This window comes from Pseudonocardia alaniniphila, assembly GCF_022524485.1.
GTDB lineage: Bacteria > Actinomycetota > Actinomycetes > Mycobacteriales > Pseudonocardiaceae > Pseudonocardia > Pseudonocardia alaniniphila.
Genome location: NZ_JAKXMK010000031.1, coordinates 115,344 through 160,646, shown reverse-complemented (window position 1 = coordinate 160,646; position 45,303 = coordinate 115,344). Strand labels below are relative to the sequence as shown.

The window sequence follows — 45,303 nt, the reverse complement described above, 5'->3', positions numbered from 1 at the left end:
AAACAAACTGGCATAAAACCAATTCATGATAAAGCTCGACACACTGTTGAGTTCTCAAAAGACACCCGCACACCATCTACCACCCTAAAGCGGTAAGCCGGGGCTTGTTCCCCCACTGTACACCCACCGGATTCACACATTTCCCGGGGGGTCCCAGTAGAGGGGGCGGTCAGTGAGCCCTGTTGACCGGGGCCGCTAGGGCCTTCGTTCTGTCCGGTGTCTCGCTGACGAAGAGAAAGTTACGCGATGCCTCTGAGGGCCTTGCAACCGCCCCCCCATTTAGGTGTTGACCTGCACAAACGGCCGCGAATCGTAACGGAGAGTGTCGACACGAACACGCGCGCGCTACGCCAGATCACCCCACCGCCCACCCGGGCCGGCCCACGGCACACATCTCGTGGCCACCGTGCGCACGTTCGGACATGTGTGCGGCGGCCAACCGGTGTGTGCGGCGGCCGTGGTTGCGGCTAGGGCGTCTCGGAGTCCCACCATGTGAGCACCCGCGTCCCGATCAGGGTCAGCCATTTCGACGGCTCCCCCGCCGCCACATCGACCTCGAACCACACCCGTCCAGGGTGGCGGCGGGCCTGGAGCCAGGTGCCGTCCGGCTGCCGGACGCCCCGGATGAGCTCGATCGCGTCAGCCATGCGCGGGTCCGGTTTCACACCGTCGAGCAGCGAGGCCTGCCGGAAGTACTCGGCCGCGTTGAGCACGTTGTAGTACCAGCGCACCGGGTATGCGAAGCGGTCCACCCACGGTGCCACCGGTTCTCCCGTCGAGAGCCGGCGGAACAGCCCGCGCTGCAGGAGGTACTCCTCGCCCCCGTGCCGGGCAGCGCGTGTGGCGTCGGTGCCTCCGGTCGCGATGTCGTAGGCGAGCACTCCCTTGAGGGAGTTGATCGTCGAGTGGAACGACGATCGCGTCGAGCCTTCGACCCATTCGCAGTTCCAGCCACCGTCGGGTAGTCGATGCTCGACGAACCAGTCGACGATGCCGGTGATGTCGGCGCCGAGCCACAGACCGTTGGCGACCGTCACGGCGTTGATGCAGCAGTCGACCTCGCCGTCCCAGTACGGGAGATTCTTGTACTCCCACCGGCTGTTCTCAGCGAGAAGCTCGGCCGTGCGACGCTCCCGCAGGACGGCGGAATCGAGGCCCCACTCCCGCAACGAGTTGAGTGTCCACGTCGTCGCCGTCCAGGGCTGGCCGGCCGCCGCTTCAGGTCCGTGGAAGTCGAAGTCGGCGGGGAAGTACGCGCCGCCCGCCCACTGTCCGTCGGGATCCTGGAGGGCGAGGAGGCGCGCGCCGAAGCCTTCTGTCGCGATCCTTGCCCGCGTTGCTTCCCAGATCTCGGGCGGCTCGCACATGAGGTCGCGCTCGACCTGCCAGCGCAATGCCGGATCAGAGTCACGGAGCCACGTGATCAGGGCCGCGGTCACCATGGCGCGACACTAGCGGCGTCGATCTCGTGGTCAAGGGCGTTCGTCGATCGTCATCGCGGACGCCGGTAACTCCCGGCCCAGGCGCTGAAGCGCGCGCCGGCGATGTCTCACCACTTCCGAGCTCGCGTGCATCGACGGGCTCACCCCGCCGCTGTGTCCTCCCGGTCAACAGGTGCGCGCTCGGCCGGCCACCCCGACTTGCAGGCGCGGGCGACCGACGCCCGATGCCTGTCGGCCACGACGCCCTTGAGGCGGACCGTGGAGAGTTCGTCCGCCTGTCGACGGCACGTGCAGTCGTTGGGGATCAACCAGCCGCAGCGTACGCAGATGATCATTTCTCGCTCCATGCGCGGTCGGAAGATCGGAACAGCACGTCCGGACCTGGCTGCATCGGCGCGCCTCCCGATCGCAGCACCACTCACGATCGCGCGCCCTCCTGTGAGTGGCATCACAGCGAGCAGGGCAAACCTATGGGTGCTGACCGGCATCGTCCGGTACCCGCCGACCGGTACAACGGATCGCGCTGGAGACGTCCTGGGGCCTCGTGTTCGTCGACGTTGATCAACATCGGCCGGCCCTGGACGGGTGAGCCGTCACATCGATCTCGACCCGCACAGATGAGTTCCGGACCTGCCGATGGTCGACATGTCGCACGCCAACCGATCGCCCAGGAGGGCCCATGACCGCCGCCATCACCACCCGGACCCTCGACGCACCCGGCGCCACGATCACGTATGACGTGCACGGCAGCCTCGGCGACGCCAGAACCCTGCTGCTCGTCGGCTCCCCGATGGACGCGACGGGATTCACCACGCTGGCCGGCCACTTCACCGACCGCCCGGTCGTCACCTACGACCCCCGCGGAACGGGACGCAGCATGCGCACCGACGGCCACGGCGAGATCACGCCGGGCGATCACGCCGGCGACCTGCGGCGGGTCGTCGAGGCGATCGGCGGCGAGCCGGTCGACGTGCTCGCCAGCAGTGGCGGCGCGGTCAACTCCCTGGCCTGGGTGGCCGAGCACGGCGAGCAGGTGCATACGTTGGTCGCCCACGAGCCCCCGCTGGCCACGCTGCTGCGCGACCACCGGGCGTTCACGTCGGCGATCGAGGACATGCACCAGACCTATCAGCGCGACGGGTTGGGGCCGGCGATGGCCAAGTTCATCTTCATCGTCGGTTTCGACGGGGAGCTGCCCGACGGCTTCCAGTTCCCACCGCTCGACCCCGCGCAGTTCGGCCTGCCGGTCGAGGACGACGGCAGCCGCGACGACGCCCTCCTCGCGCAGAACCTGCGCAACTGCACGGGCTACCGGCCCGACATGGACGCACTGCGGGCCGCCGGCACGCGCATCGTGATGGCCCGCGGCGAGGCCTCCGGCCAGACGATGGCGGCGCGCGGCGCGGACGCGCTCGCCGAGGTGATCGGGGCCGAACTCGTCCGCTTCCCGGGTGACCACGGCGGGTTCCTGGGCGGCGAGTACGGCATGCGGGGCGAGCCGGACGGCTTCGCCCAGCGGCTGCGCGACGTGCTCGACGGCGCGTAACGCCACCACGCCCGAACCCCGCGGGTGCGGCGTCGCGTGCCGCGCCGGCAACCGCCGGGTCGTCGACATCGCCCGACCCCGCCGGGGTGCGACGCCCGTGTCGAGGCTGCTGTGGCCGGGAGTTGTCGAGCCGAGCGGCCCCCAGCTCGGGCAGGTCACCGTGCGCGGTCGCGGAGCTCGCAGCCGAGATGTGACGACGCGAGAGCAAGCGAGATCCCGGTGACCGGTCCGGCCGTTGTCGAGGGGCCGACTCTGGCGGCCACGGGCGCAGGTTCGGCGGGATCGTCACCCCCACTGCCGCACCGCTCGAATCCACGTTCCGGGCCAACTGCCTGGGACGACGTCCGGGTTGGCGTAGAACTTGGCGTGCGAGTGTGGCAGCCGCCACCCCGCATGTCCCGAAGGGGTGCACCGATGAAGAAGATTTCTTTGACTGCCCTCGCCCGTGAGCAGCTCGAGATCGCCAGGCAGGCGTCCAGCGGTCGCAGCGCCACGACGGTGTACGGCGGACACGAGCACGTCCTACGTCAGACCCTGATCGCACTGACCGCCGGAAGCAGCCTGGACGAGCACGAGAACCCCGGCGAAGCCACCGTGCACGTACTGCGCGGGCGCGTGAAGCTCGGCTCCGGGGACGTCGCTTGGGACGGTGCCGCGGGGGATCTCCTGATCGTGCCCGACGCGCGCCACTCGCTCGACGCGATCGAGGACTCTGCAGTGCTGCTCACCGTGGCCAAGAGCCGCTGATCCGGCCCGGTCATCCGTGATCAGGTGTGCGGATCGCGCATTGGCCTGCAGGTGTGATTTCCGGCAGGAACGGGACACGTTCAGCGGTCGTCATCGGCGCAGGCATCGGCGGTTTGACGGCCGCGGTCGCGCTGCACCGGATCGGCTGGGACGTCACCGTGCTGGAGCGGTCGCCGGTCATCGCCGAGGTCGGGGCGGGTCTGACGCTGTGGCCCAACGCCATTCGAACCCTCGGTCTTCGCCTCGATGCGGCTGTGTCCGCACACGCGATACCGACGGTGTCGCGTGGCAACATCCGTCAACCCGGCGGTCGCCGGCTGCGCCACGGCCGCCCCGATGACGTCGGCGGTCCTCGCGATCCACCGCGCGCCACTACACGAGGTGCTCCGCGGTGCACTGCCCGAACGCTGCGTCCGCACCGGCGCCGGCGTCGTCGGGGCCACCGACCACCAGCACGGGGCAACGGTGGCGTACATCGCGACGGACGGGCGTCACGAGCTGACGGCCGACCTTGTGGTTGCGGCCGACGGGCTCAACAGCGCATCGCGGCAGCGGCTGTGGCCGGACCATCCCGCGCCGGTTCTCGACTTCGAGGAGCTCGCGGCCGACTGCGCAGCCGACGGCGTCTACGAATTCCTGCTGTCAGCACCACCGATCAAGTTTCGCCGAGCGCTCGGCTCGCCGATCAACCCGCTCGCCGTCAAGTAGACGAGCCGTTCGCCGGTAGCTACGCCGTCGACCCCGGTTGCGCCTATGGAAACAACCGGGGATCGACGGCGTGCTGCCGCCTTCGCGGGGAGCCCGAAGGCGGCGGGTCCAGGTTGCGGGAATCGAGGAAGCGCCAACCCCGGTAGTCACTCACGACCGGATCGGGGCCACCGGCGCCTCAGTTTACGACATCTAAATGTAACGTAACCGCCGTCGCGGAGTTCGTCCACAACTTCACCGGCCGCACACGCGCGCGAACTGAGCGACAGCTCAGGACTGGTGATCAGCAGGCACGACTCAGGCGGGAGCGAGCCAACCGCACCGCGTGGACGGCAGGCATGGCCGAACCGAGCGCCGCCGCGGCTCGGGACTGTGGCCCATCTGGTCCATCAAGCAGTCGGCCCGATTGGTGGTTCCTCAGCGGCGACACCTTGCCTGCCGCGTTGAGACAGTGATGCAGCGTCAGTGCTTCCTGCTCCGCGCCGAGCCGTACGAGCAGCCGGATGATGTATCGCAGGTTGAGCCACTGCTGCGTCCAGTCCCCGGTGCGATCCCAGTGATCGAGGACGTCGACGAACGAGCAGGCCGCAGCGACGACGTCGTCGTGGATCGCGCGAGTCGCCGCAGCCTCCATCAACGCGATGCCCTGCCACCAGTAGTTGTGTACGGACGCCGCACGGCTCGCCGCTTCGTCGAACAGCGCGAGAGCACGGGCCGGGTCGGACTTCTTGAGCACGAGACCGAGCGCATAGTGAGCCATCGACGTAGCGGTGGGGTTGGCAGTGGCCTCCGCCACACGGAGACATTCCTCTGCGGCGCGGAGCCCGCGTTCGGGAGTACGGCGTGCCGCCTCGCAGATCGCGACGTAGTAGAGCGTCCACGCGAGCCGAATCGGGTCGGCGTCCCCGCGGGCGAGGGCGACCTGCGACTCGTAGTAGCGCAGCGCGGTGTCGACGTCGCCTTCGTACAACGCGACGTCCGCTGCGACGTCGGCCGGATATCCCGACCGGGCGGTGCCGGCGGCGGGGACGCGTGCCCCGGCGCGTGCTGCCAGACCTCGGGCACGGGCGAAGTCGCCGAGAAACCACGCCCCACGAGCAGCGGCACCGATGCCGGCGACGAACAACGGGTGGTCGTCGGGCGCGAGCTCGAGTGCACGCTCGGCCCAGGCGGCCGCCTCGTACCCGATCCTGACCTGCAGGACCTCGGGCAGCGAAGCGACCAGCCGCAAGGTGAGGTCGATGTCGCGGTCGGAGAACGCCCACTCGAAGGCGGCCCGGAAGTTGTCGACGTCCGGCAGCGCTCGCTCGACCCACAGCCGCTCGTCGGGGCCTTGCACACCGCGTGCGGCCCGCTCGGCCAGGTCGACGAAATGCTCGGCATGCCGTCGAGCGAGAGGTCCGCTGTCCGGCAGTCGTCGGCGACCGTAGGCGCGCAGCGTCTCCAGAACGCGGTAGCGGGTTCCGCTGGGACTGCTCGTTGCCACGACCATCGACTTGTCGACCAGTGCGGTGAGGAGGTCGAGAGTCTCGGTCTCGGTCGCCCGCGGCTGCGCGCAGACCGCGTGTACGGCGGCCAGGTCTGCACCGCCCGGAAGAACGGACTGCCGCGCGAACATCTGCTGCTCGAGCGCGGACAGCCACCGGTAGGACCAGTCGATCGCCGAAACGAGGCTCTGCTGGCGGGGCTGCACGGTGCGCGACCCACCGGTCAGCAGACGGGCGTCGTCGAGCCGTTGTGCCAGCTCAGGTGCGCTCATCACGCGCATCCTCGCGGCGGCCAGCTCGATCGCCAGCGGCAGGCCGTCGAGCCTGCGACAGATGTCGGCGACGGTTCCGTCCGTCCCGGGATCGGAGGGGAAGTCCGGCTGCGTCGTGCGCGCCCGCAGCGCGAACAGTGTGGTCGCGTACTCCACGGACAGCGGCGGCACCCGCTAGACCTGCTCGCCGTGCACGCCCAGGAACTCGCGACTGGTCGCCAGAACGACGACGCCGGGGCAGTTGGCCATCAGGTCGGCGGCCAGCCGCGCCGATGCGTCGAGGACGTGCTCGCAGTTGTCCAGCACGAGCAGCAGTTTCCGCGACCTCAGGTACTCGATGACCGACTGCTCGATCGTGGAGCCGTGGCGTTGCCGCACCCGCAGGGCGGTGGCCACGACGTGACTCACCGGGCTGCCGTCGGCGAGCGGGTCGAGCTCGCAGAGCCACACCCCGTCGGGGAAACGGGACCTGTCAAGGGCCGCGGCCACCTCCAGCGCCATTCGGCTCTTGCCGACGCCACCCACGCCCGTGAGCGTCAACAGCCGCGCATCGCGCATCAGTGTGTCGATGCGGCGCATCTCCTGGTCACGGCCGACGAAAGCCGTGGCGCGGCGCGGCAGGTTGGTGGCCGGTTCCCCGGCGGGGGCGAGCGTCGGGTCGTGCTCCAGGAGGCGACGGTGCACCGTCCGGACGGGTTCCGACGGCTCCACCCCCAGCTCGTCGACGAGGCGGCGGCGCAGATCCCGGTACACGGCCAGGGCCTCGGCTTGTCGTCCGCTCCCGTACAACGCGCGCATCAGCTGGGCGGCCAGGCGCTCGCGCCCGGGGAAGCGGCGCACGAGGGCATCCAGCTCGGTGACGACCTCATGGCCACGGCCGAGGTGGAGCATCGCCTCGATGCGATCCTCGCTCGCGCCGAGCCGAAGGTCTGCCAGGCGCGCGATGTCGGCGTTCACCTGCGCAAAGTCGAACTCGGCGAGGGGGTCGCCACGCCACAGCGCCAGCGCGGCGTCGAAGAGTGTCACCGCGCGTCCGGGGTCGCCTACCGACGCGCGATCCCGGGCCTCGGCGACCAGTCGCGCGAACTCGGTGGCGTCGAGCTCGTCGTCGGCGACGGCGAGTACGTACCCCGGCGCCTGGTATCGCAGGCGCTCGCCGTGCTGGAGCGGGGCCAGCACGGCCCGCAATCGTGAGACGTAGGCGCGCAGAGCGCCGAGCGGGTCGGGCGGCCGGGCGCCTCCCCACACGGCCTCGACCAGGCGATCGGTCGAGACCACCGAACCGGGACGCAGAAGAAGGCTGGCGAGCAGTACACGTGGTTTCGGCCCACCGATGGGCACGGGTACACCGTCGATCGCGACTTCGAGTGGACCCAGGATGCGAAACTCCACACCGGCCCCCGATTTCCGATCATGCCGGCCGCTCCCCTGCCGTGCACGATGCAATCTGATTGCAACCCGCACCGGCGAGAGTAGTGCGACGTGGAGCACGGACAGTTCCGGAACATCCGCTCTGTCCCAGAATTACTGTTCACCCCATGTCACGACGCTGACCCGATCCGAAAGCCGAACCTGATGATCCCCCACCGACCACTCGCGATAGGGCTCACTCCGCTGGAAACCCGGCGCAACGTCGTGCTGCACGTTGCAGACCGGGCCGAAGAGCTCGGCTACTCCGCGCTCTACGTCGCAGAGGGATGGGGTCACGACGTTTCCGTGCTCCTGGCCGAGATCGCCCTGCGAACCTCCCGCATCCGAATCGGCACCGGCGTGCTCAACGTATGGGGCCGCAGCGCCGCGAGCATCGCGATGCTCGCCACCAGCCTCTCTGAGCTTTCCGGCGGCCGATTCGTGCTCGGACTCGGAGCGGGCAGCCCGCAGCTCGCCGAGGGCCTGCACGGAGTCGCATTTCGTTCACCGGTGCACCGGCTTGAAGTCGTCACCCGCGAGGTGCGCAACCTCCTTGACGGCGGGCGGCTCACATCGACGATTCCCGGAGGTAGCTCGCCATTGAAGCTCGCCGTGCGCCCGACGTCCGACGTCCCGATCCAGCTCGCAGCACTGGGATCGAACGCTGTGCGGCTCTGCGGCGAACTGGCCGACGCCTGGTATCCCTTCCTGTTACCGCTGTCGGGTCTCCCGGACAAGATCCCCCTGCTGAAAGAGGGCACGGCCCGTTCCCGATCCAGCCGATCGATGCCGAAGATCTGGCCGGGCATTCCTGCGGCGATCTCGCCCGACCCGAAAGTTGCGCGCGAACTCGCGTGGTGGTGGATCACCTTCTATCTGACGAGCATGGGTCCTATCTATGCGAACCTGCTGCGTGATCTCGGATTCGAGGACGCCGTCGCTGCGGTACTCGCTGGGAGCAAGCCGCTCGACGCCGCCGGCATTCCCGAGTTCGCCGAGGTCCTGATCGATGAAACGCAGAAACCGCCCGGGCCGGCCTGGATCGCTGGTACGCGGCAGGCGCCGAGATGCCGGTCGTCGTCCTCCCACCGAACCGCAGTGTCGAGGAACTCGACCATGCCCTCGAGGCGCTGCGTCCGATCTGAGTCGAGGATTCATCGATCGACGTGGACACACGGCAAGCGCCACGGGAACGGCCGAAGGTCGGCGATGCTCATTCGCGCCCGAGTAACCTCTTCGCCGATGGAAAGCCTGCCGGCCCGTCCCGACGCCCTGCGGCCCTGCACGTCCGGTGGCCGGTGCGAGCGCCACCACCCGGCACCGTGCCTGCCGGTGCGGCCATGACGGGCACGTCGGCACCCGCCGGTGGGCAGTCGGCCCGCTCCGAGGGGCTGCGTGAGCGCAAGAAACGCCTCACCCGCGACGCGCTGGCCCGCAACGCGCAGCGGATGTTCCGCGAACGGGGGTTCGACCAGGTCACCGTCGCCGAGATCGCCTCGTCGGCCGACGTGTCGGTGAAGACGCTGTTCGTCTACTTCGCCTCCAAGGAAGATCTCGTCTTCGCCAACGAGAACGTCCTGCTCGACCGGATCCGGGAGCGGCTCACCAGCCGCCCGGCCGGCACCAGCTTCACCGCAGCCGTGCGCAGGCTCGCGCACGACCTCGTCGCCGATGCCACCCGCGACGACGCGGAGGGCATGAGTGCCTTCGCCGCACTCATCGGCGACAATCCCGCCCTGCACAGCCGCCTGCAGCTGATGTGGGAACACTACGAGCAGGCGCTGTCCGACATCCTCGCCGCCGAGACGGGCACGCAGCCCCTCGATCCGCACGCGCGCGCGGCGGCAGCCCTGTTGATCCTCCCCTTCCGGGTGCTGACCAGCTCCGACGTGCGCGCCCACGCCCGCAACGACCGGGTGGGCGAGTGGATCGACACCTGCTTCGACCTCGTCGACACGGGTCTCGCAGGAGCGCCCGGCACGCGGTCTGTGAGGCCGCACACAGTGCAAGACAAAAGGTAACTGACTTACCTTTTCAAGGGACTCACCTCTCTTGAAAGGCTTCGCCATGCCCGTCGCCCCCAGCTCTGCTCCCCCACTCCGTGATGCTCGGATCGTGGTCCTCGGTGGTGGCCCGTCAGGCCTGGCCGTCGCTCGGCTGCTGCAGATGCGGGGGGTGCCGGCGCTGGTGCTCGAACGCGATACCGGCCCCCACGCCCGCACCCAGGGCGGCAGCCTCGACCTCACCGAGGACGGCGGTCAGCACGCGGTGCGCGAGATGGGCCTGCAGGACGAGTTCACCGCCCTCAGCCGGCCACACGGGCAGACCCTGCGGATCCTCGACACCACAGCCCGGATGCTGCTCGACATCGACCAGGCCGACTTCGAACCGTCCCGCCCGGAGATCGACCGGGTCACGCTGCGCCAGATACTGCTCGACGCGTTGCCGTCCGGCACCGTCCGATGGTCGACAACGGTCACCGAGATCACGCCGCTTCCCGGCCGCGGTTACCGCGTCGAACTCCCTGACGGAACCGGGGTCGACGCCGACCTCGTCATCGGCTGCGACGGCATCGGCTCGTGCGCACGCCCCCTCCGCACGCCCGTCCGGCCCACGTATTGCGGCGTCACCTTCATCCGCGGTGATATCGCGCGACCGGACCCGGCGTCGTTTGTCGCCCGGCATGTCGGCGAGGGCTCGATGTTCGCTGTCGGCGTGAACAAGGCCGTGCTTGCTCAGCGCAACGGCGACGGCTCGATCCACATCTACGTGGCGCTGCGCACCGACGCGGATCCTTCCCACTTCCGAGGGAGCACTGTCTCGGACGAGGACGTGCTGCTCGCCGAGCTCCACGCTTTCCTCGACGGCTGGAGCCCGGAGATTCACGGCATCCTCGACCAGGTCGACGGCGGCTTCTCCTACTGGCCCTTGCACACGGTGCCCATCCATCAGGAATGGTCGCCCCACCGCGGCCTCACCCTCGTCGGGGACGCCGCCCACGTGATGCCCCCGTTCACCGGACAGGGCGTCAACATGGCGCTCCTCGACGCCCTCGAACTCGTCGATGCCCTCACCGCGCTGCCCTCCGACATCGAGGCAGCGATCGCGAGCTACGAGGCGGCCATGCTCCGACGGATGGCCGGCGTCGTCGCCGAAGCGAACGCCGCCGGTGACCACCTGCTCTCCGCCGACGGGCCGGCCGCTCTCCTGAGCAACTTCGGCGCCACCGCCTGAGCCGCTCAGCGATGGGTTGATCGTTCCCAGATTAGGGTTCTCGCCTCTCCGAGGGCGCAAAACCCGATCTCGTGGCGATCATGAGCAGGCGAGCGCGCGGGCGATGAGCCGGGCTCCGTCCTCCACCGCCGTGGTGGCGAGATTGCCGTAGCCCAGGACCAGGCCGTGCCTACCTGTGTCCTGGGTGTGACGGAAGCGGGCGAGGCCGTCCATGTGCAGATGGTCGCGGGCGGCGGCCTCGAGTACCGCTGCCTCGTGCCGCTCCGGGGGCAGCTCGGCGAGCAGGTGCAGACCGGCGGACGCTCCGGTGAGGCGGAGTTCGGGTGCGTGGTGGCGCAGTGCCTGAGTGAGGGCGTCGCGGCGGTTGCGGTATCGGCCGCGCATGGCACGGACGTGCCGGTCGTACTCAGCGGTCGTGAGGAAGTCGGCGAGGGCGAGCTGGTCCAGGACGGCGCACCCATGGTCGGCGAGCTGTTTGCTGTCGGCGACCGGCGTGACCAGTGAGCTGGGCAGGGCGAGCCATCCCAGTCGCATTGCCGCGCACAGCGTTTTGCTGGTGGTGCCGGCCAGGATGACGTGCTCAGGGGCCAGGCCCTGCAGGGCGCCCACGGGGAAGCGGTCGTAGCGGAACTCCGCGTCGTAGTCGTCCTCGATGACCAGGTGCCCTTCCCGCGCCCAGCGCAGCAGGGCCTCGCGGCGGTGTGGGGCCAGGACCACTCCGGTGGGGAACTGGTGTGCGGGGGTGACGACCACGGCGTCGGCCGTAGCCGAGGTGAGGGCGTTGACGTCGATGCCGTCCTGATCGACCGGGATCGGAACAGGATGCAACCCCTGTTCCCGCACGATGACGGGAACCGAGGGCAGGCCGGGGTCTTCCATGGCGATGCGCGTGGCCCCGGCCTGGCGCAATGCTTGGCACAGCAGCGTGAGGGCTTGGGTGAAGCCGGAGCAGACGAGCAGATGCGCGGCGTCGGTGCGGGCTTGGCGAACCCGCCCGAGGTAGTCGGCGAGGGCTTCACGCAGGTCTATGTGGCCCTGGGGGTGCGGGTAGTGCAGATCGGCGGTGGGGACGGTTCGAAGTTGCCGGCGTAGCGCCCTGCCCCAGGCAGCGCGAGGGAAGGCCGCGAGCTCCGGTACGCCGGGCCGGAAGTCATAGCGCGGGGCCGTCGGCGCCGGTTCGCATGCCGGCGGACGAGGCGGGGTGGCCAACGGTCGGTCGGTTCGAGCCACGCGCGTGCCGGAGCCCTGGCGGGCGGTGAGATATCCCTCGGCGATGAGTTGTTCGTAGGCGTCGACGACCATGCGCCGGGAAACACCCAAGTCGTCGGCGAGCCGGCGGGACGAGGGCATGCACGCACCTTCGATGAGCTGTCCCGCGCGGATGTGCGTTCGGATCGCGTTCTGAAGTTGGCGATGCAACGGCTCGGGCCCGTGCGGGTCCAGTGCGATGGAGAGCTCGAGGGAGGACGCTACGGCCATCTCCCGACGCTAACCGGAACCCAAAAACAACGGCAGAGTGGACTCAGGTTCGGGTGCCACAACGTCGTACGGTCGAGGTGTTCCGCGAGGATTGCGAGGACAGCGCAAGCGCACCACTGAGCATGGTCGACAACAAGACCGGTGAGCTGACCGGTAATTCTGCGTGTCGCCATGCCGATCATCCGCGTCAAGATGAGGAGCTCTCTCAATGGCCGGTTTCACACAGGACATGGTCGATGTCGTCGAGAATGCGAAACTTGCGTTCGTTGCGACTGTTCGTCCGGATGGCAGACCGAACCTCTCCCCCAAAGGATCAGTGCGGGTACTCGACTCCGAGCATCTGATCTTCGCCGATATGGCATCGCCTCAGACCGTCGAGAACCTGCGGCACCGCCCGGACGTGGAGGTCAATGTGGTGGACTTCCTCTCGCGCAGGGGCTACCGATTCCGGGGCACAGCAGAGATTCTCGGGCCCGGGCACGCTGATTTCGAATGGATAGCCGCATGGGTGCGCCCTACGCACGGTGACGACTACGTCAGCCACCATGCTGTGAAGATCCTCGTGACAGAGATGGCAGAGCTCTTGTCACCGGCCTACACCGTCGGCCATGCCCAGGAGTCCGATCTCCGGTCTGCGTGGATCAAGAAGTACGGCCTGCTCGAAGGCTGAAGGCGGCGCACTCTGAATGCATCGGGGCGGACACCCGCCGGGCCGGTGGCCGAGTCGAACGGCCCACCGTGTCCGGGACATCTGTCCTGAACCTGCCGCCGAGCAGCTGACGTTCTACGTCAGGGCCACGAAGATCCGTAGTGTGAGCGATCAGGACGTCACGGTCCGGCGTCCGGCATCGGAGCCGAGGAGGGCAACCGTGATCGAGCCGTGAGCGCCCCGGCCGACCGCACACCGGACGTCGCCACGGTCGCGGCGGAGGTGCTCCGCCGCGAGGGCGTAGAGCATCTCCTCGCCTATCCGCTGAATCCGCTCATCGAGTCCGCCGCCGCCGCGCTAATCCGGCCGGTGATCGTCCGGCAGGAACGCGTCGGTATCCACATGGCGGACGCGATCAGCCGGCTCGGGGACACTGTCGGGGTCTTCTGCATGCAGGCCGGTCCGGGCGTGGAGAACTCGTTCGGTGCTGTGGCGCAGGCGTATTCCGAGGGCGTTCCGCTCGTCGTGATCCCCGGTGGGGCGCCACGCGCGCAGACGTGGGTGTCGCCCACGTTCAACGCCGCGCTGAACTTCCGCCACGTCACCAAGTCGACCGAGCAGGTCACCACGGGTGCCGGGCTCGTCCCCGCCCTGCGCCGGGCGTTCACGCAGGCTCGCAACGGACGGCCGGGACCGGTGCTCGTGGAGATCCCGGCGGATGTGTGGACGGAGGAGGCGCCGGGGCTCGACGCTTACGTGCCGTCGCGGCGGGTGCGCTCCGCGCCGGACACCGAATCCGTCGAGGCGGCTGCGGCGGCGCTGGTCGCGGCGGAGCGCCCCCTGCTCTACGCCGGGCAGGGCGTGCACCGGGCGAGGGCATGGGGACAGCTGCGCGCCCTCGCCGAACTGCTGGAGGCCCCGGTCACCACCAGCCTGGAGGGCAAGAGCGCGTTCCCCGAGACACATCCACTCTCCCTCGGCTCGGGCGGCGTTGCGATGCCCCGCGCGGTTTTCGAGCACGTCCGCGACGCCGACGTCGTGTTCGGGATCGGGGCGAGCTTCACCGCCACCCCGTTCGGGATCCGCTTCCCGACGGCGGGGAAGACGTTCGTGCACAACACCCTCGACCCGGGCGACCTCAACAAGAACGTCCCCACCGAACACGCCCTGCTCGGCGACACCGCGCTCGCGCTGGATCTGCTGATCGAGGCCGTACGGGAGCGGCTGGGTGGCGGACCGCGAGGCCGGGCGGACGCGGTCGCCGGCCGGATCCAGGAGCTGCACAAGCCCTGGCTGGATTCCTGGATGCCCTATCTGACCAGCGACGAGACGCCGCTCTCGCCGTACCGCGTGATCTGGGACCTGCTGCACCTCGTGGACGTCGAGCGCACGATCATCACCCACGACGCGGGCAGCCCGCGCGACGAGCTCTCGCCGTTCTGGCGGCCGGTCGCACCGCACAGCTACCTCGGGTGGGGCAAATCCACGCAGCTCGGCTACGGCCTCGGATTGGCGATGGGTGCGAAGCTCGCCCGGCCGGATCGGCTGTGCGTCAACGTGTGGGGCGACGCCGCGATCGGGATGACCGGCATGGATCTGGAGACGTGCGCCAGAGCCGGGATCCCGATCCTGTCCGTACTGTTCAACAACTTCGCGATGGCCATGGAGGACAAGATCATGGCCACCTCTCGTGAGCGCTTCGGGAGCACCGACATCTCCGGCGACTACGCGACCACGGCGCGCGCTTTCGGGCTGCACAGCGAGCGGGTGACCGAGCCGGGCCGCATCGCGCCGGCGCTGCGCGAGGCGATCGCCGCGACGGAGGCGGGCACACCCGCACTCGTCGAGTTCGTCACCACCCGGGAGAAGAAGTACTCGACCTTCGACTACGCGAGCTACCAGGGTTAGGAGAAGCGATGCGGGCAGTGCAACTCGTGGCACCGGGTCGGCTGGAGACGGTCGAGGTCCCGATCCCGGAAATCCGTGACGACGAGGTGCTGGTCCGTGCGCACCGCGGTTCGATCTGCGGCAGCGACCTGCACATCATCTTCGACGGGTTCTACCGCGGCGAGTTCCCGGCGCCGCCCGGATTCCCCGGACACGAGGGCGTCGGGATCGTCGAGGAGTCCCGTTCGCCCGAGTTCGCCCCCGGGGACGCCGTACTCATCGCGCCGGTGCCGCCGGACGCGCGGTGCTTCGCCGAGTGGCAGTCCGTCCTGCACCGGTCGCTGGTGACGCTGCCGGAGGGCGGGGACCTGGACCGCCTGCTGATGGCCCAGCAGCTCGGCACCACCGTGTACGCGATGCGCCGGTTCTGGCCGCAGGCGATCGCCGGGCCCGCCGACGGGCTGACCGCCGCGATCTGCGGCGCCGGGTCCGCAGGCCTGTTCTTCGCCCAGCTGGCGCGCCGTGCCGGCTTCTCCACCGTGGTGATCGCCGACAAGGCGCCGTCGCGGCTGAGGATCGCGAAGGAGTTCGGTGCCGACGTGGTCGTCGACGTCACGGAGGGATCGTTCGTCGAGGCGGTGCGGGACGCGACCGGCGGTGTGGGCGCGGACCTGGTGATCGAGGCGGTCGGGTACGACGAGACGCGCATCCAGTGCCTGCACGCGGTGCGACCGCGTGGCCGCATCGGCTACTTCGGCTTCCCCGAGAAGCCGAAAGGCCCCACCACCTGGGACTACAACGAGGCGTGGGTCAAGCAGCCCTCGATCGAGCACAACCACAGCACCCAGATCGAGCCGGGACTGACGGCCTTCCGCGAGGCCATCGACTTGATCCACACCGGCGGGATAGACGTGAGCCCGTTCCTGGACCCGATCTACCCGCTGGAAAAGGCACAGGAGGCAATGGAAGCGGCCCGCGACCAAAAGGGCGGCAAGATCGCGCTAGCACTGAATTAGGTGCCCGTGTTTCGGAGCCGTGGTGCTGTCATACGCCCCGCCTCGACAGCACTACGGCTCCACAATGTGGGCTGATGAGCTCGTCGGCGACCCACCGTGCCACGCCCGTGGGGTAGGGGGCCGGTAGTCCTAGTACGACGTGGCCGACGCCGGCGTCTATCGCCTCGCCGATCGCGTCCCGGGTGACACCGGGCTGGGCGTAGGAGACGGGCAGGTGGATCGAACGGAGAATTGAGGCGGGGTCGCGACCGATCTCGTCGCAATTGCGGTCCAGCAGTGCGCTGCGGCTGACGACGTCGTCGATGTCGCCGCCCGGGATGTTCCACACGTCGGCGTGCTCGGCGACCACGCGCAGCGTCGCGGACGAGCGTCCGCCGATGAGGATCGGCGGGTTGGGGCGCTGCACGGGTTTGGGATTGCAGAACGCCCCGGTGACCTGAATGTAGGCGCCGTGGAAATCGAACGGCTTGTCCTCGGTCCACAGCCGCCGGATCACCGTGCAGGCTTCGGCGAGGCTGCCCACGGCATGCGTTGCGTCGTGGAACGGCAGGCCGTGGGCGTCGTACTCGCGCCGAGCCAGCGGGTGGCTGGGCCGCGAGCCTGCGCCGATGCCGAAGTCGAGCCGTCCACCGGAGACGATGTCGACGGTCGCGGCGATCTTGGCCAGCATTGTCGGCGGTCGGAAGCGGTTGCTGGTGACGAGCAGGCCGAGGCGTAGTCGTTCGGTCTGCGCGGCGAGCGCAGAGAGAAGCGTCCAGCCTTCGTGGATCGGCCCGTCCGGGTCGCCGCCGATCGGCATGAGGTGATCGAACAGCCACGCGTGCTCGATCTCCGGAATCGCGTCCGCCTCGCGCCAAACCCGTAGGACGTCGTGGTAGTCGACCTGCATGGGCGCGGTCATGATCCCGAAACTCGGCCGGGGTGTGTACGTCATCGAGCCTGTGGTCCTTTCGATCGCGAGAACCGGAACATGATTCCGAAAGAATGCGGAACGCGAGTCGCTCACGAGCGGTGCATGCCCGCGTTCCTCGATCGCGGGTGAAGCGTGACGACGATGCGCGGCTCCGCTCTCCGCTCTCCGCTCTGACATCATGAGCAAACGGAACCTTGTTCCACTAACGATACGGAACATCGTTCCGCTTGGCAAGCTCGATAGCGGAGGGAGCGACGTGGTGAACGACAGCGACGAGGGCACCGGACACGCAGCCCGGTCCAAGCGGGCGGACGCCCGGCGGAACGAGCAGACCCTGCTCGACGCGGCCGCCGCGGTCTTCGTCACATCAGGCGTGGAAGCGCCGGTACGCGACATCGCGGCCAGGGCCGGCGTCGGGACGGGCACGATCTACCGTCACTTCCCGACCCGGGCGGACCTCATCATCGCCGTCTACCGGCACCAGGTCGAGGCGTGCGCCGAGGCAGGCCCGGCCCTGCTGGCGAGCAGCGCCAGTCCTCACGCCGCACTACGGCGTTGGATCAACCTCTTCGTTGATTTTCTCGTCACCAAGCACGGACTGGCTGCCGTTCTGCAGTCCGACGACGCCGGCTTCGACACGCTGCACGCCTACTTCCTCGACCGCCTCGTGCCCGTGTGCGCCCAACTGCTCGACGCTGCGGCCGGTTCCGGCGAGATTCGATCCGACCTGGAGGCCTACGAGCTCATGCGCGGCGTCGGGAACCTCTGCATAGGCGCCGACAGCGATCCGAGCTACGACGCACGCCGCATGGTCGAGCTCCTCGTCGCAGGGCTAGGAGCCCGCGTTTCGGAGCCGTAGCGCTGTCATACGCCCCGCCCCGACAGCCCTACAGCTCCACAACGCGTTACGTCCCGTTGCGGTATGCGGTCGGGCTGCAGCCGTGGACCGTGCGGAACTGGCGCGAGAAGTAGAACGCGTCGGTGTAGCCGACGGCCGTCGCGATGTCGGCGATGTCCCGCGACGAGGTGATGAGTAGTTCGCGCGCCCGCGCCATCCGCAGGCGCTTGGTGTACTCGACGACGCCACCGCCGGTCGCGGCGCGGAAGAGCGCCGAGAAGTGCGAGGGCGACAGCCCGGCCGTGCGGGCGAGCTCCGGCACGCTCACCGGCTTCGCGAAATTGCGTCGCAGGTGCTCCTGGGCTTGGCGGATCGGCTCGGTGCGCTGGTACCCGCCGCCCACGGCATCGGCTGCCAGCTGCGCCAGCAGCCCCCACCCCGCGCCCGAGGCGGAGATGAGGCTGGGGAAGGTCTCGTCCCGCTCCAGGAACCCGATCGCATCGTCGATGGCGGACACTGCGCGGTAGGTGTCGTGCAGTTCGACGAGACGCTCGCGCCCTTCCTCGGTGACCACCGAGAGCAGCTCCGGCACCTGTGAGCCGGCGGCGTGCAACCACCAGATCGTCCATGGGTTGCGAGGATCAGCCCAGTAGGTGTGGGCCAGCCGCGGGGGCAGGACGAGGGCGTAGCCCGGCGCGACGACGGTGGTCCGCTCCCCCACCTGGCAGCGCCCGATCCCGTCGGTGCAGACGATGACGACAGCCTCGCCGGCGCCTTGCGGGCGGCGTCGGCCGTGGTTCGCTGCGCGCGGGAAGTATCCGGCGTCGGTGACGAGGAAGCTCGCCGTCGGCGGCTGGCGCAATGCGGACGAAACGAGCGGGCGTGGGAGCACGCGCAGCCGTTGGCCGGGGAAGCCATCGGGCAGCAGCACGTCGGCACCGTACTCCCGGCCATCGGATCGTCCAGGTAACTCGGTCGATTCGCCTATGCAGGCGCGGCGCGTCCGCTCGTAGCGTCTCCGCATGCTCGACGGCGAGTCACGACTGCAGCTCCCATCCCGCCCTGCCGAACAGGCGGACGCCGGGGTGGCGGTCTGGCGGGACCTGCTGACGATCGACAGCTACCTCCCTGAGCCACCCGACCGCTACCCGGCCTACCTCGATCGCCGCGTCTACCAGGGCTCTTCCGGCCGCGTCTACCCGTTGCCGTTCCACGACCGGATCAGTCCTGTGAAGGCGCCCGCCGAGTGGGCGGCGGTGCACCTGGAGAACAGGTGGTTGCGGGTGCTCGTGCTGCCGGAGCTCGGCGGCCGGATCCACGTGGGCCACGACCTCAGCTCGGGCTACGACTTCTTCTACCGCAACCCGGTGATCAAGCCGGCGCTCGTGGGGCTCGCGGGCCCGTGGATCGCGGGCGGCGTGGAGTTCAACTGGCCGCAGCACCACCGCCCGGCGACGTTCCTGCCCACCGACGTCGAGGTCGAGCACGAGCCCGACGGCGCGGTCACCGTGTGGTGCTCCGACCACGACCCGTTCACGCGGATGAAGGGCATGCACGGCATCCGGCTGCGGCCCGATCGCGCGACGCTCGAATTGCGGGTGCGGCTCTACAACCGCAGCGAGCAGACCCAGACATTCCTGTGGTGGGCCAACGTCGCCGCCCGTGTCGGGCCGCACTATCAGTCGTTCTTCCCGCGCGACGTCCGCGTGGTCGCCGACCACGCGCGGCGCGCCGTCACCGCGTTCCCGGCGGCCGACCGGCCCTACTACGGCGTCGACTACCCGGGCCGCCACGACCAGGTGGCCGTTGCCGCGGACGACGTCGAGGTCCGCGGCGATCGTCTGGACTGGTACCGCAACATCCCCGTGCCCACCTCCTACATGTGTGTCGGCAGCCGGGAGGGCTTCTTCGGCGGGTACGACCACACGGCCCGGGCGGGCTTCGTGCACGTCGCAGACCGCTTTCTCTCCGTGGGCAAGAAGCAGTGGACCTGGGGCGACGCCGGGTTCGGCCACGCGTGGGATCGCAACCTGAGCGACGACGGGGGCGCCTACGTCGAGCTGATGGCGGGTGTCTTCACCGACAACCAACCCGACTTCGCATTCATCGCACCCGGCGAGACGAAGGTGTTCTCGCAGGTCTGGTACCCGATCCAGGAGATCGGGCCGGTACATGCCGCCACCGTCGACGCCGCCGTGCGCGTCGATGTCGGGCAGGAGGGCGCGCATATCGGCCTCGCGACCACGGCCGAGCGCGACGGCTGCGTCCTGCGGTTCGAGGACGGCGACGGCCGGGTCGTCGCCGAGGAGATCGCCGACGTCGCGCCGGGCCGGCCGTGGCTGCGCCGGGTCACGCTCTCGCCCGCGCACGCGGCGGGTCGGCTGCGGCTGCGTGTGCTGCACGAAGGCGCCGAGCTCGTGACCTGGGAATCCCTCGTCCCGGACCCGGACGGTGACGTCGTGCCCGCGCGCGAACCCGCGGCGCCTGCCGACGTCGCGACCGTCGAGGAACTCGCGGTGATCGGCGCACATCTCGAGCAGTACCGGCACGCGACCCGCTCACCGGAGGCGTACTGGCGCGAGGCGTTGCACCGCGATCCCGGCCACGTCGCAAGCAGCGTCGGACTCGCCGCCAGGGCGTACCGGCGTGGCGACCTCGCCGAGGCGGAGTCCCTGTTGCGGGCCGCGGTCGCACGGTTGACCAGGCACAACGCGAACCCGCAGGACACCACCGCGCACTACGCGCTCGGCCTCGTGCTGGAGCGGCAAGGCCGGCCGGACGAGGCGTACGCGGCGTTCGCCACCAGCTCCTGGACCCGTCCGTGGCGGGCCGCCGCCGGCTACCGGATGGCGCGCCTCGACGCCGCCGCCGGGCGTGACGAGGCGGCGTTCTCCCGGCTGGAGGACGTGCTGCGCGTCGAGCCCGAGCACCTGCAGGCCCGCGCGCTGAGCGTGATCGTGCTGCGCCGGACCGGCCGCCACGAGCAGGCCGACCAGATCGCCCGCGCCACGCTCGCCATCGACCCGCTCGACTGGTGGACCCGCGACGTGCTCGGGCTCCCGGTCACCGCTGACGCCCAGACCTGCCTGGACGTCGCGATCGAGCACGCGGGTGTCGGAGAGCTCGACGCGGCTCTGCGGATGCTCGACCTCGCGGTCGAGCGCGAGGTCGACCGCGCGACAGGGCAGACAGCCGCAGGGCCGATGCTGGACTATCACCGCTCCGCCGTGCTCGAGCGGCTCGGACGGGCCGACGACGCGCGGCAGGCCCGTGAGCGGGCGCAGAAGGCCGACGCCACCTGGTGCTTCCCCGCCCGGCTCGACGACGCGCTCGTACTGGAGCGCGCCGTGGCCGTCGACCCGGAGGACGCCAGGTCGCGGGCTCTGCTCGGGCACTGGCTCTACGCGCACGACCGCCCGGCCGACGCGATCGCGGCGTGGCGCGCGGGCAGCGAGCTCGACCCGACCGACCCCGTCGTCTGGCGCAACCTCGGGCTCGCCGCCCACAACCACCTCGGAGACGCCGAGCTCGCGCGCGAGGCCTACGACCGCGCCCTCGCCGTCGCGGGCGCCGACGCGCGGCTGCTGTTCGAGAGCGACCAACTCGACGCGCGCCGCGGCGTTGCCCCGGAGCAGCGGCTGGCGCGGCTGCTCGACGCGCGCGAGCTCGTCGAGTCCCGTGACGACGCGACCGTCGCGCTGGCCCACCTGCTGCTCACCGCGGGACGCCCGGACGAGACCCGGTCGCTGCTGCTCGCCCGCACCTTCCAGCCGTGGGAGGGCGGCGAGGGCGAGGTGCTGCGGGTGTGGGACCGGCTCGCCCGGTTGCAGGCGCAGCGCGAGCTCGCCGCCGGCGGCGTCGATGCCGGGCGGGCGGCCGTTGCGCTGCTCGACGCGGCGCTCGACCCGCCGCTCTCACTCGGCGAGGCCCGCCACCCGCTCGCGAGCACGGCCGAGCTTCAGCTGCTGCGCGGGGACGCCCTGTCGGCCGCGGGTGACCGCGCGGCCGCCGCGGCGGCGTGGGAGCTGGCGGCCGCCCAGCAGGGCGACTTCCTGGTGATGAGCACCCAGCCCTACTCCGAGGCGACCGCGGCGTCCGTGCTCGCGCTGCGCAGGCTCGGGAGGGAGAACGAGGCCAGGGATCTCGCCGACGCGCTGCGCGAGTTCTGCGCAACGCTCGCCGCGACTCCCGCCACCGTCGACTACTTCGCCACCTCGCTGCCGTCGATGCTGCTCTTCACCGAGGACGCCGACGTCGTGCAGCGACGGCGCGTCGCGTTCCTGCGCGCCCAGCTCGCCGTCCTCGACGGCGACGAGGACGGCGCCCGGGAATGGCTCGGTGAGCTGCTGACCGATGATCCGCACCATGTCGATGCGCTCGAACTGCTGGCCTCGATCACCGCTCCCAGCCCGTCGACCGTCCTGGAGGCCTGAGATGCACCCGCTCCCCGACCGCCTGACCATCACGCTGTGGGACTTCTCCTGGTACGTGCGGACCGGAGAAGGGGAGCCGTTCGCCGATCTCGACGCCGCCTTCGCGCAGGCCGTCGAGCGGGGCTACAACACGGTGCGGATCTGCGCGATGCCGTTCCTGCTGTTCGGCTCCGGGCTCGACACGTCGGCGCTGACGCTCGGGCCACTCGGTGGCGACTTCGCCCAGCGGATGCGCTGGTACGACGTGAAGGCGCCCACGACGATCGACGCCCGCGAGCATCTGCTCGCCCTGTTCCGTGCGGCCCGTCGGCACGACTGCTTCGTGATCGTCTCGTCATGGGAGTACCAGCAGAGCTCTGCGTTCGCGGCCGATCCGGCCTGGTGGGATGCCCTGCGCGCGGTGCCGCCCGCTGAGCGTCCGCGCCGGCTCGCGGCCGCGCACGCCGACCTTCTCGACCTGCTCGCCGCCGAGGGCCTCGACGACCGCGTGGCGTTCACCGAGATCCACAACGAGGTGCAGGTCGGGCACCTCACCGAGGGCCTTCCCGCCGACGCCGACGCCGTGGTGGCGCTGCGGCCGCTGCTCGAGGAGGCGATCGACGAGTTCCACCGCCGCCACCCCGGCCGCCGCTGCACCGTCAACTACGCGCGCGTGCCGCACGACAGCATGCGCGGCGTCCCGGAGAACGTCGACGTACTCGCGGTCCACCCCTACATCTACGGGGTGCTCGGCGCGCTGATCGACGAGTTCGGCCTGCGCAGGCCCGTCGCGGAGTTCCGGCAGGAGGCGGTCGCGGCCCTCCAGCTACGGCCCGGGGCGCCGCCCGCCGCCGAGTGGACGGTGCCCGCTCCGCACCGCTGGCGCCTCGAAGCCACGATCGTCTCGGCCGTGGAGGCGTACGTCCACGACTGGGCCGACCCGGTGGCCTTCGACCGCTGGCTCTACGACCACTACGGCGAGCACCGCATCGCCATGGCCGAGAAGCTGGCGTTCTGGTTCGACGTGGCCGCCGACTGGGCGGCCGCCCACGACGTCCCGGTCGTCCTCGGCGAGGGCTGGGTCGGCTACACCCCGCTGCACGGGACGTTCGAGGAGGGCCCGGTCGGAGCGGAGATCTGCCGCCAGGCCGTGGCGCACGCCCGCCGCATCGGCGCCTGGGGCACGGTCGTGTGCTCCAACGCCGCGCCTCAGCACCCGATGTGGTCCGACGTCGCGCTCCAGCAGGAGTGCAACGCCCTGTTCGCCGCGGCGCCCGCGCCGCGATCCGCCTGATCCCCGACCCGCGCCAACGACGGCGCGCTGGAGGTTGCACATGACCACGCCACCGTTCTCCCGTCGCTCGTTCCTGCTCGGCGCCGCGAGCCTGACCACCGTGCCGCTGCTCGCAAGCTGTGTCGGCTCCGGAGCCGGCGGCGCGACCGGCAGCGGGGGCGCGGCGACGACGCTGACCCTTCAGTCGTGGATCCAGGACGCCGGGCCGAAGGCGGCGCTGGAGAGCGTGGTCGCCGGCTTCAACGGGCAGCCGGTCACGTTGAACTCGGTGGCCACCGAGCAGTTCCGGGCCCAGCTCTCGACCTACCTGTCCAGCGCCACGCCCCCCGACGTGCTCGGCTGGTACGCGGGGTCGGTCGCGAACTCCTATGCGCAGGAGGGGCTGCTGCTCGACGTGTCGGATCTGTGGGCCCCCGGCGGCGCGTGCGCCAACTTCTCCGACGCGCTGCGGACCCTGTCGACGGGGTCGGACGGCAAGGCGATCTTCGTGCCGACGAACTACTACTGGTGGTCGATCTTCTACAAGAAGTCGGCGTTCGCGCAGTGGGGCGTGCAGCCGCCGACGACGTGGGACGAGTTCATCGCGTTGTGCGACGGGCTCAAGGCCCGCGGCATCCACCCGCTCACCAACGGCATCGGGTCGACCGCCTGGATGTCGGCGGGCTGGTTCGACTACCTCAACCTGCGGATCAACGGCGCCACCTATCACCGTGAGCTGCTCGCGGGGAAGCACTCGTTCGAGGACTCGCAGGTCACCGCCGTGCTGGAGCAGTACGCCCGGCTCGTCCCCTACTTCCACCCCAACCAGACCTCGTGGGACGCGCAGCAGGCCGTCACGCCCATGGTCAACAACGAGGCCGCGATGTACCTGGTCGGGGCGTTCTGCACGGAGTACTTCCCCGAGGACCAGCGCGACGATCTCGACTTCTTCTCGGTGCCGACGATCGACCCGTCCGTCCCCAGCGCCGAGGAGGCCCCCACCGACGGCTTCTTCGCCGCTGCCAACAGCCAGAACCCCGAGGGCGCCAAGGCGCTGCTGTCCTACCTCGCGTCGGCGCCCGCGCAGCAGTCCTACATCGAGAAGTCGGGGTCGTCGAACCTGCCCACCTCGCCGGACGTGGACACGGCGCAGTTCAGTCCGCTGGTGAAGAAGGGCATCCAGCTGCTCAACGAGACCGACGAGATCACGCAGTTCTTCAACCGCGACTCCAGCGACGCCCTGCAGACCACCGCGGATGCCGCGCTGACTCAGTTCATCGCGAACCCCTCCGACATCCGTGGCATCCAACGCCAATGGCAGCAGGCCGCCCAGCAGGTCTTCACGTCATGACCCCCGTCCAGGCGACCCCGGTGAAGCAGGCTCCGGCGCGCACCGCGTCCAGGACGCGGAGCACCGCCGGGAGGGACCGCCGCGGCGGCGGGCCGTTGCGGCGGGTTCCGCTGCTCGTCTGGGTGTTCCTGCTGGTGCCGCTGGCCGTCGAGCTGTTCTGGGTGTTCTGGCCCGCGATGAACAGCTTCTCGCTGTCCTTCACGAACTGGAAGGGCGTCGGCGCGGCGCGGCCGGTCGGCCTCGAGAACTACCAGCGGCTCGTCTCCGACCCGATCTTTCTCACCGCGCTGCGCAACAACGTGATCTGGGTGATCGGGTTCGGCGGTCTGTCCGTCGTGGGCGGGCTGGCGCTCGCGGTAGCTCTCAACCGGCCGGGGCGCGGGGTGGGGTTCTACCGCAGCGCGATCTACCTGCCGATGGTCATCTCGCTGGCGGTGACGGGCCTGTTCTGGCGCGTGATGTACCAGCCGGACGGGCCGATCGACGCCGGCCTCGGCGCGCTCGGTCTCGACTGGCTGCAGCGACAGTGGCTCGCCGACCCCGACACCGCGCTCTACGCGGTGCTGATCGCGGCCGTCTGGCGGCAGGTCGGCTACATCATGGTGCTGTACCTGGCCGGGCTGAAGGGCACGGACCCGACGCTCGAGGAGGCCGCGGCCGTCGACGGTGCGAACGCCTGGCAGCGGTTCTGGCGGATCGTGATGCCGCAGCTGAGGGGCGTCAACACGGTGGTCTTCGCGGTGACGGTGATCGACTCGCTGCGCACCTTCGACATCGTGTGGGCGATGACGCGCGGTGGCCCCTACAACACCACCCAGCTGCTGTCGACGTACATGTTCCAGCAGGGATTCACGCTGGTGAACCTCGGCTACGGGTCGGCGATCGCCGTGGTGATCTTCCTTCTCGCGATCGCGTTCATCATCACCTACCTCGCCCGCCAGGCACGTGCGGAGGAGAACTGAGATGGCCGTCGTGACCTCCACACAGGCACCACGCCCGGCCCGCAGGACGCCCGACTCGCGGTCGCCGTGGTTCCACGTCGTCATGATCCCGTTCACGATCCTGTGGCTCGCACCGATCATCTTCGTGCTCCTCATCGCGCTGCGGAACTTCGACGACATCGCCGCCCGCGGGCTCGGTGCGCTGCCGGGAAGCCTGTCCCTCGACGGCTTCGCCGGCGCCCTTGCGGACGGCCGGGTGGCCCGCGCGCTCGCCAACAGCGCGATCGTCACCGTGTTCGCCGTTGCGGCGTCGCTGGCGCTCGCGTCCGCCGCGGCCTACGCGCTCAGCCGGTTCCGCATCCCGTTGCGGCGCACGCTCCTGCTGATCATGTTGGCGGGGAACCTGCTCCCACCGCAGATCCTGCTCATCCCGGTCTCGCGCATCGCGCAGGACCTGGGCATCTACGACACGCTGTTCGCGCTGGTGATCGTGCAGGTCGGCTTCGGTCTGGGCTTCTACACGTTCGTCCTGCACGGATTCATGCGGGCACTGCCGACCGAGGTCTTCGAGGCCGCGCTCCTCGACGGGGCGGGGTCGGGCCGCACGTTCTGGAGCATCGTGCTGCCGTTGTGCCGTCCGGCGCTCGCCGCGCTCGCGGCGCTCGCCACCACCTGGATCTTCAACGATCTGATCTGGGCGATGACCGTGCTGCGGACCGAGGCGCAGTTCCCCATCACCGCGGCCCTGCTCAACCTGCAGGGCGGCTTCTCCAACTCGTGGAACGTCGTCGCGGCGGGCTCGCTCGTCGCCGCCGTACCCACGGCGATCGTGTTCTTCGTCTTCCAGAAGCAGTTCGTCTCGGGTCTCCTGGTGGGGTCGAACAAGTGACGGAGTGGGAACTCCCGACGGCCCGGTCCGTGTACGTCGTGGCCGAGACCGACGCGGGTCTCGTCCTGCGGCACTGGGGCGATCCGGGGCGGCGCGAGTTCGCTCCCCCGGCCCGCACCCCGTTCGAGGCGCCCGCCGACAAGGTCCCGCTGGAGTTCGCCGCGGCGGGCACCCGGCACGCCCAGTTCGCCGAACTGCTCGTGCAGGGACCCGACGGCGTGGACGGCGCGCTGCTGCGGCTGGTTCCCGGTTCGGTGGCCGTGATCGACGACGGGCGAGACGCCGCGCTGACGGCGCTGCTGCGCGACACGGACGCGGGCGTCGAAGTGACGCTGCACCTGAGCACGTCGCGGGCACACGACGTCGTCGAGCGGTGGGCGCGGGTGCGCTCCCTCCGCACGGCCGGGGACCTCCACCTGACCAGGGCGTTCGGCGCCGCCTGGAACGTGCCCGTCGGACCGGGTGCGCGGGTGGCGCAGCTGGTCGGCACGTGGTCGCGGGAGTTCACCCCGGCGGAGGTGGACCTGCCCGCGGGCCGGCTGAGCCTAGGAAGCAGGCAGGGCATCACCTCGCACCTGTACTCCCCCGTCGTCGCGCTGCGCGCCCGCGACTGTGACGACGGCTGCGAGGCGTACGGGGTCGCGCTGGCGTGGAGCGGGTCGTGGAGCATGGTCGTCGACGCCGTCCCGTTCCGCGACGTCGTCCGGGTCAGCGGCGGCGCCGACGACGAAACCGCCGTGATCACGCTCGCGCCCGGCGAGGAGTTCGAGACGCCACACCTGCTCGGAGCGTGGAGCCCGGGCGGCCTGGACGGGCTCGCCGATTCATGGCACGAGTACCAGCGCGGCCGGCTCGCCCGCAGCACCGGGCCGGAGCACCGGCCAATCGTCTACAACTCCTGGTACGCCACCGGTTTCGACGTCCGCGTCGAGCATCAGCTGGCACTGGCCGACGTGGCCGCGGACGTCGGAGTCGAGGTGTTCGTCGTCGACGACGGGTGGTTCACCGGCCGCACCAGCGATCGCGCAGGACTCGGCGACTGGTACGCCGACCCGGCGAAGTTCCCCGACGGGCTCGGGCCGCTGGTGAAGGGTGTGCTCGACCGCGGGATGCGGTTCGGGCTCTGGGTCGAGCCGGAGGCCGTGAACCCCGACAGCGACCTGTTCCGCGCCCACCCCGACTGGGTCTACCGCGCGGGCGACCGGCCGCTCACGACCATGCGCAACCAGTACGTGCTCGACCTGGGCAGGCCCGAGGTCGAGGAGTGGGCCGCGGCGATGCTGCGCCGGGTACTCACCGAGCACCCCGTCAGCTACCTCAAGTGGGACATGAACCGCGCGGTGAGCGACGGCGGCAGGCCCGGCGACCCGCGGGGGCGCGAGTGGTCGCTGCAGCACGCCCGCGCCTACCACCGGCTGATGGCGCTGCTGCGCGAGGAGTTCCCGCACGTCGCGGTGGAGGCCTGCGCGGGAGGCGGCGGGAGGGTCGACAACGCGGTGCTCGCTCTGTCCGATGTGGTCTGGCCCAGCGACGAGACCGGTCCGCGGGACCGCCTCGCCGTCCAGCACGGGTTCCTGTCGGCGTACCCGCCCCACGTGATGAGCTCGTGGGTCACCGACGAGCCCGACCGCCTCGACACGGCGCCCGCGAGCCTCGAGTTCCGGTTCGTCGTCGCGATGGCCGGCGTGCTGGGCATCGGCGCCGACCTGCTGGCCTGGGACGAGCCGATGCGGGCCAGGGCTCGTGAGCTGGTGGCCCGCTACCGCGACATCCGCGAGGTCGTGCACACCGGTGCGGTTCGCCGCCACGGCAGTCCGTCCGGCCCCGTGTACGCCGTGCAGTACACCGCGGCGGGGGCGTCGCGTGTCGTCGTGCTCGTCAATGCCCGGCCGGGTGTGGGCCGCGACGTGCCCGTCCGGTTGCCGCTCGCCGGGCTTCGCGACGAGGCCCGCTATCGCGTGCACGCAGGCGGAGGCACGGTCGCGTCCGGGGTGCTGACCGGCCACGAGCTCACCGGCGCCGGGGTGCCCGTGCCGTTCGCGCTGGCCCCGGACTGCGACGTCGTCGTCCTGGACCGGCTGCCGTGACGGGGGCCGATGTCTGGCCCCCGGACGATCCGGCGTGGCAGCCCCGGCCGCTCACGGTTCGGACCGACCTCGGCCGGGGCGGGCGGTGGACCGCCCTGCGCTCCCCAGCAAGCGGCGGGGTTCCCGAGCGGGAATGGCTGTGGCGCAACCCCGACCCGGAGGTGGCCGCGGCGAGGGGCACGGTCTCGGCGGGCACGGCGTTCGTCGACGCGGGCGGGGTCGAGGAGTGCTTCCCCACCGTGCGCGGCGAACCCGACCACGGTGGCGCCTGGTCGCAACCGTGGACGGCGGACGAGGGCAGGCACGAGGTCCGAGCCGGTGATCTGTGGCTTGCCCGGCGGATGCGCGCCGACGGGTCGCTCACCGTCGCCTACACCGTGACGGGGCCGCCCGGCTCCCCGTTCGTTCACGCGGTGCACGCCCTGCTCGACCTCTCACCCGCGGCGCGCCTGCACGTTCCCGAGGCCCGCACCACGCACGTGCTCGACCACCCCGTCGACGGGGCCGTGGCCGTTCTGCCCTGGCCGGCCGGGACGGGCGCGGATCCCCTGGACCGGCTCGGTCCCGACGACGGCACGGCCACCGCGGCGGTACTGCCCGGGTGCAGCACAGCCGCGGTCGTCGACGGTCCGGACGCTCTGGTCCTGCGCTGGCGCGTCACGGCAGGCGACCCGGCCACCACGTGTTCGCTGCTGCTGTGGCGCAACCTCGGCGGATGGCCCGCAGCACGGCCCTACCGGTCGATCGGCATCGAGCCGATGGTCGGTACCACCGCCACCCTCCACGGCTCCGGCCCCGGACGGCCCGCGTCCACCGGCGTGGACGGGCGGTTGTGCTGGGAGCTCACGATCACCGCGTGGCGGCAGGAGGTCACGCCCCGCCGGACGCCCGCTGACCAGGTCCGACGTCAAGTTGGCGAAGGCTCAGTGCTAGCAGTCCCTCCGTAGGCGATCGGCAGAACCACCCAGCCCTGCGGGATGCTCTGATTCACGCCGGGTGAGCACCACAGGGTCGTCCTCGGTGATGGCCACCGTGTGCTCAGAATGGGCCGTACGCGAGCCGTCAGCCGACCGGATCGTCCAGCCGTCGGCGTCGTAAACGATCCGGTCGGTAGTACGGGCGAACCAGGGTTCAAGCGCGAGGGTCAGGCCCGGCCGGAGCGTGAGCCCGCGCCCTGCCCGGCCCTTGTTCGAAACATGGGGGTCCTCGTGCATGGTGCGACCGAGACCATGACCACCGAACTCGGTGTTGACCGGATAGCCATAGTCGCGGGCCACCGCCCAGATCGCCGCCGAGATATCACCCAGGCGGTTGCCCGGACGCGCCACCTCGATCGCCGCCTCCAACGCTTCCTCGGTGGCGCGGATGATCCGCAGGTCCTCCTCGGCGGCCGTCCCGACGACGACCGTGCGCGCCGAGTCGGTCACCCAGCCGTCGACGCTGACCGCAAGGTCCGCGCTGAGCACGTCTCCGTCGCGCAGCGTGTAGTCGTGGGGTAGGCCGTGCAGGACCGCGTCGTTCACCGACAGGCAGAGGACGTTGCGGAACGGGCCCTTGCCGAAGGAGGGCGCATAGTCCCAGTAGCACGACTCAGCCCCGCGTCGTTTGATCATGCCGCGCGCGTGATGCTCCAGGTCCAGAAGATTGACTCCCACGTCGGCGAGCCGGCCGACCTCGGAGAGCACCTCGGCGACGAAACACCCGGCCGCGTGCATGCGTTCGATCTCCGCAGGCGTCTTCAGTTCGATCACGAACACCTCACGTCACCAGTACCGGTATAGTTATACCGCAACCTAGCATGTGTCGGTATAGAAATACCAGCCTGGTCACGCCGGCCGTGCGTCGCCAGGCGGCGTGCTCCCCATGGCGCCGCCAGCACGGTGGATCTCCCCGCAGTCGATGCCAAGCGGCGCTGCGGGCACGACCACCCTGCAGAGCGTCACGGTGGTCTCCGGTTGAGTGCGGCGTCCCCATCACCGTGCCCGACCGTTCCTGGCCGACGGACTATGCGGTCCGTACGAAGCCTGCGTATCCGGCGTCGACCTGCTCGGTGCATCGTCGGATGTACTGGTCGAAGCCACCGACGTACATCATGAACACCCGCGGCTTCCCGGGGATGTTGGCGCCCATGTACCACGAGTCGGCCCGCTTGAAGAGCGTCATATCGGCCGCCTTCTCCATCTCCACGGCCCAGCGGTCCTCCCAGTCGGGGGTGGTGTCCACGCGCGTCCGGCCGTCCTTCTCCATGTTCTCGATGAACCGCACGACCCAGTCGACCTGCCACTCGCCACCGGTGATCATCTGCGCCAGCACCGACGGGCTGCCCGGACCGTGGATCATGAACAGGTTCGGGAACCCCGCAACGAGAAACCCCAGATAGTTCGTCGGCCCGTCTTGCCACTTGTCGCGAAGATCCCTGCCGCCGACACCGGTCACGTTCATGCGGGTCAACGAGCCCGTCATGGCGTCGAAGCCGGTGGCGTAGATCAGGACGTCGAGCTCGTACGACGCCGCCGTGGTCACCACGCCGCCGGGGGTGACGGCCGTGATCGGGTTCGTCCGGACGTCGACGAGGGTGACGTTGTCGCGGTTGAACGCCTCGAAGTACCCCGAGTCGATGCAGATTCGCTTCGTCCCGATCGGGTGCGTGTCCGGGCACAGCAGTTCGGCGACCTCAGGGTCGTGCACCGTCTGCCGGATCTTGTTACGGACGAACTCGGCAAGGATGTCGTTGGCCGCGATGTCGCGAGCGGTGTCGGTGAAGCAGCGCATGAGCCTGAACCCGCTGCGCGAGTTCCAGGCCTCCTCCATGATCCGCTCCCGCTCCTCGGGGGTGAAGTCGAAGACCGACCGCTGCGGCATGTCGAACAGCCCCGCCGAGACACTGTTGAGCATCTTCGCGCGCCGCTCGGGATAGTTGGCCTTCCACTCCCGCTCGTAGTCCGGGTCGAGCGGACGGTTGCGCGAGGGCATGCTGAAATTCGCCGTGCGCTGGAAGACATAGAGGTGCTCCGCGGTCTCCGCGACCACCGGGGTGACCTGGATCCCCGTCGACCCGGTCCCGATCAGCCCCACCCGCTTCCCGTGGAAGTCCACGCCCTCCTTCGGCCAGTTCGACGTGTGATGGGACTGCCCACCGAACGACTCCACACCCGGCCACCGCGGAATGTTCGTCGCGTCCAGACTGCCCGTCGCCGCCACCACGTACCGGCACGCGACGTGATCGCCCCGATCGGTGTGCACGTGCCAGCAGTTCGCGTCCTCGTCGTAACGCAACCGGTTCACCACCGAGGAGAACCGGATCTGCTCACGAAGACCGAACCGATCCACGACGTGATTGGCGTAGGCCTCGAGATCCTCCTGCGGCGAGAAGTACTCCGGCCACCGCCACTCCTGCTGCAGATCCTCGTCGAACGAATAGGAGTACTGCATGCTCTCGATGTCCACCCGAGCACCGGGATAGCGGTTCCAATACCACGTCCCACCCACACCGTCACCGGCCTCGAAACACACCACCCTCGCCTCTAGACCGCGCAGGCGATGCAACGCATAAATCCCACTGAAACCCGCACCGATCACCACGACGTCGGCCGTTTCAGCCGAGGCTTCTGCTGCCGTCGACATGAGTACCTCCACAACGTTGCTCGTCGGAAGACGTGGAGCGTTCGCGCCCGCACGGGCCACGGCCGCCGGTGTCGCAGCGGAGGGCGACACCGGCGAATCCGCGAACGTCAGATCGAGGCGGCGGCGCCGTAGACGATCGGCTCCTCGAGCGGGACGGCCTGGACGGCGGGCAGGACCTCACGGGCGAACAGATCCGTGCTCGTGGCAGCGACGTCGCGCGGCATGTCCCCGTAGCGCATCACGAGCATGAACTCCTCCGGGTGGAAGGCCGCCGCGATGCCGCGCATCTTCTCGATGCACTGGTCGGGGGTTCCCCAGACGTGGTTGGCCAGGTACGCGTCGCCCATGGCCTTGGCCGCGTCGCCGGTGCCCCTCAGGTTCGTGGACTGGGCTGCGTAGTGCTCGTAGCCCTTGGTCGACCTGAAGTGATCGCTGTCGAGCTCGTAGTTGCGCCGGGCACTGTCCGCGTATTGCGGGATGTACCGGCGAGCCCCCTCTTCGGCCTCCTGCTCGGTCTGCCCGCAGAAGACGTTCATGTGGATGCGTGGACGCGCAGGTGCGTGCCCCGCCTCGGCGCGAGCTCGGGCGAACTCTTCGAGGTCGGCGTGGTACTCGGCCCAGGCCCGCTGCGGAATGATCAGGGGCTTGAGGCCGTACCGGGCACCCACGGGTGCCGAGGACGGGCTGCCCCACGAGAAGTGGAAGTTGTCGATCAGGGCCTGGGGGTCCTTCGGCCGCGGGCGCATGGTGACGTTCTCGAAGTCGTAGTGCTTCCCGTGGAAGCTGAACGACTCCTGGGCCAGCGCCAGCTGCACCACCTGGATCGCCTCGTCGAACCGCTCACGGGACTCCCCCATCTCGAATCCGAGCTGGCGGAACTCGCGGCGGGCGGCGCCGCGCCCGAAGCCGATGTACGGCGTGCGGCCCCGCAGTTGGTACTGCAGGGTGGTGATGTCCTCGGCCACCCGCAGCGGGTGGTGCCATGGCAGGACGACGACCATCGTCCCGACGTCGATGCGTGAGGTCGCCCCGGCGATGAACGACAGGAGCTGCACGGGGTTCGGGATCATCGTGTACGGGCTGATGTGGTGCTCCACCGTCCAGAGCGAGTCCCAGCCCTGGTCCTCCGCGGCAAGCGCCGTGTCGAGCTCCTCCTCGTAGCGTGTGACGTCGCTCTGCGGGTCGATATCCGGGGCGTTCGCGCCTCGCTCCTTGGCCTCGTAGCGATCCCAGTCCGCGTAGTTCTGGAAGAACATCGTCATGCCGACACGCACGGATCTACCTCCTGTTGGTGGTGAGCGACCTCAGGCCAGTGCTCGGTGCAGGGCGTCGATCACCGCTGCCGTCCGGGGCTCTCCGGTCAGCGACGCGCCCAGCTGGTTCTGCACGTAGCCGAACCCGACCTCGGAGCTGACGTCGCCGAAGCCCAGCGCGCCGCCCGCTCCGGCGTGCCCGAACGATCCCTCGCCCAGCAGGGGTGCGGTCTGCGTGCTGAGTTGGAAGCCGATCCCGAACCGGCTCTCCCCGACGATCACCCCGTCGGGGCCGTGCACCTGCTCCACGCATGCCCGGTCGAGCGCGGCTTCGGACAGCACGCGCCGTCCGTCCACCTCCCCGACGCAGGCGGCGTACAGACGCGCGAGGGATCGGGCGTTGGTGATCCCGTTGGCGGCCGGCAGTTCGGCGGCGTACACCGACGGCGCGTTCCACGTCGCCGCGTGCGGTGTCGGAAGCGCGCCGTTCGTCGAGAGGGCGCGGGAGAACATGCTCGACGGGTCGTTCATCGCCGCGACGACCTTCAGCACGCGCTCCTTCACCTCCGGGTCGGTGATGGCGTCCAGGGCGTTCGGGTCGGGGACGCCGTCGATCAGCGGCGCGACGGAGCCCACGCGATCCGCGGGCAGCCCGATCCAGAAGTCCAGGCCGAGAGGCCGGGCGACCTCGTCGGCGAACACCGTGCCCAGCGAACGACCGGTCGCCCTGATGACCAGCTCCCCGACGAGCCACCCGAAGGTCAGAGCGTGGTAGCCGTGCGCCGTGCCCGGCTCCCACATCGGCTTCTGCCGTGCCAGCGCATGCACGACGGGCGTGCCGGCGAGGAGTTCATCGCGGGTCAACGGCTCGGACGGCACGGGGAGCCCGGCCTGGTGGCTGAGCAGCTGCGCCACGGTGATCCGGTCCTTGCCCTCCGCCGCGAACTCCGGCCAGTAACGGCTCACCGGCGCGCCCAGATCGAGAACGCCCTGCTCCGCGAGGCGGTTGACCAGAACGGCGGTGGCGCCCTTCGTCGCCGAGTAGACGATGCCGACGGTGCCGCGCTCCCACGGGCGTCCCGTTGCGGGGTCGGCGATTCCACCCCAGAGGTCGACGACGAGCTCGCCCCGAACGTAGACGGCGAGCGACGCTCCCACGTCACCGCGTTCCCGGAAGTTCGTTGCGAACTCCTCGCGGACCTCCTCGAAACCAGGCCGGACGGTCCCGTTGATCTGTGGATCCTCGATCACGCTCGCCCTTTCCCCAACACTTTCGACGACGGAATCGCGCCATTCCGCGTAATGCAGAACACGGGTTGTCACCCACGTCGATCAAGACTAGAAAAATCCGATCGGGGCTGGGTACCCCCGAAAGTGACGAAGGTGGGCGACGGCACACCGTCCGTAGACTCACCGCATGCACCCCGACGGCCCAGAGGAGACCGAGCCGCGCACGTCGATGCGGGTCAAGCAGAAGGCGATGACCCGCAGACTGCTGCGTGACGCCGCGGTCGAGCTCTTCGCGTCCAAGGGCTACGGACCCACCACGATCGACGACATCACCTCGGCCGTCGGAGTCAGCCGGGCCACCTTCTACCTGCATTTCGAGGGCAAGGCCCGCATCGTCGTGGAGGTGTACGAGCAGGTCGTGATGGCGGAGACGCTGGAGTTCTACCGCCGGCTCGACGCCCTGAAGGGGGCAGGCGGCGAACCTCTGCGGCAGTGGCTCGACACGGCCATCGGTTTCTTCGAGCGGCACCGCGACGTGCTGCGGTTCGCCGCTGAAGCCATCTCGATCGACCCGGGCCTGGAGGACCTCTCGGCCTCGAAGATCCTCGATCGCTGCGCCGAGGCGATGCCCCACTATCTCGGCCGGTGGACGGGCACCGACCGCGAGCAGGCGCAGCTCCGCCTGGAGCTGCTGATCCTCCAGCTGAGCACCTTCTGCCGGCTCTGGGTCGACGGCCACTGGCCCGTCAAGCGGGACGCGATGCTCGATGTGCTGCTCGATCTCTGGACGCACGGGCTCCGTGCGGACGGCGCGGGCCGAGACTCACTGGTCGCACCGTCACTCAGTTGACGCTCTGTCAGTGAGTTCATACTGTGCAGCTACGAGCACGTGCAGCCACGACGAAGTGGAGCTGCAATGCCACAGTTCACAGGCGCCCACCAGTCCGCACTGAGGCGCACCGTCATCGGCTGCCGGAGGCTGACAGGCCTGCCCGTGGTCTTCGCCGGGCCGGTCGACTCCGCCGGCGTCGTCCTCAACGAGGCGTCCGGCATGAGAACCGGGGCCCTCGACGGCCTGCTCGTGGCTCGCGACTCCGGGCTGGGCGGGCGAGCCGTGCAACTCGGCAGGCCGGTGTCGGTTCACGACTACAGCGCCGCCGACACCATCAGCCACGACTACGACCGGCAGGTGAGCGCCGAGGGACTCGTGTCACTCGTCGCCATCCCGGTCTCGACCGGGCGAGGGGTGCGCGCGGTCCTCTACGGGGCTCTGCGCCGGCGCGGCCCGCTGGGTGATCGCACCATCGGACAGCTCAGCGACGCGGCGTCGGCGCTGGCGCGCGAGCTGACACGCCGCGACGACGAGCTCGCGACGCCCGACATCGGGGGGCCGGCCGCGGAGCCGTCGAACTCCCGAGACGATCTCCGCTCGCTGGTCGCCGAGGTGTCCGAGCTCGCCACCCGGATCGAGGATCCCGGCCTGAGCACAGAGATCGCGACCGCGTGCCGCCGCCTCCAGGAGGCCTCCCGGCTCCATGGTCGTCGCGTGCCGGGGCCGTCCCTGTCGGCGCGCGAGCTCGACGTCCTCGGTCTCGCCTCGACAGGCTGCCGGAACGAGGAGATCGCCGACCTGCTGACGATGTCGATCACGTCGGTGAAGGCCCAGTTGCGCTCGACGATGCGCAAGTTCGGTGTGCATTCCCGACATGCCGCGGTGAGTGCCGCGCGCGCGAACGGCCTCATGCCGTGACCGCGACCGCCGGGGCCGAACTGGAAGAGGCGCGACACCTGTTCGCGCTGCTCCGCACGGCCACCGGTGCGGTTCCCGACCCGGCGCTACGGGCACGCATCGCGGATCTGGCGGAGCAGCTGGTCGCCGCCGTGCGCGATCCCGCGGAGGCCGGGGACACGACGCTGTCGGCGCGCGAGATCGACGTGCTCGCACACGCAGCCGTGGGGCGCCGCAACAGCGAGATCGCCGAACGTCTCGCGCTCACCGGCGAGACCGTGAAGAGCTACCTCCGCAGCGCGATGACGAAGCTCGGCGTCCACTCCCGGCACGCCGCCGTCGACAGCGCACGACGCGCGGGCGTCATCCCCTGAACGGTCGCATTGTTGATCGTTCTCACGAGAGGGCCTCGGCGATCGCGGCCCGGCTCACCACCATCGCGACACCTTGAGCCGCTTTAGGCGCGGCACGGTCGTCATCCCCCGGGAGCGCGATCCGGTGGACGCCGACGCCGCCCTGCGCGCTCTCGCCGTCGCCTACTGCCGGCGCGCGGAAGATGCCGGCGCCACCCCTGAGCAAACGCTGGCCGCGGTGTCCCGTGTGCTGGCCGACGGCCACGCGGCTGTGGCCACCCGAGCCGGGAACGCTTCCGGGTAGATACAGCCGGCCTCACCCCCGGGGTGGCAGCCGGCGCACCGCAGGGCTTGCCCACCCGCGCAGTCCAGCGACGGCGTGATCGCCGCGACCGACCTCCTAGGGTGTGCAGATGCCGGTGGACGTCGACGCTCGAGCCCGATTCAACGCGAACGAAGCCACGCAACGCCCGCCTGACAGGTTCGTGATCAGACGGCTTTCGCGTTGTCCCGGACACCCCGGCCTTGCGAGGATCCAGCAGCAAGGGCACTGAGTGATTCGGCCGCAGACGGCCCCCACCTCCCTCGGAGTAGTGGATCGTGACGACGAGCAGAAGACGGGCGACGACTCCCGCACGCAATCGCGTCACTCCGATGGGCAGTATCGTGGCGATTCCCCTTCGGGGCGCCTGGACCGGAAACCGCGGCATCCTGCACGCCGGCACGGAGATCGTTCGATTCCACGCGACCGATCTGTGGATCACCTGCGCCCTGCGGTTCCGTGGACGCCGGCGCGAGCAATGGCAGCCTCGTCATTACACGCACTTGTTCTTCCATGACGAAGCGGTTGCCTTCGCGGCAGGTCATCGGCCGTGCGCAGAATGCCGCCGGGACAGCTACAACTGCTATCGCAGTGCGTGGGCCATCGGCCTCGGTGTCGACATGCCGTCGGCGACGGAGATCAACCGGCAACTGCATGGTGAGCGGATCGTGCGCGGCACCCATCGTCGACGTACCCACGAGATGCCGTGGGGCGATCTTCCTGACGGGACGTTCGCTCTGCTCGGCGGTTCGCCCATGGTGGTCATCGGCGAGGAACTGATCGAGTGGTCGTCCGCAGGCTACGGCGCGCGTCGTCCGCGGCCGGAAGATGGATCCGCCGACGTCATCACGCCACCGTCGACGGTGGCGGTGCTGCGCGCCGGATATCCGGTTCAGATCGATGACTCCGCGCGGTGCTGACGCTCGGCCGGCTCCTGGCAGCGAGGGCGCGACCTCGGTGGACGACCTGGTGACCAACTACCAGGTCGTCCACCGCCGGACCACTGATCCTTACTGGTACAGAACGGCCTTGATGTCCGTGCTGTCGATGTTGCTCTTGTCGTACCAGAAGAAGCCGGTGTCGATCACCTTCGGCAGGGACTCGCCGCGCATCGCCTTCACCGCCGCATCGACGAGTTGCTCGCCCATGCCGACCGGGTTCTGGGTGATCGCGCCGAGCATCGTGCCGCCGCGGATCGCGTCGATCTGGGCCTGGCCCGAGTCGAAGCCGATCACGGTGAGCCCTGTGCGGCCACTCTCCTGCACCCCGCGCACGACGCCGATCGCCGACCCCTCGTTCGAGCCGTAGATGCCCTTGACGTCCGGGTTCGCCGCGAGGATGGCCTTGGTGATGTCGGCCGACTTGGCCTGGTCACCACCGCCGTACTGCGGCGGGAGCACCTCGATGCCGGGCGCGTTGGCCTGCATCCACTCCACGAAGCCGTCGCGCCGGTCGATCCCGGAGCGGCTCGTCTGGTCGTGAACGACCATGGCGACCTTGCCGGTGCCCCCGAGAGCCTCGGCCATGTGCTTGGCCGCCTCGGCGGCCGCGGCCTTGTTGTCGGTGGCCGCGGTGGTGACGGGGATGTCGCTGTCGACGCCCGAGTCGAACGCCACCACGGGGATGCTCTGGCTCTTGGCCTGCTGCAGCAGCGGCGCCGCGGCCCGGGAGTCCAGCGCCGCGAACCCGAGGACATCGGGCTGGCGGCCCAGCGCGTTGGTCAACATCGTGACCTGCGCCTCGATGTCGGCCTCGGTGGCCGGCCCCTCGAAGGTGATCCGCACGTTCTGCTTGGCGGCCTCCTGCTCGGCGCCCTGCTTCACGGCCTGCCAGAACTGGTGCTGGAAGCCCTTGGACACGATGGCGATGTAGGGCTGCTCGCCGCCGCCACCGCCACCGCCGGCTGCGTCGGTGGATGAGCCACCGCCGCACGCAGCGGCCGTGAGGGTCACGGCAGCGGCCGCGAGGACCGCCGCGATCCGCTTCATGGGCATGTCGATCGAACTCCCTTGGTCGAACTACGGTGGTTCCGGTGAGTCAGAGTGACGCCCGCTTGCGCGCCATGTCGGCGTACACGGCGAGGAGGATCACGCAGCCGAGGATCACGTTCTGCCATTCCTGCGGGATGGACATGATCTGCAGGCCGTTGTTGAGCACGGAGATGATCAGCGCGCCGATGACCGTGCCGACGATGGAGCCCTTGCCTCCGGCGAGCGACGTACCGCCGATGACCACGGCCGCGATCGCCTGCAGCTCGTAGCCCATGCCGGTGGCGGGTTGCGCCGAGCCGAGACGCGCGGAGATCATCACGCCCGCGAGGCCGGTGAAGAGCCCGGCGAGGGTGTAGATGATGATCTTCCACCGGCGCACGTCGATGCCCGACAGCGCCGTGGCCTCCTCGTTGCTGCCGATCGAGTAGGTGTAGCGGCCGAGCACCGTCTTGTTGAGCAGCACGCCGGCCAGCACCGCGACCACGGCGAGGATGAGCACGGCGTTCGGGAAGTTCGCGCCGGGGATGAGGCTGCCGGTCGAGAGGTCGATGTAGCCGGGCGTCTGGTCGAAGTAGATCGGGGTGCTGTCGGACAGCACGAGGGCGAGACCCTGCGCCACGAGCATCATCGCGAGCGTCGCGATGAACGGCGGCAGCCCGAGCACCGACACGTTGAGCCCGTTGATCAGCCCGATCAGGCCCCCGAACAGGATGGCGCCGAGCACCCCGAGCGGAAGCGGCAGCCCCGCGTCGACGATGAGCACGCCCGAGATCACCGCGCACAGGGCCATCCCGGTGCCGATCGAGAGGTCGATGCCCCCGGTGATGATGACGAACGTGGTACCGAGCGCCAGCAGACCGATCACGACGGTGGAGAACAGGATGTTCGTGACGTTGCCGTAGTTGAAGAAGTTCGGGCTGACGATCGAGAAGAACGCGAAGATGACGATGAGGCTCGCGAAGGCCAGGAACTGCTGCAGCCGCTCGCGCAGGGTTCGCCGCACGACGGCGGGCGCGGCCTCGGGCCGTTCCTGCTTGGTGACGGTCGGGGATGTCATCTCGCTCCTGCCTTCGTCGCGGAGTCCTCTGCTGGGCCGTCCGACGAGTCGGGGCGCAGCGTCGCGAAGTGCATGACGCTCTCCTGTGTGGCTTCCTCGGCGCTGAGCCGTCCGGTGATCCGTCCCTCGCTCATCACGACGATGCGGTGCGACATGCGCAGCACCTCCGGGAGCTCCGACGAGATCATGATGATCGACTTGCCCTGGGCCGCAAGCTCGTTGAGGAGGCGGTAGATCTCCTCCTTGGCGCCGACGTCGATGCCGCGCGTCGGCTCGTCGAAGATCAGGACGTCGCAGTCCTTGACGAGCCACTTGGCGATGACCACCTTCTGCTGGTTGCCACCGGAGAGGTTCTTCACGGTCTGGTCGATCGACGGCGTCTTGATCCGCAGGCTTGCCACGAGCTCGTTCGTCTTCGCTCGCATCGCCTTGGAACGCACGAACCCGAAGGACTGGAACAGGTCGCGGATCGAGCTCAGTACGACATTGGCGTTGACGTCCTGGTCCAGCAACAGGCCGAGGTGCTTGCGGTCCTCGGACAGGTAGCCGATGCGGTGCTTGGCCGCCTCCGCCGGATTCGTGATGCGGATGGGCTCTCCGCGAAGCGTGATCGTGCCTGACTCGACGGGATCGGCCCCGACGAGTGCGCGGGCCACTTCGGTGCGTCCGGCGCCCATGAGGCCGGCGAAACCGAGGATCTCGCCTTCCTGCAGCTCGAACGACACGTCCTTCAGCAGCGCTTTCGTCGAAAGCCCTCGCACCGAAAGAACCGTCTCGCGGTCGGTGCGCACGCCTTCCGGCTCGGCATCGCTCGTGATCTCGCGCCCGACCATTCGCGCGATCACCTCGGGCATCGACGTGGTCGCGGTGTCGAGTGTGTCGACGTAGCGGCCGTCGCGGATGACGGTGATGCGATCGGAGATGGCCTTGAGCTCGTCCATCCGGTGCGAGATGTAGATGACGCCGGTCTCGGGCCCCCGGAACCGGCGGATCAGGTCGTGCAGAACCTGCACCTCGGCGTCGTTGAGCGCCGCCGTGGGCTCGTCCATGATCAGGACCTTGGCCTCGTACGACAGCGCCTTGGCGATCTCCACCATCTGCTGCCTGGCCACGGTGAGGCTTCCCACGACCTGACGCGGATCGAGCGGAAGGTGCAGCCGGTCGATGAGCTCCTTGGCCCGCGCGTTCAGCGTGCGCTCGCCGAGGAAGAACCCCGCGCTGCGGGGCTCGCGGCCGATGAAGATGTTCTGCGCGACCGTGAGGTCGGGCATCAGGTTGAATTCCTGGTGAATGATGCTGATGCCCTGCTCCAGAGCGTGCTTCGGGCCCGAGACCTGAAGCGGGCGGCCGTCGAGGAAGAACTCGCCCTCGTCTGGAGTGTAGATGCCCGACAGCAGTTTCATCAGCGTCGACTTGCCGGCGCCGTTCTCCCCGACGAGCGCGAGCACCTCGCCGCGACGCAGGTCGATGTGCATGTCCTGCAGCGCTCGAACGCCCGGGAAGCTCTTGCCGACTCCCCGCGCCTCCAGCAGCAACGGCTCGCTCACGACGGCACCACCCCCTTGCGCAGGATCACGTTCCCGTAGACGCGCGTCTCCCCGGTGCGCACCACCAGGAACGCCGTCGCGCCGACGTCATAGAACTCCTGCCGGCCGAGGAAGCGGATCTCGCCCGTGCCCGCGGCCTCGGCCAGCTCGTCCTGCACGGGGAGCCGCGAGCCGTCGGGCGTCGCCATCAGGTCGACGGCGGGAGCGTCGTCGAGCGGGACGACCGTGCGCACGGCCGCGAGCAGATCCGGCGTCGCGATCCCCGGGAACAGCAGCAACCTGCTGGCGAGCCGCTCCGCCGGGAAGTGCGCGTCGGCCAGCACGACGGCGTCGGAGTGGCCCATGGCGTCGAGGTGGGCGAGCAGCGGCCCCGTCAGGAGCGGGTGGATTCCGGTCAGCACGGTGCCTCCGGTGTGGTCAGCTGCTTGGTCAACACGGACCCGAGACGGTAGACGCGGCACGCCGTCCCCGCGAGGACCGCCTGCTGCTCGTCCGGGGTCAGCTCGCCGACCAGCGCGGACAGGATCTCCCAGGTGCCCGCGTACCCGGCGGTGAGGAGCGTCATCGGCCAGTCGCTCCCCCAGATCAGCCGGTGCGGCCCGAACAGCTCGAGCGCCGCGTCCCAGGCCGGGCGCAGTACGTCGGCCGTGAACGGCATACCGCGGACCTGCAGCCCGGAGACCTTCGCGACGGTGTTCGGACGAGCGGCGACCTCCGCGAGCACCGAACGCCACTCGGCGAACTCGGGCCGCCCGTGCGGAGGCTTGCCCAGGTGGTCGAGCACGACCGTCAGCGCGGGCAGCGCCGCGGCGAGCTCGGCGGTGGCGGCGAGGTGCCGCGGCCAGGCGTCGGGCACGTCGAACGGCAGGCCGCGGTCGGCAAGGAGACTCAGCGAGGCGCGCACGCTGGGGAGTGCGAGGAAGTCGTCGCGCGGGTCGTCGTGCACGAGATGGCGGACGCCGACGAACGCGGGGTCGGCCATCCAGCGGTCGAGCTGCCTCTCGGCTGCAGCGGGATCGTCGAGCCTCAGCCACCCGACCACACCCGCCACCCAACTGTGCGCGGCGGCAACCTCCAGCATGAACTCGGTGTCTGCCTCCGAGTCCTCCGCCTGCACGAGGACGGCCCGGTCGACTCCGGCTCCGCGCAGTTCGGCCTGCGCCCGCTCGGCGGTGACGGTCGTGTGCAGCGGGCCCAGCTCGGGCGTGATCCAGTCGTAGGCGCTGCGCTGCAGATCCCACAGGTGCAGGTGCGCGTCGACCACTTTGATCGGTCGGTCGAACTCATCGGATGTTTCAGCCGCCGTCGACTCGACGCCGGCGCCCACGTCAGCCACGGGTCTCGACGGAGTGCGCCGCGAGTGAGCCACTGCGCATCTCGGTGCCCGCCCCTGGGGCCGTCGGCGCGTGGTACCGGCCGTCCCGCACGTCGACCGGGGTGACGAAGTGCTCGTGCAGGTGATCGACGAACTCGATCATCCGGTCGTCGAGGCTTCCGGACACGGCGACGAAGTCGAACATCGCGAGGTGCTGCACCGCCTCGCAGAGGCCCACCCCGCCGGCGTGCGGGCACACCGGTACCCCGAACTTGGCCGCGAGCAGCAGGATCGCCACGTTCTCGTTGATGCCTGCCACGCGGGTGGCGTCGAGCTGCAGCACCTGTAGCGCATCGATCTGGAGGAACTGCTTGAACATCACGCGGTTCGCCATGTGCTCACCGGTGGCGACCGGAATCGGTGCGATGCCGCTGGCGATCGCCGCGTGTCCCAGCACGTCGTCCGGGCTCGTGGGCTCCTCGACCCAGGCGAGGTCGAAGCTGGCCAGCTCCTTGATCCACGCGACAGCGGCGTCGACGTCCCAGCGCTGGTTGGCGTCCACCGCGATCCGGATGTCCGGCCCCACGGCGGCGCGGGCGATGCCGAGGCGCCGTACGTCGTCGGCGAGGTCGCCGCCCACCTTCAACTTGATCTGCGAGAACCCCTCCTCGACGGCCTCGTGGCACAGCCGGGCGAGCTTCTCGTCGTCGTAGCCGAGCCAGCCCGGCGTCGTGGTGTAGGCGGGGTAGCCGTCGCGAAGCAGTCGCGCCTCGCGATCGGCGCGCCCCGGCTCGGCGGCGCGCAGTATCTGCAGCGCCTCATCCGGGGTGAGCGCGTCGGTGAGGTAGCGGAAGTCGACCAGATCGACCAGCTGCTCCGGGGTCATCGCCGCGAGCACCTGCCACAACGGCTTGCCCTCGCGCTTCGCGAGCAGGTCCCACAGGGCGTTGACGACCGCGCCGATCGCCATGTGCATGACGCCCTTCTCCGGGCCCAGCCAGCGCAGCTGCGAGTCGTGCACCAGCTCCTGCCAGGTACCGCCCATGTCGGAGAGCAGCGCGTCGACGTCGCGGCCGACGAGGTGGCTCGCCAGCGCCTCGATCGCGGCGACCTGCACGTCATTGCCCCGGCCGATGGTGAAGACGAACCCGTGCCCGACGAGGCCGTCGGCGGCGTCGGTATGGATCTCCACGTAGGCGGCGGAGTAGTCCGGGTCGGGGTTCATCGCGTCCGACCCGTCCAACATGAGCGAGGTCGGGAACCGCACGTCCGCGGTCTTCAGAGCGGTGATACGGCTCACGCGAAGCCCTTTCTTCCGAGTGCGCGCCCACGGTAGAGATCCGATGTCTGCAGCGTCAACAGACGCAAGGTCTCAATCTGGCAGCATGCGCAGAGACGCCGGAGCCGAGGTCCGCGCACAGCCATCCTCCAACCCTGCCCGGCGCCTGACCAGGTGAGCCTCGGGTAGCGCCCGCGCCACCCACCCGTCTCCAGAACCTGGCGGCCCCGGCCGTCGTGGCTAAGCGAGCGGTCGGAGGTATCTCGAGGGACTTCGAACTCGGTGATGCAGCCCGCGTGGGCGCCGCAGGTAATTCCTGTTATATCTACAGATCGTCTCGTTGGCGTCTACATCGACGTGTCAGCGTGGTGACGATGACAGACGGGAATCGACATTGAACGCTTCTCCCCACATTCCGCTCACATCGGACCAGCGCAGTTCCTTCATCGCAGCACTGCTCGGATGGACGATGGACGCGTTCGATTACTTCATCGTCGTAATCGTTTATGCCGATATCGCCAAGGATTTCGGTATCTCGCTGACGCAGATGGCGTTCATCACGACCGCCACCCTGCTCATGCGCCCGGTCGGGGCGATCTTCTTCGGGCTGTGGGCCGACCGCAGCGGCCGGCGGATCCCGCTGCTCGTCGACGTCTGTTTCTACTCGGCGGTCGGGTTCCTCAGCGCGTTCGCGCCGAACTTCACCGTGCTGCTGGTCCTGCGACTGCTCTACGGCATCGGCATGGGCGGTGAGTGGGGCCTGGGCGCCGCACTGGCCATGGAGAAGATCCCGGCACGCCGTCGCGGCTTCTTCTCCGGACTCCTCCAGCAGGGCTACTCGCTGGGGTACCTGCTGGCGTCGGTCGCATCCCTGGTGGTGATCACCACGCTCGGGTTGTCCTGGCGCTGGCTGTTCGCGCTGAGCATCCTCCCGGCGCTGATCAGCCTCCTGATCCGGGCCCGGGTACGGGAGTCCGAGGTATGGAGCGACACCCGCCGGCGGATGCGGGCCACCAACTCCT

39 protein-coding genes and 1 pseudogene (1 of these 40 cut by a window edge) are annotated in these 45,303 nt (G+C 69.6%); 24 read left to right on the top strand and 16 right to left on the bottom strand.

What is annotated here, in order from left to right; genetic code table 11:
• Positions 1-467: 467 nt before the first annotated feature.
• Positions 468-1,442, bottom strand: a complete 975-nt coding sequence (locus MMF94_RS31990) for a squalene cyclase (protein ID WP_241041149.1) — start codon at positions 1,440-1,442, stop codon at positions 468-470.
• A gap of 679 nt (positions 1,443-2,121) precedes the next feature.
• Here MMF94_RS31990 and MMF94_RS31985 point away from each other — a divergent pair.
• The 4 genes and pseudogenes from MMF94_RS31985 (at position 2,122) to MMF94_RS31970 (ending at position 4,443) form a co-directional block, all read left to right on the top strand.
• Positions 2,122-2,988: an alpha/beta fold hydrolase gene (locus MMF94_RS31985; RefSeq protein ID WP_241041148.1), complete on the top strand. Its 867-nt coding sequence runs from the start codon at positions 2,122-2,124 to the stop codon at positions 2,986-2,988.
• 414 nt (positions 2,989-3,402) lie between these two features.
• A complete protein-coding gene (locus MMF94_RS31980) occupies positions 3,403-3,735 on the top strand; it encodes a cupin domain-containing protein (RefSeq protein WP_241041147.1) in 333 nt (110 codons plus the stop codon).
• 26 nt (positions 3,736-3,761) lie between these two features.
• Positions 3,762-3,908 (top strand): annotated as a pseudogene (locus MMF94_RS31975) (NAD(P)-binding protein); the annotation flags it as partial.
• Positions 3,909-4,020: 112 nt separating this feature from the next.
• A complete protein-coding gene (locus MMF94_RS31970; RefSeq protein ID WP_241041159.1) occupies positions 4,021-4,443 on the top strand; it encodes a Rossmann-fold NAD(P)-binding domain-containing protein in 423 nt (140 codons plus the stop codon).
• 283 nt (positions 4,444-4,726) lie between these two features.
• Here MMF94_RS31970 and MMF94_RS31965 read toward each other — a convergent pair whose 3' ends face one another.
• Both MMF94_RS31965 and MMF94_RS31960 read right to left on the bottom strand, forming a co-directional pair.
• Positions 4,727-6,373: an ATP-binding protein gene (locus MMF94_RS31965; RefSeq protein WP_241041146.1), complete on the bottom strand. Its 1,647-nt coding sequence runs from the start codon at positions 6,371-6,373 to the stop codon at positions 4,727-4,729.
• 3 nt (positions 6,374-6,376) lie between these two features.
• The gene (locus MMF94_RS31960) at positions 6,377-7,543 is read right to left on the bottom strand and encodes an AfsR/SARP family transcriptional regulator (RefSeq protein ID WP_241041145.1); all 1,167 of its coding nucleotides are present in this window, start codon (positions 7,541-7,543) and stop codon (positions 6,377-6,379) included.
• A 141-nt stretch (positions 7,544-7,684) separates the two neighbouring features.
• On the opposite strand from MMF94_RS31960, the gene MMF94_RS31955 reads away from it, so the two are divergent.
• The 3 genes from MMF94_RS31955 to MMF94_RS31945 all read left to right on the top strand — a co-directional run bounded on the left by MMF94_RS31955 (position 7,685) and on the right by MMF94_RS31945 (position 10,846).
• A complete protein-coding gene (locus tag MMF94_RS31955; protein WP_241041144.1) occupies positions 7,685-8,956 on the top strand; it encodes an LLM class flavin-dependent oxidoreductase in 1,272 nt (423 codons plus the stop codon).
• Positions 8,953-9,633 (top strand): TetR/AcrR family transcriptional regulator, encoded by a 681-nt coding sequence (locus MMF94_RS31950; protein WP_241041143.1) that lies wholly within the window; start codon positions 8,953-8,955, stop codon positions 9,631-9,633. The genes MMF94_RS31955 and MMF94_RS31950 overlap by 4 nt, the downstream gene beginning before the upstream one ends.
• Positions 9,634-9,727: 94 nt before the next feature.
• Entirely contained in the window at positions 9,728-10,846 is a 1,119-nt protein-coding gene (locus MMF94_RS31945) for an FAD-dependent oxidoreductase (RefSeq protein ID WP_241041142.1), read from the top strand.
• A gap of 78 nt (positions 10,847-10,924) precedes the next feature.
• Here the strand turns inward: MMF94_RS31945 and pdxR are convergent, their stop codons facing one another.
• Positions 10,925-12,325, bottom strand: coding sequence for a MocR-like pyridoxine biosynthesis transcription factor PdxR (gene pdxR, locus MMF94_RS31940; protein WP_241041141.1), 1,401 nt, complete (start codon positions 12,323-12,325; stop codon positions 10,925-10,927).
• A gap of 208 nt (positions 12,326-12,533) precedes the next feature.
• Between pdxR and MMF94_RS31935 the strand changes: the two genes are divergently transcribed.
• The 3 genes from MMF94_RS31935 to MMF94_RS31925 all read left to right on the top strand — a co-directional run bounded on the left by MMF94_RS31935 (position 12,534) and on the right by MMF94_RS31925 (position 15,877).
• The gene (locus MMF94_RS31935) at positions 12,534-12,995 is read left to right on the top strand and encodes a pyridoxamine 5'-phosphate oxidase family protein (protein ID WP_241041140.1); all 462 of its coding nucleotides are present in this window, start codon (positions 12,534-12,536) and stop codon (positions 12,993-12,995) included.
• Between the two features lie 210 nt (positions 12,996-13,205).
• Positions 13,206-14,882, top strand: coding sequence for a thiamine pyrophosphate-requiring protein (locus MMF94_RS31930; protein ID WP_241041139.1), 1,677 nt, complete (start codon positions 13,206-13,208; stop codon positions 14,880-14,882).
• An 8-nt stretch (positions 14,883-14,890) separates the two neighbouring features.
• Positions 14,891-15,877, top strand: a complete 987-nt coding sequence (locus tag MMF94_RS31925; RefSeq protein WP_241041138.1) for a zinc-binding dehydrogenase — start codon at positions 14,891-14,893, stop codon at positions 15,875-15,877.
• Between the two features lie 28 nt (positions 15,878-15,905).
• On the opposite strand, the gene MMF94_RS31920 is transcribed toward MMF94_RS31925, so the two are convergent.
• Complete coding sequence (locus MMF94_RS31920) at positions 15,906-16,811, bottom strand: LLM class flavin-dependent oxidoreductase (RefSeq protein WP_241041137.1); 906 nt, start codon at positions 16,809-16,811, stop codon at positions 15,906-15,908.
• A 238-nt stretch (positions 16,812-17,049) separates the two neighbouring features.
• Between MMF94_RS31920 and MMF94_RS31915 the strand changes: the two genes are divergently transcribed.
• Positions 17,050-17,649, top strand: coding sequence for a TetR/AcrR family transcriptional regulator (locus MMF94_RS31915; RefSeq protein WP_241041136.1), 600 nt, complete (start codon positions 17,050-17,052; stop codon positions 17,647-17,649).
• Positions 17,650-17,695: 46 nt separating this feature from the next.
• Here the strand turns inward: MMF94_RS31915 and MMF94_RS31910 are convergent, their stop codons facing one another.
• Positions 17,696-18,559, bottom strand: a complete 864-nt coding sequence (locus MMF94_RS31910) for an AraC family transcriptional regulator (protein WP_241041135.1) — start codon at positions 18,557-18,559, stop codon at positions 17,696-17,698.
• 91 nt (positions 18,560-18,650) lie between these two features.
• Here MMF94_RS31910 and MMF94_RS31905 point away from each other — a divergent pair, with 91 nt between their 5' ends.
• From MMF94_RS31905 to MMF94_RS31875, 7 genes are read left to right on the top strand one after another with little or no spacing between them, the layout of a single operon-like run.
• The gene (locus MMF94_RS31905) at positions 18,651-22,061 is read left to right on the top strand and encodes a tetratricopeptide repeat protein (RefSeq protein ID WP_241041134.1); all 3,411 of its coding nucleotides are present in this window, start codon (positions 18,651-18,653) and stop codon (positions 22,059-22,061) included.
• A 1-nt stretch (position 22,062) separates the two neighbouring features.
• A complete protein-coding gene (locus MMF94_RS31900) occupies positions 22,063-23,334 on the top strand; it encodes a cellulase-like family protein (RefSeq protein ID WP_241041133.1) in 1,272 nt (423 codons plus the stop codon).
• Positions 23,335-23,374: 40 nt separating this feature from the next.
• A complete protein-coding gene (locus MMF94_RS31895; protein WP_241041132.1) occupies positions 23,375-24,664 on the top strand; it encodes an ABC transporter substrate-binding protein in 1,290 nt (429 codons plus the stop codon).
• A complete protein-coding gene (locus MMF94_RS31890; protein ID WP_241041131.1) occupies positions 24,661-25,626 on the top strand; it encodes a carbohydrate ABC transporter permease in 966 nt (321 codons plus the stop codon). The genes MMF94_RS31895 and MMF94_RS31890 overlap by 4 nt, the downstream gene beginning before the upstream one ends.
• 1 nt (position 25,627) lies before the next feature.
• Positions 25,628-26,494 (top strand): carbohydrate ABC transporter permease, encoded by an 867-nt coding sequence (locus MMF94_RS31885; RefSeq protein ID WP_241041130.1) that lies wholly within the window; start codon positions 25,628-25,630, stop codon positions 26,492-26,494.
• The gene (locus MMF94_RS31880; protein ID WP_241041129.1) at positions 26,491-28,581 is read left to right on the top strand and encodes an alpha-galactosidase; all 2,091 of its coding nucleotides are present in this window, start codon (positions 26,491-26,493) and stop codon (positions 28,579-28,581) included. The genes MMF94_RS31885 and MMF94_RS31880 overlap by 4 nt, the downstream gene beginning before the upstream one ends.
• Complete coding sequence (locus MMF94_RS31875; RefSeq protein ID WP_241041128.1) at positions 28,578-29,528, top strand: hypothetical protein; 951 nt, start codon at positions 28,578-28,580, stop codon at positions 29,526-29,528. Before MMF94_RS31880 ends, MMF94_RS31875 begins: the two co-directional genes overlap by 4 nt.
• Here the strand turns inward: MMF94_RS31875 and map are convergent.
• From map to MMF94_RS31855, 4 genes are all read right to left on the bottom strand, one after another.
• Positions 29,511-30,332 (bottom strand): type I methionyl aminopeptidase, encoded by an 822-nt coding sequence (gene map, locus MMF94_RS31870; RefSeq protein ID WP_241041156.1) that lies wholly within the window; start codon positions 30,330-30,332, stop codon positions 29,511-29,513. The two genes, MMF94_RS31875 and map, sit on opposite strands and share 18 nt — an antisense overlap.
• A gap of 253 nt (positions 30,333-30,585) precedes the next feature.
• Complete coding sequence (locus tag MMF94_RS31865; RefSeq protein WP_241041127.1) at positions 30,586-32,205, bottom strand: flavin-containing monooxygenase; 1,620 nt, start codon at positions 32,203-32,205, stop codon at positions 30,586-30,588.
• A gap of 107 nt (positions 32,206-32,312) precedes the next feature.
• Complete coding sequence (locus MMF94_RS31860; RefSeq protein ID WP_241041126.1) at positions 32,313-33,479, bottom strand: LLM class flavin-dependent oxidoreductase; 1,167 nt, start codon at positions 33,477-33,479, stop codon at positions 32,313-32,315.
• A gap of 30 nt (positions 33,480-33,509) precedes the next feature.
• Entirely contained in the window at positions 33,510-34,709 is a 1,200-nt protein-coding gene (locus MMF94_RS31855; RefSeq protein ID WP_241041125.1) for a serine hydrolase domain-containing protein, read from the bottom strand.
• Between the two features lie 166 nt (positions 34,710-34,875).
• Between MMF94_RS31855 and MMF94_RS31850 the strand changes: the two genes are divergently transcribed.
• From MMF94_RS31850 to MMF94_RS31830, 5 genes are all read left to right on the top strand, one after another.
• Positions 34,876-35,538: a TetR/AcrR family transcriptional regulator gene (locus MMF94_RS31850; RefSeq protein WP_241041124.1), complete on the top strand. Its 663-nt coding sequence runs from the start codon at positions 34,876-34,878 to the stop codon at positions 35,536-35,538.
• Positions 35,539-35,604: 66 nt separating this feature from the next.
• Positions 35,605-36,438, top strand: coding sequence for a LuxR C-terminal-related transcriptional regulator (locus MMF94_RS31845; protein ID WP_241041123.1), 834 nt, complete (start codon positions 35,605-35,607; stop codon positions 36,436-36,438).
• The gene (locus MMF94_RS31840) at positions 36,435-36,791 is read left to right on the top strand and encodes a response regulator transcription factor (protein ID WP_241041122.1); all 357 of its coding nucleotides are present in this window, start codon (positions 36,435-36,437) and stop codon (positions 36,789-36,791) included. Before MMF94_RS31845 ends, MMF94_RS31840 begins: the two co-directional genes overlap by 4 nt.
• A gap of 73 nt (positions 36,792-36,864) precedes the next feature.
• A complete protein-coding gene (locus MMF94_RS31835; RefSeq protein ID WP_241041121.1) occupies positions 36,865-37,074 on the top strand; it encodes a hypothetical protein in 210 nt (69 codons plus the stop codon).
• Positions 37,075-37,424: 350 nt separating this feature from the next.
• Positions 37,425-38,012 carry a hypothetical protein gene (locus tag MMF94_RS31830; RefSeq protein WP_241041120.1) on the top strand — a complete coding sequence of 196 codons (588 nt, stop codon included), beginning with the start codon at positions 37,425-37,427 and terminating at the stop codon, positions 38,010-38,012.
• Positions 38,013-38,102: 90 nt separating this feature from the next.
• Here the strand turns inward: MMF94_RS31830 and MMF94_RS31825 are convergent, their stop codons facing one another.
• Genes MMF94_RS31825 through MMF94_RS31800 form a run of 6 tightly spaced genes read right to left on the bottom strand, consistent with a single transcriptional unit; the run spans position 38,103 to position 44,302 of the window.
• On the bottom strand, positions 38,103-39,086 hold the full coding sequence (locus tag MMF94_RS31825; RefSeq protein ID WP_241041119.1) for an ABC transporter substrate-binding protein: 984 nt from the start codon (positions 39,084-39,086) through the stop codon (positions 38,103-38,105).
• 43 nt (positions 39,087-39,129) lie between these two features.
• Positions 39,130-40,140, bottom strand: coding sequence for an ABC transporter permease (locus MMF94_RS31820; RefSeq protein WP_241041118.1), 1,011 nt, complete (start codon positions 40,138-40,140; stop codon positions 39,130-39,132).
• Positions 40,137-41,687, bottom strand: a complete 1,551-nt coding sequence (locus MMF94_RS31815; RefSeq protein ID WP_241041117.1) for a sugar ABC transporter ATP-binding protein — start codon at positions 41,685-41,687, stop codon at positions 40,137-40,139. Before MMF94_RS31815 ends, MMF94_RS31820 begins: the two co-directional genes overlap by 4 nt.
• The gene (locus tag MMF94_RS31810) at positions 41,684-42,088 is read right to left on the bottom strand and encodes an RbsD/FucU family protein (protein WP_241041116.1); all 405 of its coding nucleotides are present in this window, start codon (positions 42,086-42,088) and stop codon (positions 41,684-41,686) included. The genes MMF94_RS31815 and MMF94_RS31810 overlap by 4 nt, the downstream gene beginning before the upstream one ends.
• Entirely contained in the window at positions 42,082-43,023 is a 942-nt protein-coding gene (locus tag MMF94_RS31805; protein WP_241041115.1) for an amidohydrolase family protein, read from the bottom strand. Before MMF94_RS31805 ends, MMF94_RS31810 begins: the two co-directional genes overlap by 7 nt.
• Positions 43,016-44,302 carry an L-fuconate dehydratase gene (locus tag MMF94_RS31800; RefSeq protein WP_241041114.1) on the bottom strand — a complete coding sequence of 429 codons (1,287 nt, stop codon included), beginning with the start codon at positions 44,300-44,302 and terminating at the stop codon, positions 43,016-43,018. The genes MMF94_RS31805 and MMF94_RS31800 overlap by 8 nt, the downstream gene beginning before the upstream one ends.
• Before the next feature lie 448 nt (positions 44,303-44,750).
• On the opposite strand from MMF94_RS31800, the gene MMF94_RS31795 reads away from it, so the two are divergent.
• On the top strand, positions 44,751-45,303 hold the 5' portion of the coding sequence (locus MMF94_RS31795; protein WP_241041113.1) for an MFS transporter. Its footprint extends 647 nt past the window's final position; 553 of the gene's 1,200 nt are visible here — the first part of the coding sequence; it begins with the start codon at positions 44,751-44,753; its stop codon lies beyond the right edge, outside the window.

Coding starts and splice junctions, on each gene's coding strand:
- MMF94_RS31990 (WP_241041149.1), bottom strand. CDS start 1,442: ATGGTGACCGCGGCCCTGATCACGTGGCTCCGTGACTCTGATCCGGCA.
- MMF94_RS31985 (WP_241041148.1), top strand. CDS start 2,122: ATGACCGCCGCCATCACCACCCGGACCCTCGACGCACCCGGCGCCACG.
- MMF94_RS31980 (WP_241041147.1), top strand. CDS start 3,403: ATGAAGAAGATTTCTTTGACTGCCCTCGCCCGTGAGCAGCTCGAGATC.
- MMF94_RS31950 (WP_241041143.1), top strand. CDS start 8,953: ATGACGGGCACGTCGGCACCCGCCGGTGGGCAGTCGGCCCGCTCCGAG.
- pdxR (WP_241041141.1), bottom strand. CDS start 12,325: ATGGCCGTAGCGTCCTCCCTCGAGCTCTCCATCGCACTGGACCCGCAC.
- MMF94_RS31935 (WP_241041140.1), top strand. CDS start 12,534: ATGGCCGGTTTCACACAGGACATGGTCGATGTCGTCGAGAATGCGAAA.
- MMF94_RS31925 (WP_241041138.1), top strand. CDS start 14,891: ATGCGGGCAGTGCAACTCGTGGCACCGGGTCGGCTGGAGACGGTCGAG.
- MMF94_RS31920 (WP_241041137.1), bottom strand. CDS start 16,811: ATGACGTACACACCCCGGCCGAGTTTCGGGATCATGACCGCGCCCATG.
- MMF94_RS31905 (WP_241041134.1), top strand. CDS start 18,651: ATGCTCGACGGCGAGTCACGACTGCAGCTCCCATCCCGCCCTGCCGAA.
- MMF94_RS31900 (WP_241041133.1), top strand. CDS start 22,063: ATGCACCCGCTCCCCGACCGCCTGACCATCACGCTGTGGGACTTCTCC.
- MMF94_RS31895 (WP_241041132.1), top strand. CDS start 23,375: ATGACCACGCCACCGTTCTCCCGTCGCTCGTTCCTGCTCGGCGCCGCG.
- MMF94_RS31890 (WP_241041131.1), top strand. CDS start 24,661: ATGACCCCCGTCCAGGCGACCCCGGTGAAGCAGGCTCCGGCGCGCACC.
- MMF94_RS31885 (WP_241041130.1), top strand. CDS start 25,628: ATGGCCGTCGTGACCTCCACACAGGCACCACGCCCGGCCCGCAGGACG.
- MMF94_RS31865 (WP_241041127.1), bottom strand. CDS start 32,205: ATGTCGACGGCAGCAGAAGCCTCGGCTGAAACGGCCGACGTCGTGGTG.
- MMF94_RS31850 (WP_241041124.1), top strand. CDS start 34,876: ATGCACCCCGACGGCCCAGAGGAGACCGAGCCGCGCACGTCGATGCGG.
- MMF94_RS31845 (WP_241041123.1), top strand. CDS start 35,605: ATGCCACAGTTCACAGGCGCCCACCAGTCCGCACTGAGGCGCACCGTC.
- MMF94_RS31830 (WP_241041120.1), top strand. CDS start 37,425: ATGGGCAGTATCGTGGCGATTCCCCTTCGGGGCGCCTGGACCGGAAAC.
- MMF94_RS31825 (WP_241041119.1), bottom strand. CDS start 39,086: ATGCCCATGAAGCGGATCGCGGCGGTCCTCGCGGCCGCTGCCGTGACC.
- MMF94_RS31820 (WP_241041118.1), bottom strand. CDS start 40,140: ATGACATCCCCGACCGTCACCAAGCAGGAACGGCCCGAGGCCGCGCCC.